Annotated in this window: 53 protein-coding genes (2 of these 53 running past the window's edge); 15 read left to right on the forward strand and 38 right to left on the reverse strand. The window is 49.3% G+C overall.

Annotated features, from left to right (window positions below; all coding sequences use genetic code 11):
- The 3 genes from MHB82_RS28945 to MHB82_RS28955 form a co-directional block, all read right to left on the reverse strand.
- On the reverse strand, nucleotides 1–512 hold the 5' end (the start) of the coding sequence (locus MHB82_RS28945) for a chitinase (protein WP_341176460.1). 1066 nt of this gene lie to the left of the window's left edge; the window shows 512 of its 1578 coding nt (coding positions 1–512); the start codon lies at nucleotides 510–512; the stop codon falls past the left edge of the window.
- Between the two features lie 372 nt (nucleotides 513–884).
- Complete coding sequence (locus MHB82_RS28950) at nucleotides 885–1169, reverse strand: pectinesterase family protein (RefSeq protein WP_341176461.1); 285 nt, start codon at nucleotides 1167–1169, stop codon at nucleotides 885–887.
- A gap of 2 nt (nucleotides 1170–1171) precedes the next feature.
- Entirely contained in the window at nucleotides 1172–2068 is an 897-nt protein-coding gene (locus MHB82_RS28955; RefSeq protein WP_341176462.1) for a helix-turn-helix domain-containing protein, read from the reverse strand.
- 118 nt (nucleotides 2069–2186) lie between these two features.
- Here MHB82_RS28955 and MHB82_RS28960 point away from each other — a divergent pair, with 118 nt between their 5' ends.
- Together MHB82_RS28960 and MHB82_RS28965 are read left to right on the forward strand one after the other, a co-directional pair.
- Nucleotides 2187–3413 (forward strand): MFS transporter, encoded by a 1227-nt coding sequence (locus tag MHB82_RS28960; protein ID WP_445671246.1) that lies wholly within the window; start codon nucleotides 2187–2189, stop codon nucleotides 3411–3413.
- Between the two features lie 83 nt (nucleotides 3414–3496).
- Nucleotides 3497–4279, forward strand: coding sequence for an ABC transporter ATP-binding protein (locus tag MHB82_RS28965; protein WP_341176463.1), 783 nt, complete (start codon nucleotides 3497–3499; stop codon nucleotides 4277–4279).
- A gap of 41 nt (nucleotides 4280–4320) precedes the next feature.
- Here MHB82_RS28965 and MHB82_RS28970 read toward each other — a convergent pair whose 3' ends face one another.
- From MHB82_RS28970 to MHB82_RS28995, 6 genes are all read right to left on the reverse strand, one after another.
- Complete coding sequence (locus tag MHB82_RS28970; protein ID WP_341176464.1) at nucleotides 4321–4563, reverse strand: hypothetical protein; 243 nt, start codon at nucleotides 4561–4563, stop codon at nucleotides 4321–4323.
- A gap of 58 nt (nucleotides 4564–4621) precedes the next feature.
- The gene (locus MHB82_RS28975; protein ID WP_095360226.1) at nucleotides 4622–5917 is read right to left on the reverse strand and encodes a glycosyltransferase family 2 protein; all 1296 of its coding nucleotides are present in this window, start codon (nucleotides 5915–5917) and stop codon (nucleotides 4622–4624) included.
- On the reverse strand, nucleotides 5910–6053 hold the full coding sequence (locus MHB82_RS28980; RefSeq protein WP_164764216.1) for a hypothetical protein: 144 nt from the start codon (nucleotides 6051–6053) through the stop codon (nucleotides 5910–5912). Before MHB82_RS28980 ends, MHB82_RS28975 begins: the two co-directional genes overlap by 8 nt.
- Nucleotides 6054–6075: 22 nt before the next feature.
- Nucleotides 6076–6951 (reverse strand): diguanylate cyclase domain-containing protein, encoded by an 876-nt coding sequence (locus tag MHB82_RS28985; RefSeq protein WP_341176465.1) that lies wholly within the window; start codon nucleotides 6949–6951, stop codon nucleotides 6076–6078.
- 113 nt (nucleotides 6952–7064) lie between these two features.
- Nucleotides 7065–8183 carry a glycosyl hydrolase family 8 gene (locus MHB82_RS28990; protein ID WP_095360228.1) on the reverse strand — a complete coding sequence of 373 codons (1119 nt, stop codon included), beginning with the start codon at nucleotides 8181–8183 and terminating at the stop codon, nucleotides 7065–7067.
- 101 nt (nucleotides 8184–8284) lie between these two features.
- The gene (locus MHB82_RS28995) at nucleotides 8285–8761 is read right to left on the reverse strand and encodes a MarR family winged helix-turn-helix transcriptional regulator (protein ID WP_095360229.1); all 477 of its coding nucleotides are present in this window, start codon (nucleotides 8759–8761) and stop codon (nucleotides 8285–8287) included.
- Between the two features lie 176 nt (nucleotides 8762–8937).
- Between MHB82_RS28995 and MHB82_RS29000 the strand changes: the two genes are divergently transcribed.
- Nucleotides 8938–9378, forward strand: a complete 441-nt coding sequence (locus MHB82_RS29000; RefSeq protein WP_095360230.1) for a GNAT family N-acetyltransferase — start codon at nucleotides 8938–8940, stop codon at nucleotides 9376–9378.
- Nucleotides 9379–9477: 99 nt separating this feature from the next.
- Here MHB82_RS29000 and rlmN read toward each other — a convergent pair whose 3' ends face one another.
- The 3 genes from rlmN to greA form a co-directional block, all read right to left on the reverse strand.
- Entirely contained in the window at nucleotides 9478–10572 is a 1095-nt protein-coding gene (gene rlmN / locus MHB82_RS29005) for a 23S rRNA (adenine(2503)-C(2))-methyltransferase RlmN (protein ID WP_095360231.1), read from the reverse strand.
- A gap of 177 nt (nucleotides 10573–10749) precedes the next feature.
- Nucleotides 10750–12105, reverse strand: coding sequence for a sodium-dependent transporter (locus MHB82_RS29010; protein WP_095360232.1), 1356 nt, complete (start codon nucleotides 12103–12105; stop codon nucleotides 10750–10752).
- A 294-nt stretch (nucleotides 12106–12399) separates the two neighbouring features.
- A complete protein-coding gene (greA, locus tag MHB82_RS29015) occupies nucleotides 12400–12879 on the reverse strand; it encodes a transcription elongation factor GreA (protein WP_095360233.1) in 480 nt (159 codons plus the stop codon).
- A gap of 237 nt (nucleotides 12880–13116) precedes the next feature.
- Here greA and MHB82_RS29020 point away from each other — a divergent pair, with 237 nt between their 5' ends.
- The 3 genes from MHB82_RS29020 to MHB82_RS29030 all read left to right on the forward strand — a co-directional run bounded on the left by MHB82_RS29020 (nucleotide 13117) and on the right by MHB82_RS29030 (nucleotide 15293).
- The gene (locus MHB82_RS29020) at nucleotides 13117–13986 is read left to right on the forward strand and encodes an arylamine N-acetyltransferase family protein (RefSeq protein ID WP_341176466.1); all 870 of its coding nucleotides are present in this window, start codon (nucleotides 13117–13119) and stop codon (nucleotides 13984–13986) included.
- Between the two features lie 84 nt (nucleotides 13987–14070).
- Complete coding sequence (locus MHB82_RS29025; protein ID WP_341176467.1) at nucleotides 14071–14757, forward strand: 4'-phosphopantetheinyl transferase family protein; 687 nt, start codon at nucleotides 14071–14073, stop codon at nucleotides 14755–14757.
- A 221-nt stretch (nucleotides 14758–14978) separates the two neighbouring features.
- Nucleotides 14979–15293, forward strand: a complete 315-nt coding sequence (locus MHB82_RS29030) for a hypothetical protein (RefSeq protein WP_095360236.1) — start codon at nucleotides 14979–14981, stop codon at nucleotides 15291–15293.
- Between the two features lie 158 nt (nucleotides 15294–15451).
- Here the strand turns inward: MHB82_RS29030 and MHB82_RS29035 are convergent, their stop codons facing one another.
- The 12 genes from MHB82_RS29035 to MHB82_RS29090 all read right to left on the reverse strand — a co-directional run bounded on the left by MHB82_RS29035 (nucleotide 15452) and on the right by MHB82_RS29090 (nucleotide 35012).
- Entirely contained in the window at nucleotides 15452–15688 is a 237-nt protein-coding gene (locus MHB82_RS29035; protein ID WP_095290719.1) for an MbtH family protein, read from the reverse strand.
- 12 nt (nucleotides 15689–15700) lie between these two features.
- The gene (locus tag MHB82_RS29040) at nucleotides 15701–22897 is read right to left on the reverse strand and encodes an amino acid adenylation domain-containing protein (protein WP_341176717.1); all 7197 of its coding nucleotides are present in this window, start codon (nucleotides 22895–22897) and stop codon (nucleotides 15701–15703) included.
- 44 nt (nucleotides 22898–22941) lie between these two features.
- Nucleotides 22942–23937 carry an isochorismatase family protein gene (locus MHB82_RS29045; RefSeq protein ID WP_341176468.1) on the reverse strand — a complete coding sequence of 332 codons (996 nt, stop codon included), beginning with the start codon at nucleotides 23935–23937 and terminating at the stop codon, nucleotides 22942–22944.
- A 64-nt stretch (nucleotides 23938–24001) separates the two neighbouring features.
- Entirely contained in the window at nucleotides 24002–25615 is a 1614-nt protein-coding gene (locus MHB82_RS29050) for a (2,3-dihydroxybenzoyl)adenylate synthase (RefSeq protein WP_341176469.1), read from the reverse strand.
- A gap of 4 nt (nucleotides 25616–25619) precedes the next feature.
- The gene (gene dhbC, locus MHB82_RS29055) at nucleotides 25620–26954 is read right to left on the reverse strand and encodes an isochorismate synthase DhbC (RefSeq protein WP_341176470.1); all 1335 of its coding nucleotides are present in this window, start codon (nucleotides 26952–26954) and stop codon (nucleotides 25620–25622) included.
- A gap of 23 nt (nucleotides 26955–26977) precedes the next feature.
- The gene (locus tag MHB82_RS29060; protein ID WP_341176471.1) at nucleotides 26978–27763 is read right to left on the reverse strand and encodes a 2,3-dihydro-2,3-dihydroxybenzoate dehydrogenase; all 786 of its coding nucleotides are present in this window, start codon (nucleotides 27761–27763) and stop codon (nucleotides 26978–26980) included.
- Nucleotides 27764–27902: 139 nt separating this feature from the next.
- Entirely contained in the window at nucleotides 27903–28763 is an 861-nt protein-coding gene (locus MHB82_RS29065) for an alpha/beta hydrolase (protein ID WP_341176472.1), read from the reverse strand.
- A 275-nt stretch (nucleotides 28764–29038) separates the two neighbouring features.
- Complete coding sequence (locus tag MHB82_RS29070; protein ID WP_341176473.1) at nucleotides 29039–30091, reverse strand: ABC transporter substrate-binding protein; 1053 nt, start codon at nucleotides 30089–30091, stop codon at nucleotides 29039–29041.
- A 49-nt stretch (nucleotides 30092–30140) separates the two neighbouring features.
- A complete protein-coding gene (locus tag MHB82_RS29075) occupies nucleotides 30141–31355 on the reverse strand; it encodes an AraC family transcriptional regulator (protein WP_341176474.1) in 1215 nt (404 codons plus the stop codon).
- 278 nt (nucleotides 31356–31633) lie between these two features.
- Entirely contained in the window at nucleotides 31634–32383 is a 750-nt protein-coding gene (locus tag MHB82_RS29080) for a Bax inhibitor-1/YccA family protein (protein WP_341176475.1), read from the reverse strand.
- 248 nt (nucleotides 32384–32631) lie between these two features.
- Nucleotides 32632–32988 carry a nucleotide excision repair endonuclease gene (locus MHB82_RS29085; protein WP_341176476.1) on the reverse strand — a complete coding sequence of 119 codons (357 nt, stop codon included), beginning with the start codon at nucleotides 32986–32988 and terminating at the stop codon, nucleotides 32632–32634.
- A 788-nt stretch (nucleotides 32989–33776) separates the two neighbouring features.
- Complete coding sequence (locus MHB82_RS29090) at nucleotides 33777–35012, reverse strand: MFS transporter (protein ID WP_341176477.1); 1236 nt, start codon at nucleotides 35010–35012, stop codon at nucleotides 33777–33779.
- A 360-nt stretch (nucleotides 35013–35372) separates the two neighbouring features.
- Here MHB82_RS29090 and pdxR point away from each other — a divergent pair, with 360 nt between their 5' ends.
- From pdxR to MHB82_RS29105, 3 genes are read left to right on the forward strand one after another with little or no spacing between them, the layout of a single operon-like run.
- Nucleotides 35373–36824 (forward strand): MocR-like pyridoxine biosynthesis transcription factor PdxR, encoded by a 1452-nt coding sequence (gene pdxR, locus MHB82_RS29095; RefSeq protein ID WP_341176478.1) that lies wholly within the window; start codon nucleotides 35373–35375, stop codon nucleotides 36822–36824.
- Between the two features lie 32 nt (nucleotides 36825–36856).
- Nucleotides 36857–37777 carry a D-alanine--D-alanine ligase gene (locus MHB82_RS29100; RefSeq protein ID WP_341176479.1) on the forward strand — a complete coding sequence of 307 codons (921 nt, stop codon included), beginning with the start codon at nucleotides 36857–36859 and terminating at the stop codon, nucleotides 37775–37777.
- Nucleotides 37774–38232 carry a GNAT family N-acetyltransferase gene (locus MHB82_RS29105; RefSeq protein WP_341176480.1) on the forward strand — a complete coding sequence of 153 codons (459 nt, stop codon included), beginning with the start codon at nucleotides 37774–37776 and terminating at the stop codon, nucleotides 38230–38232. The genes MHB82_RS29100 and MHB82_RS29105 overlap by 4 nt, the downstream gene beginning before the upstream one ends.
- A gap of 246 nt (nucleotides 38233–38478) precedes the next feature.
- Here MHB82_RS29105 and MHB82_RS29110 read toward each other — a convergent pair whose 3' ends face one another.
- From MHB82_RS29110 to MHB82_RS29125, 4 genes are all read right to left on the reverse strand, one after another.
- The gene (locus tag MHB82_RS29110; protein ID WP_341176481.1) at nucleotides 38479–39954 is read right to left on the reverse strand and encodes a GNAT family N-acetyltransferase; all 1476 of its coding nucleotides are present in this window, start codon (nucleotides 39952–39954) and stop codon (nucleotides 38479–38481) included.
- 249 nt (nucleotides 39955–40203) lie between these two features.
- Nucleotides 40204–41691, reverse strand: coding sequence for a copper amine oxidase N-terminal domain-containing protein (locus MHB82_RS29115; RefSeq protein ID WP_095360251.1), 1488 nt, complete (start codon nucleotides 41689–41691; stop codon nucleotides 40204–40206).
- 196 nt (nucleotides 41692–41887) lie between these two features.
- The gene (locus MHB82_RS29120) at nucleotides 41888–42013 is read right to left on the reverse strand and encodes a hypothetical protein (RefSeq protein ID WP_341176482.1); all 126 of its coding nucleotides are present in this window, start codon (nucleotides 42011–42013) and stop codon (nucleotides 41888–41890) included.
- A gap of 121 nt (nucleotides 42014–42134) precedes the next feature.
- Nucleotides 42135–42602 carry a YfbM family protein gene (locus MHB82_RS29125; RefSeq protein ID WP_341176483.1) on the reverse strand — a complete coding sequence of 156 codons (468 nt, stop codon included), beginning with the start codon at nucleotides 42600–42602 and terminating at the stop codon, nucleotides 42135–42137.
- 160 nt (nucleotides 42603–42762) lie between these two features.
- Between MHB82_RS29125 and MHB82_RS29130 the strand changes: the two genes are divergently transcribed.
- The 3 genes from MHB82_RS29130 to MHB82_RS29140 all read left to right on the forward strand — a co-directional run bounded on the left by MHB82_RS29130 (nucleotide 42763) and on the right by MHB82_RS29140 (nucleotide 45644).
- Entirely contained in the window at nucleotides 42763–43227 is a 465-nt protein-coding gene (locus MHB82_RS29130; protein ID WP_110758278.1) for a DUF4385 domain-containing protein, read from the forward strand.
- Nucleotides 43228–43338: 111 nt separating this feature from the next.
- The gene (locus MHB82_RS29135; protein ID WP_341176484.1) at nucleotides 43339–45099 is read left to right on the forward strand and encodes a cellulase family glycosylhydrolase; all 1761 of its coding nucleotides are present in this window, start codon (nucleotides 43339–43341) and stop codon (nucleotides 45097–45099) included.
- Nucleotides 45096–45644, forward strand: a complete 549-nt coding sequence (locus tag MHB82_RS29140; RefSeq protein ID WP_341176485.1) for a hypothetical protein — start codon at nucleotides 45096–45098, stop codon at nucleotides 45642–45644. Before MHB82_RS29135 ends, MHB82_RS29140 begins: the two co-directional genes overlap by 4 nt.
- Before the next feature lie 66 nt (nucleotides 45645–45710).
- Here the strand turns inward: MHB82_RS29140 and MHB82_RS29145 are convergent, their stop codons facing one another.
- Nucleotides 45711–46505 carry an SDR family NAD(P)-dependent oxidoreductase gene (locus MHB82_RS29145; RefSeq protein WP_341176486.1) on the reverse strand — a complete coding sequence of 265 codons (795 nt, stop codon included), beginning with the start codon at nucleotides 46503–46505 and terminating at the stop codon, nucleotides 45711–45713.
- 192 nt (nucleotides 46506–46697) lie between these two features.
- On the opposite strand from MHB82_RS29145, the gene MHB82_RS29150 reads away from it, so the two are divergent.
- Nucleotides 46698–47357, forward strand: a complete 660-nt coding sequence (locus MHB82_RS29150; protein WP_095360257.1) for a TetR/AcrR family transcriptional regulator — start codon at nucleotides 46698–46700, stop codon at nucleotides 47355–47357.
- A 117-nt stretch (nucleotides 47358–47474) separates the two neighbouring features.
- Here the strand turns inward: MHB82_RS29150 and MHB82_RS29155 are convergent, their stop codons facing one another.
- Together MHB82_RS29155 and MHB82_RS29160 are read right to left on the reverse strand one after the other, a co-directional pair.
- Nucleotides 47475–48536 carry an LLM class flavin-dependent oxidoreductase gene (locus MHB82_RS29155; protein ID WP_341176487.1) on the reverse strand — a complete coding sequence of 354 codons (1062 nt, stop codon included), beginning with the start codon at nucleotides 48534–48536 and terminating at the stop codon, nucleotides 47475–47477.
- A gap of 174 nt (nucleotides 48537–48710) precedes the next feature.
- Nucleotides 48711–49523, reverse strand: a complete 813-nt coding sequence (locus MHB82_RS29160; protein ID WP_341176488.1) for a class I SAM-dependent methyltransferase — start codon at nucleotides 49521–49523, stop codon at nucleotides 48711–48713.
- A 115-nt stretch (nucleotides 49524–49638) separates the two neighbouring features.
- Here MHB82_RS29160 and MHB82_RS29165 point away from each other — a divergent pair, with 115 nt between their 5' ends.
- Nucleotides 49639–49815, forward strand: coding sequence for a hypothetical protein (locus MHB82_RS29165; protein WP_341176489.1), 177 nt, complete (start codon nucleotides 49639–49641; stop codon nucleotides 49813–49815).
- A 129-nt stretch (nucleotides 49816–49944) separates the two neighbouring features.
- On the opposite strand, the gene MHB82_RS29170 is transcribed toward MHB82_RS29165, so the two are convergent.
- The gene (locus tag MHB82_RS29170; RefSeq protein WP_095290698.1) at nucleotides 49945–50286 is read right to left on the reverse strand and encodes a zinc ribbon domain-containing protein YjdM; all 342 of its coding nucleotides are present in this window, start codon (nucleotides 50284–50286) and stop codon (nucleotides 49945–49947) included.
- 303 nt (nucleotides 50287–50589) lie between these two features.
- Here MHB82_RS29170 and MHB82_RS29175 point away from each other — a divergent pair, with 303 nt between their 5' ends.
- Nucleotides 50590–51756, forward strand: coding sequence for a VanZ family protein (locus MHB82_RS29175; protein ID WP_341176490.1), 1167 nt, complete (start codon nucleotides 50590–50592; stop codon nucleotides 51754–51756).
- A gap of 125 nt (nucleotides 51757–51881) precedes the next feature.
- Here MHB82_RS29175 and MHB82_RS29180 read toward each other — a convergent pair whose 3' ends face one another.
- From MHB82_RS29180 to MHB82_RS29205, 6 genes are all read right to left on the reverse strand, one after another.
- Nucleotides 51882–53342: a carboxylesterase/lipase family protein gene (locus MHB82_RS29180; RefSeq protein ID WP_341176491.1), complete on the reverse strand. Its 1461-nt coding sequence runs from the start codon at nucleotides 53340–53342 to the stop codon at nucleotides 51882–51884.
- 181 nt (nucleotides 53343–53523) lie between these two features.
- Nucleotides 53524–54525 (reverse strand): metallophosphoesterase family protein, encoded by a 1002-nt coding sequence (locus MHB82_RS29185; protein WP_341176492.1) that lies wholly within the window; start codon nucleotides 54523–54525, stop codon nucleotides 53524–53526.
- On the reverse strand, nucleotides 54525–54860 hold the full coding sequence (locus tag MHB82_RS29190) for a DMT family transporter (RefSeq protein WP_095290695.1): 336 nt from the start codon (nucleotides 54858–54860) through the stop codon (nucleotides 54525–54527). The genes MHB82_RS29185 and MHB82_RS29190 overlap by 1 nt, the downstream gene beginning before the upstream one ends.
- Entirely contained in the window at nucleotides 54857–55624 is a 768-nt protein-coding gene (locus tag MHB82_RS29195; RefSeq protein ID WP_341176493.1) for an HAD family hydrolase, read from the reverse strand. Before MHB82_RS29195 ends, MHB82_RS29190 begins: the two co-directional genes overlap by 4 nt.
- Nucleotides 55625–55638: 14 nt before the next feature.
- The gene (locus MHB82_RS29200; protein ID WP_110758263.1) at nucleotides 55639–57015 is read right to left on the reverse strand and encodes an ABC transporter substrate-binding protein; all 1377 of its coding nucleotides are present in this window, start codon (nucleotides 57013–57015) and stop codon (nucleotides 55639–55641) included.
- 33 nt (nucleotides 57016–57048) lie between these two features.
- Nucleotides 57049–57671: the 3' portion of a carbohydrate ABC transporter permease gene (locus MHB82_RS29205; RefSeq protein WP_341176494.1), read on the reverse strand. Its footprint extends 292 nt past the window's final position; the window shows 623 of its 915 coding nt (coding positions 293–915); the start codon falls outside the window, past its right edge; its stop codon occupies nucleotides 57049–57051.

A 57671-nucleotide genomic window follows, 5' to 3' on the forward strand; every position in this document is an offset into this window, starting at 1 on the left:
GCAGCAGACACATTGCCTGCAGCATCTTTTGCTTTTACTGTAAAAACATAAGCAGTGCCGCTGGTTAGCCCACTTATTGTCGTTGTTACAGCTGAGGTGCTCTTCACGAGAGCCCCATTTTGGTACACGTCATATCCGGTCACTCCCACATTATCCGTGGATGCATTCCAGGTAAGCTGGACTGAGGTTCCCGTGATCGAAGATGAGGTTAAGCCTGCAGGAATGGAGGGTGGGGTTGTATCCGGAACAGGTGTCTCTCCTCCCTCCCCGGGACCATCCCCAACATACGTCCACAGTGCAGGAACTAGAGGAGGCTCCCAGCCGTTCAAAGCCGTATGGGACTGAATGCATTCATAATTTTTGTTTTGATATGTTACGAGGTCTCCTTTCTTGTATGCGGTGCCGGCCTGCCACTGGGCAGCGGCGTCTGCTCTTGGTGCAAACCACGAAATGATCAGAAGAAATGCCAAAGCGACTATGATAACCGGGCGGACTCGAACAGCTTGATTCAAGCAAAATCCCTCCTGTACTCAGCTTGTGTTCACCTTGCAAAAGCTTCTCCGTACACTGGCATGTGATCTGCAACGATAGGGCTTAATTCGTGATCCAGATTTACGTTTGTAACTTCCTCCTCTCTTCGACATCGGATCTTCCCTCAATTTACGTTTGAAATTAATGACATCCAGATTTTACAGGGAATTTACAGATCCTCAATTGTATTTAATCAGTAAACTGCAAATGAGATAAGGGATAAATTATTCTTTTGGAGGGCGAAAATTGAATATGCTGCAAAAAAAAGGCTGTCTGCCAAGCCCCTAACGGACTTGAAAGACAGCCTTTTATAAGCTCCTGCAACAGGTAGTAAAACGTTACCTCCTGAGGAACTAGCTATTATTAAGCTTCACAAAGGGTGCCCAATCATCCTCTCCGGATAGCACCCTAGATAATGAATATTCCCCTGCCTGCTGCTCATTCAAAATGGTTGCCCACGGCTTCTCGATATGCAGCTTCTCAACATAGACACCTGGTCTAATACGAACAACAAACTTACCGCTATTCTGGTCCGGTATGGCGTCAATCGCAGCCTGAATCGTAGTAAAATCACCGCTCCCGTCCTCAGCAACTAGGTAACCATTCATATGCAGATCCATTTCCTGTACGTATTCCAATTCTACATCTGGTTCCGATACTCCATCGGTGTTACACCCTTTATTCGCTGAAACACTCTATAGAACTGACTGACATTGGAGAATCCCAGCCGAAAGCTAATTGTGGTCACTGAATCTGTCGTAAGACGCAACCGTCTGGTGGCTTCCTCCACACGCAAATGCAGCACATACTGATACGGTGTTGAACCTGTCAATGCTTTGAAGGAGCGCATAAAATGATATCTGCTCTGATGCGCTATTGCCGCCATGGAATCAATGTCCATCGAACTTGTATAGTCACTGTGTATATACTCCAGCACGCGCCGGAGATGGGGGTCAATGAACGCGCCTCCGTTGCTGGTTGTTCGCTCAAACCAATTCTGAAGTTGCTCGCAAACCAGATTCGACCCAGCACCCCCAGTGGCATCAATTCCTGCAGTTGCTACCGTCAGGCTACCTCTATTCTGTTGTCCACCAGACAGCACTTGTGAAAGATATGCCTCTACGGCTAGTTCGATTTCCTGTATTTGCAACGATTCAGGCGCGTCATCCAGCAAAAGGGCGCTCCAACCTCGGAAAAGTCTGCTGATTTCAGAAGGGTCGAAGATTTGTGTGGGCCGAAATTCGGTCTGCGCCCTTCTTCGATCTAAATCCCCCAAGCCACCTCCTGGTGGATTACGGAACTTGATAACGATAACTGCCGAATCTGAACCAATCTCGAAAAAGTGCTCCATCTGGGGATGGGCAATTATGCCCTGTCCTGCTTGCAGAGGATAAGCCTGCTGTTCCTGCACCAGATGACACTCGCCTCTTACTGGCAACGTAACCTGATACCAGTCATCATGCACATGGGGTTCATTGGAGAAACCACCTGAAGCCTTCCACAATTCCAATCCATTCAACGTCATGTTTAATTCCATCGTTTCCTCACCTGCAGACATTATAGCAAATCGTGCTCACTTTCCAAGCACTTTTCGCAAAGACAATAGCTGCCTGGATCTTTTATCATGGTAAAAAAATAATTCGAGGTGATCTCCCGTGGCTCAAGCCGCTGTAAGCAAAATGCAAATCAATCACTCCGCCAACTGGGCGCTTGCCGGAGTCAGCTTCGCCCATTTGCTGAATGATGCGATGCAGACCGTTGTTCCGTCTGCCTTCCCGCTGTTCCAGCAAACCATGCAGCTCAGTTTCGCTCAAATGGGCTGGATTGCCTTCACATTGAACATTACCGCATCCGTTCTACAACCGCTGATCGGTTATATGTCTGATCGCAAGCCGATGCCGATCCTGCTTCCCGGAGGCATGTTATTCTCCCTGATTGGTGTTCTCGGCTTCGCCTTGTCTTCCGAGTTATGGATGCTGCTTGTTTCCGCAGCATTGATTGGCATAGGCTCGTCCATTCTCCATCCCGAGTCCTCACGTGTCGCCCATCTGGCAGCTGGTCGCGGACGCGGAATGGCACAGTCCATCTTCCAGGTCGGTGGCAACACGGGTCAAGCCCTCGCGCCATTGCTCGTTGCCTTTATTCTGCTGCCACACGGGCAGCTTAGTTTCTTATGGTTGATGGGTTTTGCCCTGATCGGGATTGTTATCCAGTCTTCCGTCAGCCGTTGGTACAGAGACAAGCTGGGAGAAAAACAAACCCTTCAGCAGCAGCCTGTACAGTCCAATCGCATCGGGCAGCTTACTTCCCAGCCTGCAAGTAGGGGATTTATCGCTTTTACAATGGGGATCCTCATCCTGCTGCTGTTTTCCAAATTCGTATATATTGCCGGCATGAGCGGGTACTATGCCTTTTATTACGCGGATGCGTACAACCTGCCTCTTTCGCAGGCACAGATCTGTCTGTTCATTCTACAATTTGCGGGAATGATCGGAACCTTGCTCGGCGGCCCGCTGGCTGATCGTTACGGACGTAAACCGATGATCTGGTTCTCCATCGCGGGTACCGCACCATTTTCATTACTGCTGCCATATGCCGGACCTGCTCTATCCATGGTATTATGCGGCATCATTGGACTAATTCTCATGTCAGGCTTCAGCGTCATTATTGTGTATGCGCAGGAACTACTGCCACGTCATATCGGAACGGTGTCCGGATTGTTCTTCGGCTTGTCGTTCGGCATGGCGGGACTTGGGTCTGTTGTGCTCGGTTCGCTGATTGATGTGACCAGCATTTCATTCGTCATCAAGCTATGTTCCTTCTTACCCCTACTCGGGGTGTGTGCTGTATTCCTGCGCCGAGATCGGCCAAGAACGGCCTAATACATTGAAACGTCAGTCATTTTGTGACTACAATAAGGTCAGGATAATCGAGACAGAGGTTAAACAGAAGGAAGGAATACGACATGATTATTGATGTACAGCACGTGACTTGGAAAAGGGGACCGATCACCCTGTTGAATGATGTCAGCTGGCGGGTTAATGATGGAGAACACTGGGCACTGCTCGGCCTCAACGGCTCTGGCAAGACCACGCTGCTTAACATGATCACGGGTTATCTCTGGCCTACCGAAGGCACGATTTCGGTGCTTGGACATCCCTATGGAGAGGTCGACCTGCGTGAACTGCGTAAAACCATCGGCTGGGTTAGCTCCTCGCTCCAGGAAAAATTACATGGAACGGACCGAACCCAATATGTCGTCATTAGCGGCAAGCATGCCACAATTGGCCTCTATGACAAGCTATCCGATGAGGATCTGGATCAGGCCCGGGAACTGATGACCACTCTTGGCTGTCAGCACTTGTGGGATCGAGAATATCGAACCTGTTCACAGGGCGAGAAGCAGAAGCTTCTTATTGCCAGAGCCCTGATGGCGAATCCGCGCATTCTTATTTTGGACGAGCCCTGCAATGGGCTTGATCTATTCTCCCGTGAGCGGCTGCTGGAGAGTATCGGCGAATTATCGCAGAGACCAGACTCTCCTTCCCTGATCTACGTGACCCACCATACCGAAGAGATTCTGCCCATATTTAGTCATAGTCTCCTGCTTCGGCGAGGTGAGGTTGTGAGCAGCGGGTTAACCTCTGAGGTGATGAACACCGAAGTGTTGAGTAACTTTTTTGAAGGGCCTGTAGATGTAGATCAGCATGGAGATCGTGTCTATGTGAGAGCAGCCGTTAATAAATAGCTCCTCTGCACACAGCCTGAGTTCCTAAACAGCCAAAAAACTTATCCACATGTGGATAGGTTTTTTGGCTGCTTCAGGTTATTCCATCTATCCACAGCATGCTGTGTGTTATTTGCTTGCAGAGAGAGGAACAAAAACAGCGGAATTCGCTGTCTGCGCAGATAGGTTTCCTCATTCAAGAAATATTGGCGCTGCCATAAAAATCGGATCCATGTTCGCTCACTACGCAGCCCTCCATTCGTATTCTCCGAAAGATTATACCTATTGTGCACGTGTTCTTCCATAAAAAAAGGACTGCCTCTGAACAGGTCAGAAACAGCCTTTGTTTTAACATGAATGAACTCAGCCGAATCGCTGCGTTTTATACCATTTGGTTTCTCTGCGGAACAGCTTGTCCCCAATGAGAGAGACAAATGCCTTAACAGAGATAACCAGAAACAACTGGGCATATGTGAAGTAGGAAAGGCAAGCCACAATGAAGTTTTGGGTATTGCTCTGTCCAATATCCGCGGAGAGCGCCAGATTAATTTGCAGTACATAAATGTAATACATAAGTGCCCAAGCGATAACCAGATATACGTATACGTCTCCGGAGAACTGGAATGGAGAAATAACGTTGGGATTAAACAGTGCGATAACTTGGTATACAAGGTTAGAAACAAAGATAATATCCGAAACAATAATGGCAATCATAAACCAGAAATAACTCGCAGCATAGTACAGGACATGGAGTTTAATTCTCCAGCTTGTACGGTCGAACAGATGCTTAATATTATCAATAACGACCTGATAGTTTCCCTTGGACCAGCGCTGGCGCTGTTTCATATACACTTTCAGTTGCTCTGGCTCCTGCTGATAGGCTTCCGCTTGCGGCGCTAATGCAATAAGCTGACCACGGGTAAGAATATCAAATGAAACTGCCGTATCTTCTGTAATGGCGTCGGGATCCCATCCGCCAATTTCGCGAATCAGATTGGCCTTAATGATATAGTTGGTGCCTGGAATCGTCCCGAGTTTGAATAACTCCCATAGCCCGGTGTGGTGAACGCGCTGAACGGTTACAAGCTCCAGATTAATACAGCGGGAGAGAAAATTCTGCCCCCGGTTACGAGCCTTATTACGTCCAAATACAGCACCATGCTTCTCTGGATTCTCCAGCGCTTTCTGTGTCAGAAACATTAATGCATTTCGTTCCGGTGCCGCATCTGCATCATAAATGCAGATCCATTCGCCCCAGGCAAGTTCTAGACCATCATTCAGGGCCCCGGATTTCCCTCCTGTTCCTTTCCGCTCCAGAATCGTGAAATCCCGGTCTGCATAGCTGCTCTTAGCTTTAAGCGTCTTCAGCCGTTCAGCTGTATCATCCGTGCAATTATCTGCGATGACGATGACCTGAACTTTATGTTCGGGATAGTTCAGACGCAGAATATGCTCAACCGTGGAAACGATAACTACACCTTCATTATGCGCAGGCACCATAACCGTTACCGTTGGATAGTCATCCATGTTCTCCGGGATTTGAATTCCCTTTTTCTCTTGTTTATTGATGAATCGAATAGCCCCGGCCATAATGACAATAGATTCAGTGACCGATATCCAGATACTAAGAATGGACATCAGCAGCAGGAAATCAGCCATTCAACTTCCTCCGATCATATTTCCTGTTAATCTTCCCTCGAAAACGCAGCGTTGCAACGGTTAAAATAAGTATCGTAATCATGAAAAAGCTGCTGACGATAATGCAGAGCGGAACAAACCATGTTAAATAATTCACCGGACTATGCCTCCTCCTGCATCTAGATGTATTCTCCAATGAGATCTGTCTCTGTATTCCGTTCTAGTGCAGCAATTACAGCATCGATATCCTCGTATTTACTGAACTGTTCCTTCTGAAAAACAAGGGCACCGGAGCGAATAACCGTCTGCAGCTCGTTTCCCTTTTTATCGATAAATTGCAGATCCATCATGGCCTTTTTGATCCTTGCTGTAAGCACAGGCAAATATTCCACATTGGTCATCGGACAGAGAATGACGAACCGTCCCCGGTCTACAAAAAATTTATAATCTTCGAACCGAATTTGCTTCTGAATGGTGTTCGACAGCTCAAGCAGAAACTGTGCATACCGGACGGATCCGAGTGATTCAAGGACCAGTGGCAGAAATTCAATCTTGAACATGGCCATGCTGAATCCATACTGCTCCGAGTATCTTCTTGCCAGGTTACTCTGCTTGATAACCGTATCTGCAAGGGCCTCCTTATTGCCGAGGGTGGTATCCAGATCCAGCTCCGGATTGCGATCCTGCAGTTCCTGCAGTCGCTCCATCACACGTGCGTTTCGAACCAGACTGGCTTTAATGAAGGCAGCAACTGCCACATTGGCCGGAATCAGCAGCCACCATGAGAACGTCAGTACATCCACGTTCGCGTAGGTCACAAGCCATACAAAATAAGAAACCAGGTATACAAACCCGGCAACAACAGACACTCCGACAGGTATCACAAAACCAAGGACCAGCGCGCCAAGCGACACAATGCTGAATATGACATCAAGCGTGGTAAAACTCTGATTCATGTAGATTTTGAGATAAATGACGAGCTGCTGAATAACAGCTAATCCAATCAGACTGGCATATCCCCATGCGATACGCTGGATAGGTGCTTTGTTTCTCATAGTTTCCTTCTCTCCGATGGTTTAAGTTATGTCTTCTAGTAATCCGCCAATTTATGACATCATTAGACAATGGTATCCTATCATATCTATACCCAAATAAGAATACAAATCTATTACTTTTTAAGGAACTTCTGTAATTCAGTCTCTCCAAGCAAAGGGAACAGATTATCAAACATATGGGTGTTCCCATCAAACACATATCCTCCCGGATAAGCCCCATCCTGACCACGCATCGTGATCATATGGTTATACAGCTGTTTGGCCCATTTTGGATCACCAGTGCGCACGGCAAGCAAGATGGCGAGTCCATATACGGAAGGCGATTCATAGTTTACCGCAGGTGCACGATTGTTACGAACATACTGTCCGGGCAGCTGATGACGGACTTTAAATTCCTTTTTCAAAAAAGAAATCAACTTATCCGGTTCCCGGCTGGTCTGGGCCAGGTGGTTCGCTACGATGAGCTGATCGATCAGGTTTACCTTGTCATCATAAGTATACTCCTCGGTTACAACGTTGAATGTTTTGGGATAGAATACTCCGTCATCGGGCATGTTTCGAAGCAAATTCTCATACTTGGCGTATGTCCCAGGCTGCAGCATCTCGTGTTTCTCCATCTGCTCGAGAGCCGGTAAGTCCACATATACCAAGCTCAACGTATCCGGGGAATACCCTCCTGCAAAGTCATGAAAATCAACAAAGTATCCTTCATTCTGTACGGATTGGCTCAAGGTACGAGAGATCTCGGCAGCCGTGGTCAACTTCGCATCTCTGCCCTGTTCCCATTGATCCGCAGCCTTTAATAATGCGTCTATAATTCGAAAATCATCACCCAGTGCATTCGTCGTTACGTGGGACTTGCCTTCCTTGTCCAGTTTCCAGGCAATATACTTTTGAGGCATTAGAAAATAAGTCGTGAGCAGTTCATAGCTCTGTTCAAACAATGACTGATCGTTCTTGGCCACCGCATATTGCATCCACAAACCCAGTGATTCCGACAACGCCTCCCTGCCGGCAACAATGTCTGCCTGCTCTGAAGCAGCATCCTGCAAATAGGAAGCCAGCGTGCCATTCGGATTGGTCATATGGTTCTGGACAAATGCCACCGTCGGGGACACCTCGTTCATCACAAACCTCTCCTTCATGTACAGAAACGACAAGGCTATAATACTGACTGCAATAACGGATAGTGCCACCAGCCACGTCAGTCTTCTACGCTTGATGCTCTTCATGATTGCCTCCTGTGCGATGAATCCTGTGGAATGTTGATTCTTTTCCTTGAAATAAGCTCGGCTATGGTCTGGGATGCAGGAATCAAGGATAGGGGCTCTGCTCATTCGGACTCGTTCATGTAGGCCCGGCGGCCGCCTTTTTTGACAAACTTCCAATCGACTTCAATATTATGACGCATCCGCCGCAGAAGGTTGACCGCCAGCTCAATCTCTTCCTCTGTCAGTCCTTCCAGCGTAACCTGGTCGGAGTGCACTCCCTCTTTTTGAATAAAAGCCCAGGCATCCAGTCCGGCCTCTGTTGGATATAATTGCTTGTTCTTTTTATTACCCAATGCCGACTTCTTGACGATAAACCCGTCTGCCTCCAACTTGCTGATCGCTCTGGCTGCCGTGGTGCGGTCCACTTTGATCATCTCAGCCAGCTGGTTAGGAATGATGCCAGGGTTCTCGCATATGCGATACAGATACAAATACTGTCCACGAGAGAGGTTCAAATGTTGAAATTCAACATTACTGATGGAATCCAAACAACGTGCGATCATGCCGATCTCGCGCAGCACTTCTTTTTTCTCAGTCATTGTACGCACACCCTCTTATTATTTTGTTGCATACGCAACATAATTAGTGATATAACTAAAATTAACTCATCTTAAAAGTGAACGATGGAATTTTGCTCTTTTGAGGATCGCATTTTGCTTTTGTATCAGTTTACCATGTCAGAATGACATTACTATCGGTTAAAGGAGAAACATTCATGAATACCACTATTGTAGAAGTTGATAATCAGGAACTGCTCGATGCCTGCTTCGCCATTCGTACCGCTATCTTTGTAGAAGAGCAAGGGGTTTCTGCAGAAGAGGAATTCGACGCCTATGATGCACTCGGTACTGAAGCCCGTCATATTCTCCTCTACGTAGACGGCGTACCTGCCGCTTCCTCCAGATTGCGTATTGTGGAGAATGTCGCGAAGCTGGAACGGATCTGTGTGATGATGGATTACCGCAAACATGGCCTCGGCCGGGTGCTGATCGATAAACTCGAGCAAATGGCACTGGATCAAGGGCTGAAAAGGGCCAAACTGCATGCTCAGGTTCAAGCTTCCGGGTTCTACGAACGTCTTGGATATGCCGCAGCCTCCGATGTGTTCATGGAAGATGGCATTCCCCATCTGTTAATGACCAAACAGCTCCAATAGATATTAAAAAACGCCTCTGTACTCACTTTTCCAGTGAGATACGGAGGCGTTTTGCCTACGTGCACTATAACGATGCCGCACCAATCATCTCATGGGAAGTTACCCCATAGCCAGACGGTCTGGCTGTGATTCAGCCGCATTATTTTTCATCTGTTTACTGCGCAGTTGACCGCAGGCAGCATCGATGTCGGTACCGTGTTCCATACGTACCGTGGAGTTGATGTTATTTTTCTTAAGTGTGTCATAGAAGCCCAGAATTGATTCTTCGGTACTCCGCTGATATTGACTATGCTCATCAACCGGATTGTATGGAATCAGATTGACGCTGACCATGCTCTTACGACTGGACAACAGTTCAGCCAGCTCGGCTGCATGCTCCCGTTGATCGTTAACATCCCGAAGCAAAATATACTCAAACATGATGCGTTTGTTCGTGGTAGCCAAATAATAATCAACTGCATCCATCAGCTGTTCAATCGGGAAGGCCCGGTTGATCTTCATGATGTGTGTACGCAGTTCGTTATTCGGTGCATGCAAGGAGATTGCCAGATTAACCTGCAGACTGCTGTCTGCAAATTCTTTGATCTTGTCAGGCAGTCCACTTGTGGATACAGTGATACGTTTGGCAGCAAGGGCCAGCCCCTTACGATCCTTGATCACTTCAATGAAGTTGCTCATATTCTCGAAATTATCAAACGGTTCGCCAATGCCCATCACGACAACGTTGGTTACCCGCTCGCCTTGACCCGCTGCATCCAGGTGCCGCTGTACATGCATGATCTGTTCCACAATTTCTCCTGCGGACAGGTCACGGCTTTTCTTAATCAATCCGCTCGCGCAGAAGCTGCAGCCAATATTACAACCCACTTGGGTCGTAACACAGACGGTAAGACCGTATTTTTGACGCATCAATACCGTCTCAATCAGGTTGCCGTCCTGCATCCGCAGCAGAAACTTCACCGTACCGTCTGCAGACTCCTGCTTCACGTGTTCACTCATCGAGTTCATCGTGAAGTGTTCAGAGAGAACATCCAGACATTCCTGACGCACATCGTTCATCTCGGGAAAATCATGTACGCGCTCTTGATATAACCATTCCCAGATCCGGGAAGCACGGGATTTCTTCTGCCCATGCTCCGGCAGCCAGGAACGAAGTTGCTCTAATGTTAATCCATAAATGGATGATTTGTTCATTGTATAGTCCTCTTTTCGCAAAAAGCATATGGCTGATCGGTCCTACCAAAAAACCTCTACTCTGTATTGTCCCAAAATTATCGAGGGAACACAAGGGCTTTTGCATTTCTTCCAAGAGGTTTTAGCTATGGCAAATCTGCACAATGCACATCGTTTCCTCTTACCCGGTCTTCACGGTTAGAAGTGAATGATACCAGATGTGTGCAGCAGCACGAGAACGACGAGAATAGGTGCCACATAACGCAGCATGAACAACCAAATCCGGAACCAGCCTGCATTCAGGCCTGAAGCCTCTGCAGCCTTTTTCCAGAAGTAACCCGCAAAGATCGTCACAAGCAATCCGCCGATTGGCAGCAAAATGTTGGACGCTACAAAATCCATCCAGTCGAATACACTCTTCGAACCAATGGTCCATTCAGGCAGCAAGCCTAGAGACAATACAGAAGGCAAGCCAACGATGAAAACAGCCAGTGAGATCACCCATACGGCACGGTTTCTGCTCCAGGACAACCGTTCCATGAAGTATTTCACCGGAACTTCAAGCAAGGATACGGCTGATGTCAGTGCAGCGATTGCCAGCAGGATGAAGAACAGTCCACCAAACAGAAATCCGAGCGGCATAGCCGAGAACGCAGCTGGAAGAGCCACGAAAATGAGTGAAGGCCCTTGGTCCGGTGCAATTCCAAACGAAAATGTCGTTGGGAAGATGATTAGACCGGCAATAAATGCATAGATCAGGTCACCCGCGCCGACAGCGACAGTTGCCGCACCCAGCGATTGATTTTTATCTACGTAGGAACCATAAGTCACCAGGATACCCATCCCGAGCGACAGGGAGAAAAAGGCATGTCCAAGTGCAACCAGCGCTGATTCAGTCGTAAGCTGCGAGAAATCGGGATTCAGGAAAAAGGAAACTCCCGCACCCGCTCCAGGCAGAGTCACTGCCCGAATCATCAGGATAATGAGCAGAACCAGCATGGCTGGGATCAGGACCTTATTGAATTTCTCGATCCCGTTGGAAACCCCTTTGGCTACTATCCAGCCCGTAATCAATACTGCAAGCAGTTGCCACATGATCGGTAGATATCCGCCTACAAAGGAACCAAACTGCCCGGCATAATCCGGATTGTCGAACAACCTACCGCTAAACGTGGTCACAGCATAGTGCAGCGTCCACCCTGCGATAATAACGTAGAAGGAAAGAATGATAAACGGTGTCAGTACTTGCAATAAACCTGCAGCAAGCCAGCCCTTATGTCCACCAGCCTTGATAAATGCCGTAGCGGCGCTGCCTCTGCCACTGCGTCCGATAGCAAGCTCTGCAAGCAGAACAGGCAGACCAATAAGCAATAGACAGACGATGAAGAGCAGGAAAAACGCAGCTCCCCCATTTTCCCCTGTAATATAAGGGAATTTCCACATGTTGCCCAGACCAACCGAACTACCGATGGCGGCTAGGATAAACCCGGCGCGTGAGAAGCGCTCACCTTTGCCAGTATTGTCTTGCTCCAGGTTTGACTTACTAAAATTCATCGTATCTACTCCATCACTTTAAAGTTTTCCCGTAATTATATAACACTCCTCGTGTCAGGTCATTCGAAAATCGAAATTTATCGAAATGTTATTTATTTACATTCGAGCGAAAGGTTATTTTTATTAATATTCCCCTACATTTCAGTATGGGTTAAATTCAGACACTCCAACCCCTTGCATTATATTACACATAATCAAGACTTCCGATAACCTTCCAAATGACTGTTTTTGGTTACAAAAAAGGATTACGCACGCCACCCCATGGCAGCAACGTAATCCTTATTGAATCTGTAGTTAATTCGATCTGATCTCAAGCAACTCATATTTGATGACACCCATCGGTGCATTGACATGAATGACGCTGCCTACTTCTTTGCCCATAATCTCCTTGCCGAGTGGGCTTTCGTAGGAAATTTTGTTATTCGCTACATCGGCCTCAGCTGGGCCAACCAGTTGATATTCAATCTTTTCAGCAAATTCAATATCATTCAGCATCACGATTGAGCCAATGCTCACCTTGTTGGAGTCGATATTATCCGAACTAATCACTCTTGCTTTGGTCAGCATCTTCTCCAGAATCAAAATGCGGGTTTCCATAAATGCCTGATCATCTTTGGCTGAATGATACTCACTATTTTCCTTCAGGTCACCGTAACTGATCGCAAGCTTCAGACGCTCAGCCAACTCTTTACGCTTCACCGTCTTCAATTCCCTCAGTTCGTCCTCCAGCTTTTCCAAGCCTTCCTGTGTCAAAATTACTTCATCATTAGCCATTTTTCCATCTCCTAATCCTGCTTTCTATCTATATTCTAACCTATATCCACTCCAAACGGTTAACATACCCCCGAAAAAAGAATTTCATCCCTCCACGATATAGATGCTGTCTCAATTGTACCGGTACAATCCGTGTAAACGTGAGTATCCCTTTTCACTTGTCACTTTTACAATAAAATCATGGCCTTTTCGCTTCCTTGTAAGAATGGCCGACTAATCGATTTGAGGTGATTCCGCTTGAACACATTGACAGATTCAGAACTGAAGTCCTATCTGAAACGAATCCACATTGATGATATTAAACCGCCAACATTGGAATTTTTGTCAGAACTTCATCGTGCACATGTACAATTCCTTTCATGGCAAACAATAGATATCTTTACAGGACGCCCAGAAGCAATCGATCTTGCCAATTCAGTCCGACTTGTCCTACAAGGACGCAGCGGGTACTGCTTCCATCTCAATGGCGCATTCAGTGTCCTGCTTCGTTCGCTCGGCTATGAAGTACAGTGGCATCGTGCCGGAGTCCAGCCCCATGGTGAGCAGCCGCGTGTAAATTCGTTCCATCTTGGGCTGTCAGTCCTCCTACCTGAAGCTGGTCCTGAGACCGAACGCTGGATCGTCGATGTTGGCCTGGGTGGCATGCCCTTCGATCCTCTGCCGCTTCGTTATGAGGTTTATGGAGAGGCTCCTTTCACCTACAACCTAACCTCATCCAGCGTTGCTTCTGAGGGATGGCGGCTTGAATACGAACCTCATGGACCCAGTGAGGGCGTAGACTACGCTCCGGAGGTGCTCCTTACCCTGGATGAGTTTATCCCCAAACATCATTTCTACAGTCAATCGGTGGAATCGCCATGGCATCATGTTTTCCTGCTTCGCCAGAGGGATGCTGTGGCCAGCAACGAGCTGCGTGGATGCATGCTGCGAACCCATACTGCTGAAGGCATTCATAAAACCGAAATACAGAGCTATACCGATTGGAGAGAGTTGTTGGACGGAGTCTTTCATGAACCGTTGATACGCTACAGTGAACTGGAGTGCGTGGCGATGTGGGAACGCATTCGAGCCGGGCATGAGGAGTGGAAGAGAAAGCAACAGGTGTAAAAGTGGGCGAAAACGCAGTGGAGAACTAAGGAATATAAAGGGGATTTCGCTGAACATGCCGAATATTTCGTCAGGTGATAAATCATGATAAACATTCAAGTTCTGCGCATTCCAGCAGAAATCCCCAATGAAGTTTGGCATTGGCTCCTCGCGCTCGTCTCGGCTGAGCGGCGACAGCAAGCGGCACGATTTGTCCATCAGGCCGATGCGTATCGTTCGGTGCTTGGGGAGGCGCTGGCTCGTGTGACGTTGGGCAAGTGGACTGGTTCGAGACCGGGCGATCTTGTCTTTATCCGCAATACATACGGTAAGCCTTCACTTATCAGCCACCCTGACCTGCCCTTCAATGTATCCCATTCCGGTGATTGGGTTGCAGTAATTTCAGGAGGTGAAGCTCCACTCGGTGTGGACGTAGAGAAAATATCCCCCATCGACATGACGATTGCCGAACGTTTCTTCACTCCGTTGGAGAGCCAAAACCTGGCAGCCGAGTCTGCGGAACAGCAGCTGGAAACCTTCTATCAGCTGTGGACGCTGAAAGAAAGTTATATCAAGGCCATCGGTATGGGGTTATCCATGCCGCTTGACTCCTTCTCCATGCTGCGTGGCATGGACGGACTCTGGTATTGTCCCGAAGCACCGACGTATCAATTCCTCAGCCAGCGTCTGGATGAGGGGCATATGCTGGCAGCCACCGGTTCTGTGGCAATGGAACTGCCAACCCAGCCTGATGTAATTACTATTGAGGAGTTATATTCATTACTACTGTGAAGGAGGGAATTTTCATTCCTTCCTTCTTTTTTTATTTTCACCTTTAAGCACATAATTTTTCAAAAAAATGATTACATTCTGTCCAATTAATGGTACTATAGAACCACTTGGACGAGAAATAGGAAAAACAGATCAGGCTTTTATAACTAGATTATACCTTACATACTTTTGTCGATCCCCGATTCTCTCTCCGATTCATTATTTTAGAAGGAAGTGGACAAATGCATATCTTTTTGCAAAACAGTGCCGGTGTAACCAAAAACGTCAAAGTTGGTTTCAGTTGGACAACATTCTTTTTCGGATTTCTCCCTGCTCTGTTCCGGGGTGATTTGAAATGGGCTGTTATTATGTTTTTAATCGCAGCAGCTATCGGAGCCTTCACTTTTGGTATCGGGGCTTGGGTTAGCGGAATCGTATTCTCGTTCGTCTACAACAAGATTTATATCAAAGAATTGCTCGAAAAAGGCTACCGCCCTGCAAATGCTGAATCTCAAGCCGTTCTTGAGAGAACTCAAATTGTTGCCCCAGCAGCATAATCTATCCTTTAAAAGAAACTTAGCAATACCGTTTTTCTAGATTCAACTTGTAGATAGTAAATAGTAAATATATAGAAACACCAAAATCCCTGGCAAATTAGCCAGGGATTTTTGATATTTATTTATAGTGATAATGGCCTTGGGATACAGCCTGAGTCTCATCCGCCAGCCTCTTGAACCACCCCGGGCATCCCCGTTTCATCACAGAGGCTTAGCGGCTTTAGGTCCGTCCACTGCTCCGCGATGTAATCAAGACACACCCGGCGTTTCGCCTTGCCCAGCATTTGGGTCCATCCTGCAGGAACTGGAATGGATGCAGGCCAGAGCGAATACTGCCCTTCCTCATTGATTAATACCAGATAATTGCTGTCTTCCTGTTCAAAAGGGTTGCTCATCGGCTTATCCTCCTATTTAAGATGAACTTGGCGCTGATTCAGCTTCTCCAGCTTGGCCGTCAGCGTCTGGCATATTTCAGCCAGTGGTCCAGGCTGGCAGAGATCCTTATGGCGGCAGGCAATATCATGCCTTTCCATTTGGCCTCCAATATAGGCATTCCACATTTCAGGTTCAATGGGGTCAAACCAGTCCGGAATGACGGTAGAACGAAAGAATATCAGATCCCCTTCGAATCGGGAAGGCGTGTACGCCCCCAGAATGCGCACGGAATTTTCATACGTTTTCCGCAGTTTCATGATCGTCTCCTCATCCAGACTGGCCAGCGCACTTCCTTCACTGCGAAGAATACGCATGGCTGCAGCCATATCCAGCGGACCTTCCCCAATACTGTCTGGATCATATCCACCAAGGGCAAGCAAGGCGGTCAGCGCCTCTTCCTCATCCGGTTCCCCGCGAATCGGAAGATAATGACTCGGATAAGCGTCCAGCATGGCAAGAAACTCTACCTCTTCCCCTTCCGACTGTAGCTGTACAGCCATGGCCTGAGCTACATTGCCTCCAAGAGACCAGCCCAGCAATCGGTAAGGTCCCTCAGGCTGTACGGAGCGAATATGACGGATATAATCTGCCGTCATCTCCTCCAGCGTAGCCGGAAGATCCTCGTACTGGGCAATGCCGCGGGCCTGTAAACCGTAAATGGGGTATTCCATACCCAGATGTTTCATCAACCCGGCATAACACCAGCTTAATCCTCCGGCAGGATGAACACAGAATAGCGGGAGGTGAGCTCCGTGAGTCCGGAGAGGCAGCAGCACTTGCAGCGAACCTGTTCCCGTATCCGAATCCATTTCAAGCCGTTCGGCCAGTCCGGCAACTGTTGCCGTTTCAAACAAAATGCCAATCCCCGGTTCTTTGCCCATGGCCTCCCGGATTCGGCTCATCAAACGAACAGCGAGCAGGGAATGTCCACCAAGTTCAAAGAACCCATCATCGATACTGACACTTCGCAATCCCAGCACTTCGGCAAACAGATCACACAAAATCTGCTCTTGCGGATTACGTGGTGCCCGGCCACCGGAAGTCAGCTGCATTTCCGGTACAGGCAAAGCTTTGCGGTCCAGCTTGCCGTTGGCAGTGAGCGGTATAGCCTCCATGGTGACCACCGCTGATGGCACCATGTAATCAGGCAGACTCGCTGATGCATGACGACGAAGCATAGCCGATTCTGGTTCGGGCCCCATCTTCGAGTTTGGCACGATATACGCCACGAGGCGTTTATCTCCCGGCTGGTCTTCGCGGACGATGACCGCAGCTTGTGCAACCTCGGGATGTCTGGCCAGCACCGCTTCGATCTCGCCAAGCTCGATGCGGAAACCGCGAATTTTCACCTGCTGATCCGCCCGGCCCAAATAATCAAGTGACCCATCATGAAGTCTTTTGGCCAAATCTCCCGTCCGGTACATTCGTGTTCCTGCAGGACCGTATGGATCTGCGACGAAACGCTCTGCCGTAAGATCCGGTCTGCCCCAATACCCGCGGGCAAGGCCTGCTCCAGCCACATACATCTCACCTGTCACACCTGCAGGCACAGGCTGGAGATGATCATCCAGCACGTATACGCGCAAATCCGGAATGGCAAAGCCTATCCAGCTGCTTGCTCCTTCTGCTGCACTGCCCGCATGCAGTTCCTGATAGCTGACATGGACGGTGGTCTCCGTAATCCCATACATATTAATCAGTTTTGGTGCATCATCTGGATGGCGACCATACCAATCTTCCAACCGACCGAGTTCCAGTGCCTCTCCTCCAAAGATCACGTAGCGGAGTCCAAGCTTCTGCCCCCACTCCGGATGCTCCCGATCTGCCTGCATCAGCTGGTAGAATGCTGACGGCGTCTGATTCAACACCGTGACCTCCTGCTCGGCAAGCAGCTGCAGGAAGGCACCTGGAGAGCGACTAATCTCATGCGGCACAACGACCAGCCGACCCCCGTGCAGCAATGGTCCCCAGATCTCCCAGACCGAGAAATCAAATGCGTAAGAATGGAATAACGTCCATACATCACTCGCATTAAATTGGTACCAGTGCTGTGTAGCCTCAAATAACCGGATCACATTGGCATGGGGAATAACCACTCCCTTTGGTTTGCCTGTGGAACCCGAGGTATAGATCATATAAGCCGGACTGAGATGAGACACGCGTCCATTGCGTTCACCATCTGCGGGATTTCGTTCATCCTGAGCAGACAGCCGCTGAATGGTTTGAAAATCGTCCAGGTTAAACCATTGTACGGATTCGATCTGAGGCAGCAGTAATGCTACTTCCTCGTTGGTAATCATCACGCCCGGAGCTGCATCTGTCAGCATATGCGTCAATCGGTCCGAAGGATAGTTCGGATCAAGTGGAAGATAGGCCGCCCCTGCTTTTAACACAGCCAGAATACCGACCACCATCTCAGTGGAACGTGGCAGTGCAAGAGCAACCATCTGCTCTGGGCCTACACCTTCTGCAATCAACAATCTTGCCAGCCTGTTGGCTCTTGCATTGAGCTCATGATAGTTAATGACCGTGTCTCCCAAGCTCACAGCCGGTGCATCGGGGGTAGCTGCTGCCTGAATTTCAAAGCGTTCAACAATGGTCATTCCAGGTAATGAAGCTTCATCCGCTGCGGCAAAGCACTGCTGCTCCAAGAGCGCAGTTTCCTTGGGAGTTACCACGTTAAAGCAGCTAATGTGTTCGTCCGTATGTTGGACGGCATCCTCCAGCACCTGGATCAATCGGACCACAAGTTCTGCTGCCGTTGATTCCCGAAAAAGATCCGTACTGTACTCCAGCACCCCTTCAACTCCCGCTGGTGAGCCATTGTGTTCACGTTGTTCCGTGAGCTCCACAGTCAGGTCGAATTTGGACGAGCCCACGCCCTGCATACTCGTTTGGGATCCCATACCTGGCAGATCCAGCTGAACGTCTGGCGTATTTTGCAGGACCAGCATCACCTGAAAGAGTGGATGCTTGGAGCGGGACCTGGACGGATTCAGCACTTCAACCAAACGCTCAAAAGGCAGATCCTGATGTTCGTAAGCAGCCAGATCCACTTCCCGCACACGTGCCAGCAGTTCACGGAACGTCGGATCCCCGGAAGTGTCTGTACGCAGCACAAGGGTATTGATGAACATGCCCACCACTTCGTCCAGTGCATCATCGCTCCTGCCGGCAATCGGGGTCCCAATCGCAATATCGGTACCCGCTCCCATGCGTGTAAGCAGTAGCGATAATACCGCATGGAAAACCATGAAGAGACTGACTTTGTTCTCCCGGGCCACAGCTATGAGCTGTTCATGCAGTTTCTGACTAATGGTAAAAGGGATCGTTCCGCCCCGGTAGCTGGAGACCACCGGACGCGGATAATCGGCTGGAAACGTCACTTGTTCCGGCAAACCTTCCAGTTGACGGCTCCAGAACTCAAGCTGCCTTGCAATCAGGCTGTCCGGTTGGCCTTCGTCTCCAAGCAGTCGATCCTGCCACACCGCGTAATCGGCATATTGAACGCGCAGAGGTTTCCATGAAGGCGCCGCCCCCTGAACACGTGCCCTGTATGCTTGGGACAAGTCCCGCGTCAAAGGCGACAGGGACCAACCATCTCCCGCTATATGATGAAGCAGTAACAACAGAACATGCTCGTCCGGACCGGTAGTAAACAGCTCCGTACGGATACCCGGCTCGCTTGAGAGCTCGAAGCTGTACCGGGAAGCTTCGGTCAGAAGTTCCGCCAGCTCATCCTCTGCAGCGTAGCTCACATGTAAGTTCACATGAACGTCTTCGGCATCCAGAATGGTCTGGCTTGTAGAACCAAGCTCTGGCGGATATAACGTTCTCAACGTCTCATGGCGATCAACAATGTCCTGAACGGCCGCTTGAAGCGCAGGTATATCAAGTTTGCCGGTTAACCGCACCACAAGCGGAATATTGTACGTAGGACTCGGTCCTTCCAGACAATACAGGAACCAGAGCCGCCGCTGAGCAAAGGAGAGAGGAATCTCACCATGACGGGCAGCAGGCTCTATTACTGGTCGGACTGACCCCACCTGATCCAATCTCTTGGCGAGGCCTGCTGCCGTTGGTGATTCGAATACACTGCCAATATTCAGCTCTGCTCCAAACACATCCCGAATCCGGGCTGTTATACGGCCTGCAAGCAGAGAATGACCACCAAGTTCGAAGAAATCATCGTCGATCCCTACATGAGCGACACCCAGAATCTCAGCGAATAAACTGCACAGCATCTCCTCCTGAGGTGTTCTGGCCTCACGTCCGCTGGCATGGGACTGTACGGAAGGGACAGGCAGCTGCTTGCGATCGATTTTTTTATTGGGAGTCAGCGGCATTTCGTCAAGGTTCATGAAGGCAGCTGGCACCATGTAATCCGGCAGTTCATCCGCCACATATGCCCGAAGCAGCGACAGATCCAGGCCTAACGAGTATTCAGAGGTTGCTACCACATATGCGGCCAGACGCAGATTGCCAGGTTGGTCCTCGCGTGCCATAACCGTAACCTGGGCTACACCAGGATATCTGGAAATGACGGATTCAATCTCACCCAATTCGATGCGGAATCCTCTAATTTTGATCTGGTGGTCTGCCCTGCCTAAATAGTCAATCGACCCGTCAGGCAGCCACTTCGCCAAGTCTCCTGTACGATACATACGGCTGCCTGCTTGTCCGAAGGGATTCGCAACAAACCGCTCGGCGGTCAGGTCGGGTCTTCCCAAATAACCTCGTGCCAGCCCATCTCCCGCAATATATAATTCTCCGACAACACCCGGAGGGACTGGATTCAGACTCCCATCCAACACGAATAGCTGCGTATTTCGAACCGGTCCGCCAATAGAGGGTTTACCCGTTGATTCAGCCACCATCGCAGCAGCCGTTGAATAAATTGTGGTCTCCGTCGGTCCATATTGGTTATGAACGTGACATCCCATATCCTGCAAGCAAAGCTTCAGTTCCTCAGAGAGGGCTTCACCGCCGGTAATGACCGTCAGACCGTCAAATGTCCCAGGCTTGCTGGTCACCAGAGACTGCCACAACGTTGGTGTGGCTTGCATAATCGTTGTCCCCTGCCGTCTCATCTGTGCGGCCAGAGCCACCGGATCAAGAATGGTTTCTTTGCGAGCTATATCCAGCCTTGCTCCGGTCGTAAGAGGCAGGAATACCTCAAGAACTGAAATGTCAAAAGCTATTGTAGTGACCGATAACCAGCGATCCTGCGGACCGACCTTCAGTCTCAGCTTCATATCTTCCAGCAGATTGGACAGGCCGAGATGGGTAACGGCAACCCCCTTCGGTTTACCTGTTGATCCGGAGGTATAGATGATATAAGAGGGATTCAGCTGCGAGGCAGCTTTTATAAGATCCTCTGGTTCAGGATTGCTCCCGGACTGACGGCCTATCCTCGCCGCAACCTTCGGTTCATCCAAGTCCAACATGGGGACATCGGACATGTGCTGCAAATGGGACAAATTGTGCTTCACCGTAATCAGACATGCCGGTCTGGCATTCTCTAGCATGTAGGTTAGTCTCTCTTCAGGGTAATCCGGGTCCAGCGGTAGGTAAGCTGCTCCCGTCTTATGAACAGCCAGAATGGCAACCACGACCTCCAGAGATCGAGGCATAGCAATAGCTACGATCTGCTCCGGTCCCACCTTATAATGCTGGATCAGCTCGTGAGCCAGACGGTTTGAACGCTCGTTAAGCTCGGCATATGTCAGTGATTCGGCTTCAAACGTTGCCGCCATGGCAGACGGGGTGCGCCGAACCTGCTGTTCGAACATGGCTGCCGAGTTTCGCTCAGGAGCCTTGTGCTGTGTCTGATTCCACCCGTTCAGGACCCGGTCACGTTCTTTAGGTAACAGCACTTCCATTTGACCTACGTACTGCTCTTCGATTCCTTCCTGCATCATTGAATTCAGCAGCTGCATATAACGGAGCTGATGACTCAGCAAATCCGATTCGCTGTACACAGAAGGATTGGCGTCAAAATCAATTCGAAGTCCATGACCGTGCCCTTGGTCCACGACATGAATGGACAGGTCATCGACCGGACCTGTAGACAAGTTATGGATCATCCCGCGCTGACCCGCAAAATTCAGCTCATGGTGGAATGGCATGACATTGATCATCGGCCCGAATAGTCGGCGATTCTCCCCCAGCAGCTTCAGATCACGCCGCAGATCCTGGTGCCGGTAACGTTGATGCTTGCGAACAGCCCGGATCTCCCGCACAATCTGTTCGGCCAGGGCAGATATACGCATATCAGACTCCACTTTCAAACGCAGCGGGAGCACGTTCATAACCATGCCTGGCACACGCAAGGCTGTCGATCCCAGCCTGCACATGACAGGCAAAGCCAGTATCACATCTCGCGTGCCGGTGATCCGGTGCACATAAATGGCTGCTGCTGCAATAAACAGATCAGGCCAGGTCACCCCGTACCGGGCCGCCGTATCCTGAAGGCGATCCCGATCGGACTGTGCAAGTTCAAACCTCTGCCGCAGGAAATGATCCGCTGTCCGTGAAGCCTTTTCGCCCAAACTTACAACGTCCGGTTCATCCGCATAACGCTCCAGCCAAAATGTGCGATCCTGCTCCCTTGCAGCAGACTCATGATAAGCCTCATCCTCCTGAATGACAGAGGACAGCGGTCCGAATGCTCGTGTTTCCATGACACTTTCGCCTAATCCACCCTTAACCCTGGCAGTATACAGACTTGCCACCCTACGGGTAATTAGCGATACGCCGTATCCGTCAATTGCAATATGATGCACGCGCTGGTACCAGTAGCAGCGCCCTTCGCTCACTTGGAACAGGGCTTCTGTAAATACCGGTCCAGTTGCAAGATTGACGGGGCTGGCGAGATCCTGATGCATCCAGGCCATAGCCGCCGCATGGGGATCCTGTTCGCCGCGAACATCCAGTATATGAAACGTCCAATGATCGCCCTCCTGGTTGAGGGTTTGGTAAGGTCCGTGTTCATTTTCACCATAAACCATGTTTAAGGTTTCGGCCTCCGCGACGGTTTGACGAACACTCTGTTCAAACTGTTGTACATCAACATGCCCGTGAATAACCACGTATTCACCTGTGTTGTACATGGGGTTGTCCGGATTCAGCTGATGAGCAAACCAGATCCCGGACTGCGCAGCCGACATGGGCCACGTTCCATTCCGACGCTGCGACAAGTTCACCGCCCCGCTCAAAAGTAATCTCCGTTCGGCATGACCCGATGAGGCTGTGCACTTAACAGCACCGCCCACGAGGCTAGCGTTGGCTGCTCGGCCAGATCGACAAAGGTTACCTCTGCTCCTTCCACCCGAAAACGCTCCGCCAGGTTCATAATGCGTATGGAATCGAGCCCCCAGATCTCAATGAGGTCATCATGCTCCCCGATCCGGGATGGTTGCTCCTGAAGCAGTTCGGCGACCTGTACTCGCAGCACGTCCAGTCTCGCCTGAGCACTGCTGCCAGTACTCGTCTCAGCAGACTCCATCGCTGCAGCAGTGTGTGATTTTGCCTCCGGGAAGTTTGCCCCGACCGAATCGCTTCCTTTAGCAGAGACATCGAGTGATTCGAGCAATCGCCCGGTGGTTAGCGTTACTGCGCAGCGCTCCGACGCATAGGTAAGTGCCATACGGTGCTTCTCGGCTGAAAAGTCAGCCACCGCGTCGGCAACCAGGAAGGCCTGAATATCCTTCATAAATGCCTCACAGGAGGTCATCAGACAACCAATATGAGCATAGATGCCGCATACGATCAGCTGATCCCGCCCCTGCTCCTGCATCAATTCAAGCAGTTCCGTCTTCTGGAAGGCGCTGTATCGCCATTTGGTCATAAACGTATCCTGAGGAGCAGGTGTCAGTGGTTCAATGATTTGCTTTTGCGTAGGTCCCCCATTAATGCCCGCTCCCCAGAAGTCCAGCTGCAGTCCGCGCTGTTCCGGTGTCTGTCCACCTGGCTGGGCAGAATACACCACAGGTATGCCCAGTTCATGACACTTTGCACGAAGTTGTCCAATATGATCAATCAGCTCCACTACAGGTGATTCCCCGGCCGTAAAAGCATCCATGAAATATTGCTGCATATCGTGAATGAGTAGTACTGCACGCTTCGCATCCGGCGTCCACGCTACCTTATTGACCGGAAGCTCCGACTCTGCAGGCATTGTATATGACTTAATCACTGGAAGTCCCATCCCTATCCCTCTTTTCAGCGTTATTTATTTCAAACCGTTTCAGCGTAGCCCTGCATCATGATCGTTATATGGGCTGCTTCATCGTCAGCATCTCGCGAAGTGCCTTCTTGCTAACCTTGCCGACGCCCGTCTTCGGAAAAGATTGGACAAACTCAACTCGATCCGGGATTTTGTAGCTCGCCAGGCCGCGACTGCGCAGATAGGACTTGATTTCGGCAGCAGCAGGAGGCTCGCCGCTGGGTACGATAAACGCACAGGAGCGCTCGCCTAAATATTCATCCGGCATGGACACCAGTGCTGCATCATGAACCCCCGGATGAGCCAGCAGATGGTTTTCCACTTCCTCGGCAGCCACCTTGTCTCCGCCACGGTTGATCTGATCCTTCGCCCGGCCCTCCACAATGAGGTAACCCTCGGGTGTTAAGCTCGCAATATCTCCAGTACGATAGAACCCATCTGTGGTGAAGGATCTTGCGTTGTGCTCTTCGGCCTTGAAATAACCACGAATGGTATAGGGGCCACGGGTCAGGAGATGCCCGGATTGCCCCAACTCCACTTCAATATCCTCGTCATCCACAATTCTTACCTCGTCGTAGGGGGACATCGGTTTGCCCTGTGTGTTAATAATGATGTGATCGGGATCATCCAAACGGGTGTAGTTCACCAGCCCCTCGGCCATGCCAAAAACTTGCTGTAGTGTGCAGCCCAGGACAGGTCTGACGCGTCCAGCCACCTCCGCACTGAATTTGGCTCCACCAACCTGGAGAACCTTCAGTGATGTCAGCTTGGTTCCTCTCGCAGCGGCCGCGTTCAGCCAGATCAGGGCGAGCGGCGGCACCAGCGCCGTGATGGTCACCTGATGCTCCTTCATGAGCGGGAAAGCTTCATCCGGGCTTGACCCTCGTGACAGCACAACTGTACCTCCTGCATAGAGCGTGCCTAGTATTCCTGGTGAACTTAGAGGGTAATTATGTGCTACAGGCAGAACAGCCAGGTATACACTTTCCGGGCTGAGTCCGCAGACCTCGACGCTTCTCCGCAGACTGTAGATATAGTCATCATGGGTGCGCGGGATCATCTTGGACAGTCCAGTGCTTCCACCAGACAACTGAAGAAAGGCTACATCCGAAGAGACAGGTTGATCATCCTGCAGCTGAACGGGATCAATATATAAATCCTCAAGCTTAGTAAATGCACCGGCCTCTCCCGCCACGATGATATGTCTAAGGCTCGGCACCTCTGCCTGAACTTCTGCTGCAAGTTTGCGATAATCAAATCCTCCATCCTGATCCGGGATCAGATAAGCAACAGCCTCAGAGAAGCGGGCGAAGTACTCGATTTCACTTTTCCGATGCAAAGGAAGTGCAAACACCGGTAGTGCTCCCAGACGGAACAGGGCAAAGATCACTTCAACAAAAGCGGGCATGTTCGGCAGCTGCACTATAACGCGGTCATATTTCCGTATTCCCTCGGCATACAACCCTGCCGCCAATCGGTCGACTCGTATGTCCAACTCTGCATAGGTTAGTTGCTCTCCACCGCTAATAATGGCAGTACGATTGCCATAACCATCCGCACGCTGCCGGAGCATTTCTCCAAATGTAATGCCCTCCCAGCAACCTTCCTGACGATAAAACTCTGCAAACTCTTCAGGCCAAGCCTGATATCCTGGCAGCATCTTTTTATTCCTCCTTCAAACGGGATACGGTGGAGTCCAGACCCATAGCTAGCAGCATTGTTCTGAATTTGGCGGAGGTCTCTGCCAGTTCCGCTTCCGGTGTGGAGCCCGCTACAATGCCTGCCCCAGCGAATAATCGAAGTTCATTGCCCTCCACTTCCGCACAGCGGATGGTTACAGCCCATTCCCCGTCGCCCTCGCTGTCGCACCAGCCAACCATGCCGGTGAACAGTCCGCGATCAAACGGTTCCTGTGATCCAATGGCCTCTCTGGCCGTTAATACAGGCGTTCCGCAGATAGCCGGGGTCGGATGGAGAGCAAAGGCCACCTCCAGTGACGAAATATCTCTATTCAGCAATTCTCCATGGATCTCGGTAGACAGGTGCCACATCGTGCTTGTCTGGATCAAGGAGGGCTCTGCCGGAACGATCAGTTGTTTGCAAAGAGGTCGGAGTGCGGCAGCAACAGCATCAATGACGACAGCATGCTCATGCCGATCTTTGGCTGAAGCCAGCAGCGCTTCTGCGCGGCGGCGATCCTCAGCAGGGTCATCACTACGGGCAGCGGAGCCAGCCAGCGGATTCGCCCGTATGATGGTGCCTTTTCGAGTAACCAACAGCTCCGGACTTGCGCCAATAAACGTACGTGTTCCTTGGTGATTGACTTCATCATCGTCGCTTTTTAACGTTGTTATAGTACTTTCTGTTTCGGAAACTTTCCTCATGGGAACCGCAAACGTATACCCGTGTGCATTATCCCTGAACAAATTACGCAGAAGCTGATGTATATCCACGAGATCATTTGAGACCACACGTAGTGTGCGGGATAATACAACTTTGTCGAGTTCTCCCTGCTCCATCTGCCTCAGTACATGATTGACACTTCGTTGATACGTCTCCGCCCCAGGCACTTCCTCAATCTCGCAGCCAGCCGCCGCCGGGCGCCTCTCGTATGATTCGTTTGCAGCATGGCTTGGAGGTTCTGCCCATTGCACCGTTTCCGGGATTATCAGCTCGGCAGAGGACTGACTCGGATCAAAAGGTATCGCTCCCACCACAATTGGATTTCGAAGGCCCGTTTGCTGTGCTTCCTGAATCATGTTGCGAACCTGTTCAATAACAAAATGTACTCCTTCCACGTGTTTGCCATGGGCATGATCGATGTTTTCTGAGGAATCAGATTCCACCTGCTGCTGAACAGCGGAGACAGGAAACCTCAATCGTTCACCCTGAGCGAGCAACGTGTGCTGCGGTGAAGACCAGAAAAAGGATGTCCCCTCCCGATATTGTTCCAGAAGGTGTAAGGCGGAGGTTGCTGCGATTGCACCCGCTTTTGACATATTCATCATCTCCTTATCTTGATTCAGACGCCGAGTGTGGCGCCTCCATCTACACACAAATCATGCATGGTAATATGTCTCGCCTGGTCTGACGCCAAAAAGAGTACGGCTTCCGCGATATCGGAAGGCAATGCCAGCCTGTTCAGAGGAATGCCGAGACGGTACGCCTGCTGCGATCCTGCAATCACGGCCTGCGCGCCATGATCATCCTGCCATAATGCCCGCTGCATGGGCGTGTCCGTTGACCCTGGAGATACAATATTGCAGCGGATATGCTGCTCCGCATATTCAAGTGCAAGACATTTGGTAAACATGGTGGACGCTGCCTTGGAGGCTGCATAAGCCGACATGTGCATTCGGGGTACGCCCGAGGCGTTCGAACCCACAGTAACCACCGTTCCCGATTGGCGCTTCGCCATATTTCGCACAACTGCACGTGACATATAAAATACACCGTGGGTATTCACATCGAACGTTCTTGTCCATTCCTCGTCACTCAGGGATGCCACTGTACCTGTATGCAGCACACCAGCCGCATTGATCAAAATGCCAATCGGTCCAAGTGTTGCCTCGATTCGCTGTACGGTATCGTCCACCGATTGGCGATTCGCAATGTCAGCAGGATAAACAGCCGCCTGATGGCCTTGATGATTAAGATCCACAGCCAGCTGTTCCAGCTGCTCTTCCCGAATATCTACTGCCGCTACAACTGCACCCTGTTCAGCCAGAGCTCTGGCAACCGCTTCGCCGATTCCCTGTGCTGCACCGGTGACCAGAGCTACTTTTCCATGAATTCCTGTATAACTCACGCTGTGTACCTCCCCTGACTTACTGCCTGTTGAACGTTGATTCATTGTTGAACTCGATTGGATCATCCATGTTATCTCAGCCAATCGAAAAGCGGCCAATCCCGTACCTGACTCAAGCAAACATCTTATTCTTTCGCCCCTACGCTTCAGGACTGCAGGCCAAACGTATCGTACGACTGATCAGAAACGGCAGCACCGAGACATGATTCTCTTCCTCGAACTCGGTGTATTGGATATCGAGCCCCGGATGTTTCAGTGCAGTTAGACGTTCCGTTAAAGCCGATGCCTTGTCATTGTTGCGGGCAGGATGATTCTTCTCCTGTTCGCCCATGCCAATCCAGACCTTAACGTTGATCGGATGCTGCTCCAGACCTGCGATGAACTCCTGTTCCTCGGCCAGCATCACCTTCTGGTTCCAATGAAGCGAAGGGCTTCCGGCAATGTAGTAACGGAAAGCGTCCGGCTTGGTAAAAAGAGTGTGCAGAACGAACAACCCGCCAAGAGAATGGCCAAAAATGGCCTGTCTGTTCCGATCTATGTTGAACTGCTGCTCCATGTCGGGCTTCAGTTCCTCTTCTATGAATTGCAGAAAAGCATCCGCTCCCCCCTGCTCAGGCAGAATTGTTCCATCCGACTTGTGGGTATATTCCGTCGTGGCCTGTGGAGTAAAATCGTAATACCGATGAGGCGAGAACGCAGCGGCAGTCGGGTACCCGATTCCAACGATGATGGCCGGGAGTGCCCCGGTCTTCTCTGGTCTGCGTCCCTGTATGCGAGCCGCTTCCACCATCGTGCCGAAGACAGAGTTAGCGTCGAGCAGGTAGATCACAGGATATCCAGACGGCGGGGCGGCCTCTGCGGGTTGATATACCATGATCTGATAAGCATGATTCCCCGCTCTCGATTTCATCGTCCACTGTTCTGAACGGGGAATGGGAACAGCACTGCGTGCCATCTGCTCAAGGGCACCTGAGACTGATTGATTGGGCTGAAACGTCATTACGGATAGATCCTCCTCGTTGTTCAACTCGCATGGCTATGTGTATATAGATCATATTGTTTTATATGATATTGATTCTCATTACCAATTATAAAAGAGTGATTTCAGCTGTCCCATGGACGATATCCAGAATTCATTTTGATTATCTCCATATTTACATATTTTTCTTGATTTATTTATCCCTTTAAAAAAACAACAGCTCCTCCCCGTGACACCTCGAACACAGAAATAATATCCGGTTCCGGGCCCTCCGAGAAGGAGCTGATTCATCGCTATTATGGGGTCAATGCCTTCAATGTATCGTCAATGACATGACCATAGGCAATCAGTCCGCCGCCCAGCCATGGTGCCGGCTCGACAGCATATACATTTCCCGCTTTAACAGCAGGCATGCTCTGCCACACTTTGGTATCCGTCATCTCTTTCATGCTGCCTGGCCCCTGTTCAACGGTGAAAATATAATCCGCGTCAATCTCGGGCAGCACTTCGGTGGAGACAATCGCGCTGTTCTCCGTTTCGACAAGTTTGGGCTTGCCGAGTCCCAACTGTTCGTATACGACATAGCCGCTGAAATAGTTTCCGCCCATCATGCTGATTCCGCGGGGAGCAAAGCGGATAATGGCCGCTTTCTTGCCGTCCGCTACCTTGGCGATCTCTGCTTTCGCAGCGTCTACCTTGGCGTGGTATGTCTCGATGGCTTGCTCTGCCTCAGCTGTTTTGCCAAGCAGATCGCCAATGACCTCCAGTGACTTCTCCACATCACCCGATGCATTGTTAAATACATAGGTTGGTGCAATCTTCGAATAACTCTCATATACACCGTTCTCAGCATAATTCGACGTGTGCAGGATAATAAAATCCGGGTTGTAAGCCATCAACGCTTCAGGCGAAGGCAGCCCACTTGAGAAATCGAGTGTAGGTACATCACTTAGCTGATCCTGTAAGTAAACATGCCCTTGGGTGCCGCTGGCCCATTGAGCAACGGGCTTGACGCCGAGTGTAAGCAGGGAATCCTCGAGATAAGGTGCAAATACACGCTCCACTTTGGCAGGAACCACCACATCATGTCCCATTTCGTCTTTTACAGTCCGTTCGCCAGCCGCACTTTCTGCTGCCTCTTCTTCTTGTACGGCCGTTTCTGATGAGGCTGTTGTGGAGGCCTCGGCTGTCTTCTGCTCCTGTTGCGCTGCTCCTTCATGTTCTGATGTGGAGCCACAGGCTGCCATTAATCCAACCATTAATACGAGCGCAATCAAGGCTGACAGCCGATGATTAATCCACCTACTTGGAGCGAAACGTTGCCCGTTCTCTTTTTGCTGCTGATGCATGATAGTTCCCCCTTGATAAACATTCTCATTTAGATAGATGGATTATATGTCATGTCGCTCGTGAATCACCATGGACGTTATCCAGATATATATTTGGACAATATCCCGTGAAAATGAGCAAAGCCTCATCCAGCATCCGCATAACGCCTACTGCAGAGTAATCGAACCAAGGATCGCCAGTGATCAGGTGCGTCTGATACTGACGCACAGCGTTCAGCTGTCTCCATACTGGCGAGTGCTGCAGACTGAGCCAGTAAGCCCGCGATACGGCCTCGGGACATACCATGATCAGGATCCGGTCCGGATTCATTACATTTAATTGTTCCAGCGTCAGCGGTGTATTGGTGCTGGCATCGGGAAAAGTCTCCAGCTGCAATGCACCATAGAGCACCTCCTCAATCCCCGGATTGCTATAGAGATAAAGGCGCTGTCCATATACCCGGATCACAACCACCTTCTCGCATCCCACTTCCTTCTGCACGGATTGCTGCGCTTTCTCTACCCGCTTGTTATATAGATCAATCCACTGTTCTGCCTGTTCCTCCCGTTCCAGGAACGCAGCTATCATGCGCAGCTGTTCACGCCAATCAGTCTGATGCTTGGGTACAAAACAGCAAGGCGCAATCTCGGCAAGTCCAGCTTGGTCTTCTTCACTGAGTTGATCGGTACCAATGATGGCGTCCGGCCGTATGTGCACAAGCCGCTCCATGTTCGCTTCGAATCTCCAGCTGGTATAAGGATCTGTAAGTTTAAGATGGGACTGGATTTCCGTGCGATGCGCGTTATAATAATACGCTGTCCATTTCGGATCGATGGGCGCAGCAATGGGCATGACATTGAGGGCCAGCAGCTGTCCGATGACGCTGGAGGAGCAGGTGGCAATGCGCTTTCTGGCGTTCTTGGCATAATCGGAAGGAGAAACGCCGACTTCCTTTTTGAATTTGCGGCTGAAATAATATTCATCGCTGTATCCGACTCTGAGCGCAATATCACGCAGTTTATATCCGGATTCCTTCAGATAACGCTTGGCCCGGTTAATGCGGAGATCTGTCAGATACTCCATCGCGCTGAGACCGTAGGTTTTTTTGAATAGATCAACAAAATACTTCGGACTGATATTTGCTCTCTGAGCAAGATCGGCAATAGACAATGCTTCATTGTAATGCTCGTCCATATAGGTTTTTACTCCAGCAAGGTCCGTCTTGGGGCTGCGACTCATAACGGGGGCTCGCACAGCACGGTGCAATTCATTCTCCAGTAACATGAGGCCACTCCTCTCGATCTGTTTGATCATCTTAATATGAAGCGTACAGCGTACGTTGAGGTCAGTTTGACTGATTCACCATTTATCGACAATGATAATCATTATCAATTAAAGTATCATATTCTTTTCCTCTCAGTCAATCCATATATGGAAATATGTGCACCCGTTTCAGTTCGAATGATCATCGTCATCCATATGTATAAAAAAAGCCAACGACGTGACGATGCACGCGTTAGCTCTTGGATTTGATCCGTTATCTCAATTGTTTTTATTCGTTCCTAATCCCTGCTCCGCAGCTTGCTGAGCAGACGTAAAATCTCAATATACAGCCATACCAGGGTAACCATAAGCCCAAATGCGCCGTACCACTCCATATATTTTGGAGCACCTTGTTCAGCGCCACTCTCAATAAAGTCAAAATCAAGCACCAGATTCAGTGCCGCCACGATAACGATTACGACAGAAATCCCAATTCCAATCAGACTATTGTCATGCAGATAGGGAACGGTAATACCGAACAATCCCAGCACGAAACTGAGCAGATACATGATCATAATGCCACCGGTTGCCGCTACCACTCCCAGCTTGAAGTTCTCCGTAGCTTTGATCAGTCTCGACTTGTAAGCTACCAGCAGGGCGATGAACACTGCCATGGTCAGCAGAGCAGCCTGCAAGGTGATTCCATTGTACAATGACTCGTAGGTTGCGGAGAGTGCACCGAGGAACATGCCTTCCGCGATGGCATAGACGGGAACCAGATAGGGTGCTGCCACAGGTTTGAACGAGATAATCAATGCCAGAATAAATCCGACGATGGCACCTCCGATGGCCAGAGGAAGGACTTCCTGACCGTTGAAAAACATCATCCATGTTGCAAATGCACTGCCGAGCAGGATGACCAGCGTAATGAATGATTTGTTCACTGTGCCGTTAATCGTCATGTAACGCTGGTACCGGTCATCTCCATAACCACCGGTATTTTCAAATGTACTGTCCTTGAGTGTAGGGTTACCACTGCGTCCGATCAAAACAATCACCTCTTCTATGTATTGGGTCAATCTTTAAAACCAATCTTTACGTTCTTCATGTTCTACTACATTTCCAGTGATCTGCTATTCATATCTTTCTATGTTCAAGTACAGACTTGGATGCAATCGGTCGATCACATCCTTATCCATCGTTACAACCCTGTAGGACATATGTCCCAGGGGTAAAACCTTTTTTTAGCTTGATACAGGCAAATGCTAGTTGTTGCTGTAGTTACTAGGCAGAAGACTTAGTTGTAGAACACTTTGTCTACATTGTATTTCGCACGCATCGTATTAATGATATAGGTCTCATAAATTTCACGGTCTACGGCATCTTCCACCAGACAAACTTCAATGGTCGCCACTTCTTCCCGGTGGTTCTTCATTGGAGAAACGGTATCCTCAAAATGCTTCTTGATCCGCGGTCTCAATTTTCGTGCTTTCCCGACAAATAACAGCTCACCATCGGCATTGTAAAACATGAAGATTCCACCCTTTTCACGCGTGATCAGGTGAAAATCGGTGAAACCGTAGATGTGGCTAAGCTGCGGGTTTTTCTGCTTGGTGATGGTTACATCCGGTGTTGGTACGGTAATCTGAATCATTGGGTTCACTTCCTCATTATCTATAGGCTTACATCCTATCATACATTATTACAGGAAACCATTTCATTCTATAAGATGCACAATTCACGCTATTTTCAACTATTACGACAATAATTTCAAAAAAAAGGTTAACTTCCCTGATTCAAAGTGGTACTATAGGGGTATGAGGAAGAAATTGGGCACTAAGACATATGTCTTTATATCTACTTCAGTCTATTGTACCCTATGAATCATGATCTTTTTCATACTGTATTCTGTAATGTGCGCACCACAACAAGAGGACAGTTAGCACGTATTGCAAGTCTGTAGCTTTTAGGATTCATCATCAATACGACCCTTGCAGCAAGCAAAAGTAGAAAGAGATTAATTGTAGATTGTAACGTAGAAAGAGAAGTAGATGTAGAAGTACGAAGTGGATTTGAATTAGAAAGCCTGCAATTCCAGTCAGCAAGGAACAACTAGATCCACGTAGAAGAACCGATAGCTATCGATCCTAGCAAAGAGAAGAATGGTCATGCCATGCAATCTTAGTAAGTCATAACTTCATAACAGCAGATCTATATAGAACTGGATCAAGCTACACCCACAGCCCGGCACGAAGCCAGGGCTTTTTTACGTTGTCCTCCTTAAACCATTTATAACAACCTCCGTATACTTAACCCAAACCTCATTGATTCTTGAGTTCGCAGTATATTTAAAAGAAAAAAGAGACGCCGACCAAGCGGCACCTCTTAAACTGTCCCAGAAAAATCCATCTATGAGACGATAGCGGAGAGCCCCAGATTCCCTTACAAATGGGCTTTCTCCCTCCCCCGACTCAAATAAATCATTAAAAACATAAACGCAGCAGCAAAAGAAGCCGTAATGATCCAGATCGGAATCCGTGGATCGAGCGCATACGCCCAGCCTCCCACGATACCGGCCGGGGAAGTAAGCAGCAGGATCACGACGGAAAGCATCGAGAATACCTTCGCTCTTTTTTCGTCGTCGATCGCATTCTGGACGGCCGCTTCGAGGTACGGCGAGCTGATCATCAATCCGACGGCGGCAAGCACGGTACTCAAACCAATCCAGACCAGATTCGACGTTGGCCACAGCACCAGCATTACGTTCGAAAGCATGGACAGCGCAAAGCCCGCCATCATGGAGCGCGTTTCGCCTTCGGCCGGAATCTTCGGCATGATAAGCCACAGCGCGAGCAGCATAATAATAGAAGAAACGGCGGGAACGAGCGAGATCAGTCCGCTATCCACTTTCAGATAGTCAGCCAGATACAACGAAAGATAGGTCGTTTTAAGCGTCATTTGGAAGTTGAACAGGATATAAACAACGAAGATCAGCATCAGGCTGCGGCTGGCGAACAGGTCTCGGATCGCGCCGCTGTAATCGATCAAACTCTTTTTGAGCCCGAGTTCCTTCGTCTCTTTCATTTTCCGATAGCCCATTTCCGTTTCCTTCGTGGTCAGGTGCCGCCCGATGAATTGGAAGGTCATCAGCACCGAACACAGCACATACATGATCCGTGTGCCGTCCACCAGTCCATAATAATCGACCAGCAGACCGCCGAGCGGAGCGAACAAACCGCCGACGACGCCGATGATTTGAAGCAGCGTGAAAACGTAAGTCCGATCCTTTTTCGGGGTATCCTCGACAATCAAGCAATAAAAGGCAACATGCGGAACCCGCTGAAGCCCGTTGATGAATGTCGCAATGACGAAGAACCAGACGTTTTGCGAAAAGGCAAAGATCAGCATCGCTACGCTCCAACTAAGCACGTCGAAGATGAGGATGGCGCGCTTGCGTCCCATTCGGTCGGTCAGATATCCGCTCATGAATGATGACAGCACCTGCACGATTAGCCCGAGCGTGGTAATCCAGCCAATATTGGTCTCGGTAACGCCCAGCTCATACATGTACAGCGTAGCGTAAGTCGCCATCATGCTGTACGGAATCAGGAAAAACGGTTCGAAAGCGAGGCAGCCTCGGCTGTTGCCGCGAAGTCTCGGGAAAAGCATTCTTGCCATGCGGGATATCCTCCGGTGTCGTCATAGTAAATTTAAAGCGTTTTCGGTCATACTAAAATATAGGTTACTATAGAAAAAGCAAGAAAAATAGAGGCATTGAAAAAGAAATTAACGGGATGATAAGCGGCCGGGAAACACTCCTTCCGTCGAAGCCTTACTTTGCGACTCGTCACGAAAAACGTCTCGCCGGATCGGTGACGTCCTCATTCGGCGGAAATAGGTCATCGGAAAGCTCATACGCTTTGATGCTTTTTTACATGTGCATGGATATATAACCACCTCGTGACGGAATCAGAGGTATCGTGGTTCTTTCTGTGAGGTTTATAATATGGCAAGATAGCAAACAGAGGGAGTGATGGGATGTATTCCGATCTGCAACTGACGGAGGACCGCCCTGTATATATACAAGTCAAAGATTATATGAAGCGATTGATGCTCAAAGGCGGACTGCAGGCAAAGCAAAAGCTGCCTTCCACACGTGAACTCAGTACACTGATGAAGGTTAGCCGCAGCACCGTCCTGCTTGCTTATGCCGAGCTTGAAGAAGAAGGTCTGATCTATGCGGTGAAAGGCAAAGGGAACTACGTCAGCCCCATGATTGAAACGCCTGAGCCAACCAATGGCTGGCAGTTGGATTGGAAGAGCCGCGTAAGCGACTATGCGATCCAGGCGGAACAATACGACCTGATGAAACACGGTTCCGGTGCAGAACGTGGCGAGATCTCGTTTACCAGTATTGCGCCTGATGAAAAGCTGTTTGATCTGCATAATGTGAAACGGGCATTCCTTGATCGCATGTCTCTCGAAGGCGAAGTGCTGCTGAACTACGGATATGCACAAGGCTACCGTCCTTTGATGAACTATCTGCTCCGGTACATGGAGAACAAGGGCGTTGACCTGACCGGCAAGGATATTCTTATTACCAACGGATTCACGGAAGGCTTCGATCTGGTGCTTGGTGCCTTGCGCAGACAAAGCGGCAGAGCTCTATGCGAGAACCCTACCCATCATACGGCAATCAAAAATCTGAAGCTTCATGAGTTCAACCTCACAGGCGTGGACATGGAGCCGGACGGACTCAATCTGCAGCAGTTGGAACATGAACTGTTCACAAGTTCGTATGATCTGGCCTATTTGGTACCTTCTTATCACAATCCAACCGGAACGGTGACTTCTCCTGCCAAACGTGCAGAGATTATCCGGTTAATGAATCAATACGAAGTGCCTATTATTGAGGACGGGTTCAATGAGGAACTGCGTTATTCCGGTTCCCACATCTCCCCTCTCATCGCTAGTGCGGGCAAGGGCAATGGACTGGTTTATCTGGGCAGCTTCTCCAAAGTACTCTTTCCCGGGCTGCGGGTAGGCTGGGTCATTGCAGATGCAGCACTGATTGATTATTTGGAAAGCATGAAACGGGCCCGCAGCATTCACACCTCAACACTGGACCAATCCCTGCTCTACCAATACTTGAGCAACGGTAATTTTGAGAAGTATCTGAAGCGGGCCCGCACGGAATATAAGCGGAAATATGAACTGGTCGTGCGCTGCTTGCGCAAGCATCTGCCCATGTGCCAGATCTCCGGCGAGGGTGGTTTGCATTTGTTTGTGCAATTTCCTCCGGGATACCGAACCCGGGAATTGCTGGCTGCCTGCAAGGTGAAGGGTGTGACCTTCACGCCAGGCGATACTTTTTATCTGGAACCAGGTCAGGGGTTAAATACGATGCGCTTGGGCTTCTCCAGGGTCAGCGATGAGAATATTCGCAAAGGTATCCGTATCATTGGTGAGACCGCGGCTCAGATGAGCTGAAGCAGCTGAATAACAACATGGGAGGATTACACATGAAGGTTGGCGTGATTATGGGCGGTACATCTTCCGAGCGGGATATTTCCCTGCTCACCGGACAGGAGATGATTGCCCATCTGGACAGAGATAAATATGAGGTCATTCCGATTGAGCTAAGCAGCAAACGGGATCTGATCGACAAACCAGCGGGTATTGATGTGGCCTTACTCGCGCTGCATGGCAAATACGGCGAAGACGGTACAGTTCAAGGGACCCTGGAGTCGCTTGGCATTCCATACACCGGTTGCGGCGTCTTGTCCAGCAGTGTATGTATGGATAAGGATATGTCCAAACAGCTCATGCACCATGCGGGCATACCTACTGGAACGTGGGTGCAGGTGAACCATCTGGAAGAACTGTCATCTACGGCGGTGCAGCAGTTGATGTATCCCGTCGTTGTGAAGCCCAACTCAGGCGGCTCCAGCATTGGCACCCAGGTTGTTCAAGAGCCTTCATCTCTTCAAGCTGCGGTTGAAGCCGCACTTAAATGGGATGACACGGTCATGATTGAACAATATATCGCAGGGGATGAAATTACCTGTGCCATTGTAGATGGCAGGATGCTCCCGATCATCTCCATTCGTTCAAGCGCCGAGTTCTTCGATTACAGTTCCAAATATAATGACGGTGGTGCCGAAGAACAGGTGATTCAGCTCCCTGCCGACATCCACAAGCGCGTGGAAGATGCCGCACTTGCCTGTTACCGTGTGCTGAAATGCAGCGTCTATGCCCGCGTAGATATGATCATCCGTGATGGCATGCCTTATGTGCTCGAAGTCAACACGCTTCCAGGTCTTACCCGTAACAGTCTGCTGCCCAAAAGTGCAGCTGCTGCAGGCATTTCCTTTACGGAGCTGCTGGATACCATCATTGAACTCTCACTGAAGGAACGAAATAAGGAGGCACAGCTATCATGAGCCAGGATGTAACAGTACGCAGCAGTTCAACGGAAGATCTGCAGGATATGGTCATTCTCATGGACCAACTGGGCTATCCCACGACGTATGCTGAAATGCAGGAGCGTTATGCCCACATTGCGGCTGATGCAAATTTTAATACGTTCGTCGCCGAGGTTCGTGGACGTGTGGTCGGATTGATTGGCATGCAAACCTCTTACCTGTATGAGAAAAACGGTCAGCACTGCCGCATCCTGGCACTCATCGTGCATGACCAGTTCAGAGGCACCGGGATAGGCCGTCAGCTGATTCTGGCAGCAGAGCAATGGGCCGCCAGCCAAGGCATAGACTCGCTCTCCTTGAACAGCGGTAACCGTCCCGACCGTGAAGCAGCTCATGAGTTCTATCGGCAGATGGGCTTTACCGCAGGGAGCACTGGATTCAGCAAAAAGCCGCAGGCTCTTCAGCATGCCTAATATTCGATCATACTAATAAAAGCGCCTGTCCCCAACAACTTGCTGGGAACAGGCGCTTTCTGATGACGGAGATTGCACTTCATATTGGGCTGACTGTGCACCCGACATAAGCGATCTGGTTTGGCACGGCATGAATGCCGCCTACAAAGGAAGTGTTAACAATGTAGCCTTCTCCCTTTTTTTCATCACAGGTAGTAATGCTTCAATCCGTAAAATACACCTGATATCGATAACCTTGGCAATGATTCACCTTTCTTCTTTCAGGGAATCGTAGGCTGCAAACAGGTCTTCTATGGCAACTCCATTGATTTTCATCCCTTCGACTTGACACTGTTCCAGCCGAACCCCTGTAAGATCGCAATGGAGGAAGCGGCTGCCCCCAAGATCGCAGTGCGCCCAGTTCATGGGCACTTTATTCACCCCAAGATGGGTATCACGAAATTGCACACCATCCATAGCCACAAATTCAACGCTACTATTGGTTAATCTCAGATCGGCAAGTAGCACTTCAGTCATATTGAGATTGGTAAATTTGCTGCGAGTCATATTACAGTCTGTTATTCTGCTATCAGCCAGATTGCTGGAACTGAATCTCGTCCCTTCCAGGTTTGCCTGATAGAATTCAGCATTCAGCTCATCTGTACCAACCTGCGGAGATCCAGCCAGATAGGGCTGAGTACTCGTCTTGGATAATCTTTTCTCGTATCCGTACTCATCAGTCGATGCATACGTACGGACATAACCAGCTTTTTCGTAAAAGTGATGATTACCAGGCTGCCTCCCCGAGGTCTCCAGCTTCCATACTTCAATCTGGGGATACTCGGCTTCAATGAGCTCTAGGACCTGAGATCCTAAGCCAAGTCCCTGGCTAACCGGGTCGATGAATATTTTGTCCAGTCTTGCATGTTTATGTCCAAGCACATTAATGCTAACTCCTCCAATGGGGCATCCGTTCAATTCCACAACATAATAATCCCACTCACGAAGGACGTAATTGTGGAGACGGATTGAAGAATAATTAGGCGGACACAGGTTGCTGTCCAAATCTCCCTCTCCCTTGGACCAAATCCTCATCGCATGCTCGAACGCACGCTTACAGATTTCAGCGAGTACAGTATCATCCTCTTGTCTCGCACGGCGGAGCCGAATCACGAATTGATTTTTCATTAAATTTGCCTGCTCAGTTTGTTCCTTATTTTTGAACCGTTCAAAATAATCATAGTCTGCTCCGTCAGTAAGTCTCCTGCGGGTAACATAACGAAATCCTGTACGCTCAAGCACCTTGCGAGATGGCACGTTGAACGGCTTCACAATGCCAACAATTCGATTCAGCTGGGTATGCTCGAACAAATACGTCGTCAGGGCGTGCACGGCTTCCGTAATGTACCCTCTATTCCGGTAACCCTTGGAGAGGGCGTAGGCCATTTCACGGTCACTGCTGTCCAGCATGTCATTCGGGAAAACGCCACACCAGCCGATAATACGCTGATCCTCGTTATGCTCAACAGCCAACATAATACGTACATCTGCCGGGTTAAATCGCTCGTAGCTGCCCACGACAAACTGCAGGAAATCACGCAATTGTTCCTCGTTCATCTTCCAATCAGGAAGGATATCTGTAATCTCAGGTTGCTGGGTAAACATACGTAATACGGCCTGGTCTTCCAGCGAGAATGGACGCAGGGTAATGTTCTGGCATTGGATGATAAGTTGACTTTTCATATATAACACCTCTGGGGATTTATTGGGGATGACACGACAAAAAGGAGTACCTCCAATAGAGGCACTCCCCGATTCGTTTCATCATTTCAGAAACGCCGAAGCTCCTCGTAATGGGTAAAAAAGGACACACGTATCCCGTAAACGTTCTAACGGATTTTTACGCGTTGTACTCTTCTCAACCATTACAAGGAATCTGGCATACTCTGAAATCCCCTCTCGCACATACAAATGTCGTACAGATGTTATAACTTATGGCCGATCGATAAAGATCCAGCCGGTTTCTTTTTCCTTATCCACGGTTGCGCCAAGAGACTCTGCCATGAAGCGCAGTGGAACGTAAGTCTTACCGTTTTTGCCCACATAGGCGGATTCAACCATGGTTACTTCCTTGCCTGCAACCGTTGCATTCTTGGAACCCACAGTCAGGACAATTTCATTGCCCGTAATGTCGTCAGTAACAACGATGGTATCCGATCCCTTGGTCCATTTCACTTCAGCATCCAATTCCTCGGACAGGTAACGAAGAGGAACGAATGTTGTGTTTTTCACTGTAATGGCACCGTAGACCTCATCTTCCGGATACAGCATAATGCTCTTCCGAGTGATGCCGGCTTCGTCTTTCAGCAGCTGGTACACGACGGAATTCGAATCAAAGTTGCGAAGCATCTGTCCAGGAGTGATGTCTTGCTTCATCAGATCGATTACGCCACCTGTTGTATCAACCGCATCCACGGTTACCGCCCCACCGATATTCCACTGCTCGCTGTCTGCGTATAGAGTCACGGATTGCAAAGGCAGATCCTCGGAGGCAGGCAGTGCCACTTTCAACTCAGCATTTTGCTTACGGATGTTCAGCGCACTGTCGAGATAGAAATCGAGTTTAAACGTTGTATCTGTGCCAAATACCGTCTTCAGCTCAGGTACCTCATTCAACAATTCGTTCAGCCCTTGATCATAGTTAACCAGAAGCTCGTCGAGTCCTGCCTTGATCATCGGGTACATGGTGGCAACAGCTGCCTCTTTGGATTCTGGCATCAAGGAGGTCATGGCTCCTGCGTCCACTTCTTCCACCTGATTCATTGCTGTCAGCAGTGGATAGAACACCTCATATAGATCGCCGATCAGATCCTTGAGTCCTTGCTCATCCTGGGCAACACTTGTCAGGAACGGTTTAACCATGGCAAGAATCTCTTCTCCAGTGATCTCCATATGGAGCTTGGAGAGGCTGAGGGACTCACCGTTCACCGATTCCTGTACAGGCGTAACAGAGATATTTTTCGGATTGGACAGATGCTTCAGGACAAAGGAAAGCAATTTGGGAGAGAGCTCCTCGATCTGCTTTTCCAGAGCCTTGGTGTCCATCATCGGAAGTGTTTGCGCGCCTTCCAGAGCCTCAAGTGATATGTACAGCGGCTTCTGCGCACCGTCCAGGTCGATCACCATTTGGGTTTCATCCATGGAAAGGTGGAAAGGAAGTTTGGTTCCTTGGAAACTCACCGAGCCTTGGATTGATGCCGTTTGGGCATCCTTCACTTTGGCATTCTCAATGTCCAGGGATACGGAATTAATAAGTTCAATCATTTCGTTGTCTTTCTCGGTAGCGAATTCTTTAGCCGGCTCTATGTTAATGTGCATGGATTGTTTAGATTCACCGGATTTTACGTTTGTACTGTTGGCCATGGCTTTACCAATATCCACACCACCAACAGCCTGACATCCCGTAAGCGCCACCATCATCAAAACGAGTGGTACGGCGATCCACTTGGCTAACCTTCGATTTTTGATACGATCTCCTCCTTAGGAAAAATGTGGTTCATTCCTATTATGAGGCCATCAGGTAAATGTTGTAAACCACTGGATCGTAAAAACGCCAAAAAAGGCCGGAAATGTGTCCGACCTTTGGATAAGAATTTATTGTAGACGACCTCGTACATTACTCTTTGGTTTCCTCGTCAACCTCTTCAGTCGGTTCATTGTCCTCTGTCGTTACAGGGGTTTCAAATGGATCCGGCTCGTCGTCTTGAATGGCTTTGTTCTCTTCATTCTGGTCCTGTGTCATACCGCAATCCCTCTCTTCTACCGGATTTTCGTGATGATCATCAAGGCAATCGCCTTATTTTTATCAATAACCCGAACCGAAGCAGCTTAAACATGAAGGAGCGTCACCTTTATGAGCCGTTTCAGAAAATATAAAAGACAATTCCATTCCCGGCGGCTGCTGTTGCCTGATATAGAGCCTGAACGTCATTCATTGTTTGAACGATCTCTGTGAACGTCTCATCTGCATCCCAGCCTTCCATGACCGGATAGACGCCTTCCGTAATCATTTGGTCCAGGTCAAAACGTACCTTCAGTTCATCGGGGTCCAGCTGCTCCAGAGCCATATAGGCTTCCAGCACCTGTTCGTTCGAGAGCAGAAACAGATCCATGTCCGAATAATTCCCCAAATATTGTTCCCCTGACATCGGCACCACATATCCGAGAGGCGGCTCTCCGTCCACCAGGTTACCAGTTAAGGTGAACTGAAGCATCTGCCACGTTTTATCAATATCCAGATCAACGGAACAGTCATGCACACTGATCTCGCCTGATTTGATCGATTCAATCAACTCGTCTGTCACCACAAGATATCTGCCAGACATTCCCATATCATGATCCCTCCTATGGTTTTACTCCTCTGTCCCCCATTAACCGTGTATGTTCCAAAAGAATCGGGGTAAAAAGAGGTAGAAGTTATATCACTATTACAGAATTCCATGTTCAAGCATGGCAATACCATACATGTTATCTCAAGGAGGGACCACACCGATGAAAAAATTCGATTACACCTTGAATTACGAAGAGCTCGATTTGCGCAAACATCCAGAGCTATATACCGTCGGACGGGGGGAGCAGGGCGTGCTGATGGTGGAACCCTACAAGAGCGAGATTCTGCCCTATTGGCGTTTTAAAACACCCGAGATCGCGACCGAATCATCGGAGAAGATCTACGAGCTTTTTTTGGAATATAAGAAAAAGGATGATTTCGTTGGCATGGATATGGCGCGCAAGTTTCTGCAGATGGGATATACACGGGCCCGGAGATATACAAACCATAAAGGTGGACGCAAATATTCGAAAGAGGACGGTTCAATTCTTCCCTATCAGAATGACAAAGTGAAAGCGGAAGCTGCAGCCATCTTCAAGGCACAGTGGGAGATTGCCAAGACTGATCCCGATTATATTGAAATGAAGAAGCAGCATCGCGATAAGTACGAATCGGAGAACGAATAGGCACTTGGGTAAAAAATACATGGCTCATCCCGATACTCCTTTTGATATAATGCTTTACGTCAATCTATAGGACGAAAACATAATGAGATCACTCAAGCTAAAGGAGCCTCCATGAAATTACCTAGTCGCCCTATCTCCATCACACTGACATGCATCGCGATGTATCTGTTCATCCTGCTGCCATTACCTGCGTCTGCAGCCCAATCCGAGCTTGAGAGACAGCATGAAATGACCGCCTTCGGTCCACTGCAAACAGTTGTGGATCAGATGCAGCCCGGATGGAACCTCGGCAACTCATTGGATACGGTAGGCCCCGATGAAACCTACTGGGGTAATCCACGCGTTACTCCGGAATTAATGGGAAACATTGCCGCTCAAGGATTCAAAAGTATACGAATCCCCGTTACTTGGGACCAGCATATTGGTGCCGTCCCGGATTACCGGATAGATCCTGCTTACATGGCACGGGTCCAGGAAGTGATCAAATGGGCACTGGATGCCAATCTGTACGTCGTGTTGGATCTCCATCATGATTCTTATCTCTGGATCAGTCAGCTGGAAACCGATCATGACCAGGCACTCGCTCGTTACACAGCAGTGTGGACCCAAATTGCGAATCAATTCAAGGATGCTCCACTGAGGCTGATGTTCGAAAGTGTGAATGAACCGCGCTTCAATCGTGGAATCACTCAGGCGGGTGATATGGGAGCAGGAAGCAATATCGATGAGCCAAGGCAGCTTGCCCTTTTGCATGAATTAAACACGGCGTTTGTGAAGCTGATTCGCAGCACAGGCGACAATAACGAAGAGCGTCCACTTTTGCTGCCTACACTTGAGGGTTCACCGACACAGGCAAGGCTGAACAGTTTGAGGCATAACATCATTGAACTGAAAGACAAAAACCTGATTGCCACCGTGCATTACTATGGTTACTGGCCATTTAGCGTTAATATCGCAGGACACACCACGTTTGATACCGATACCAAGAATGATGCGGCCAACACGTTTAACAATATGTACAGGACACTCGTCACGCAGGGAATTCCGGTCATTCTTGGCGAGTACGGACTTCTGGGATTCGATAAACATACGGATGTTATTGAACAGGGCGAGAAGCTAAAATATTTCGAATTCATCGGGCATGAGCTGAAGGACAAAAAGATCGCGTCCATATTGTGGGACAATGGCCAGCATCTGAACCGGGAGACGTATGTGTGGTCCGATCCGGCTCTATTCGAGATGATTCAGGCAAGCTGGACAGGCCGTTCTGCTATTGGAGATCGTGATCTGCTGTACCTGAGACAAGGCTACCCCATTCAGGATACGGAGCTGACAGTCAAGTTAAATGGAACCAAACTCGTATCGCTCTATGCGGGTGAGCAGCTGTTGAAACAAAACGCAGACTATTCATTCAGCGGGAGTAGGTTGGTTATCCAAGCAGATGCATTATCCCGTATGGTTAGCAAGGGCGACCAGCTCGGCAAACAGGCCATCATCACGGCGAAGTTCAATCAAGGCGCAGACTGGACATGGAAGCTCGTCGTATCGGCCAAGCCCGAGCTGGAGAATGCATTCGGTACTACAGAGGCTTTCTCCATCCCAACGCTCTTTCATGGCGATCAACTCGCTACCATGGAGGCCGTCTATTCCTCTGGAGAGTTTACTGCTCCGCAGAACTGGACTCCTTACAAAGAATTCCTGACTACATTTGCACCTTCTTATGAAACAAATCAACTGATTCTGCAGCCGGAATGGCTCAATGAACTGCAAATTGGGCAGATTGATCTGGCCTTCCATTTCTGGAGCGGTGAGGTCATTCACTATACGCTGTTCAAAAACGGGAACCAGATAACAGGGAAGGCACTTCATTGATGAACCGTACAGCCAGGCGTAGAATGGACAGCATGGTATGTCTGCGAGCGGGAAGTTCGCAAGGCTGTGAAGAAGGTGATGACATGTTATGGGTAATTGGGGTCCTCGGTATCGTTCTACATACGCTGTGCACGACAGGAGCCGGTGTAGGAATGGTGATAGGCTTCGTTTTTTTCCTGGTTGGTTTCGGGGAGATGAAGAACAAGTCACGTAACCTCAGCAGTCTACTGCTGAGCAAGGATACGCTGATGATCGTGGGAACGATGGGTGTTGTGCTTGTTTATTTTCTTCTCTCCTGCTGGAATCTGAAAATGATTGGTGATGCAACCTTTCCTGGTCTGCTGGGTTCCGCAATCAGGGAAATCTCCGTGAGACAGCTGCTTACTGCAGCAGTCTTGTACGCGTTCTGGACAATGATCAGCTTATACTGGCTGCTTCCGAAAGTATTCAGCTTTGATAAATTAGACCTGAAAATTCAGCTGATTGCACTCGGTGCAGCAGGAGCCAGCATTCTGTATGGCATTATTAAAATGGTTATGACATAAACGCTGACAGCAAGGATGTTTGCTGCCAGCGTTTTTCCTATCGATTCAGGCCCGTGCCCTTTGTGCTTATCCATTCTGAGGACGCGGAGTCAGCATTCCTCCAACCACTCGCAGGATCTGTCTGCGTGGTAAAACACGGGCCAATTGAGCCGTCCAGTAATTCGATGCACCCGGCACAGCGTAAGGCTTACCCGATTTCAATGCCTTCATCGCCACTTCTACCACATGCTCAGGCGTATCCCGTTTTCCAACAGAGGCTTCTTCGGCGTTTACAACATCAAAGAAGGACGTCTCTGTCGCACCGGGACATATGGCCAAAAAGCGAACTCCACGCTGTCTATTCTCTTCGTATAATGCTTCTGTGAAGGAAAGAACGAATGATTTGGTTGCCCCGTATACAGCCATAAACGGATCAGGCTGAAAGGCTGCCGTGGAAGAGACATTGATCACCGTTCCATTGCGCGTTTGCAGCATTGCCGGCAGGAATAGATGGGTCATGTTTGTTACAGCCAGTACATTAAGCAAGATCTCCTCCTGCTGGCGCAAGCCATCCACCTGTTCAAACCACCCATGTGTTGCAAAGCCTGCATTATTTATTAAGGTATCCACACGTATGCCCCGATTTTTACATTCATCATAGATCTGCTGTGGTGCATTCACTTCAGAGAGATCTGCTACGATGACCTCTGCTCTCACTTTATATGTTCGTTCTATGCGTTCTGCCAGCTGCTTCAGTTTTGCTTCCGATCTGGCCACAAGCACGACATGATGTCCCTTTGAAGCCATTTCCAATGCAAAAGCCTGTCCGATACCCGAGGAGGCTCCAGTGACTAGAGCCCATTGATTTTGAATATTTCTCATTTTTATCCGTCCTTTTGTTCATCTGTTTTTTATTAGAAACATTGTTTCCTAATGAAAACATAGTATCCTCATTTTTTTATCCTGTCAATTCACATTTGGGAAATTGACGATATCAGGCACAAACAGTAGAATACTCATAAGAAACGCAGTTTCCGTTAGAAAACAAATATAACGCTACGAGGATGAACATAAATGAAAGATCACTCATCAAAATCTAAGGAGTCGATTCATACGGTAACGACTTTTCAGGAAGCAAGACTCCAGCATTCCGAAAATCTGCGACAAAATATTGTGCATGCTGCTGCTGCACTATTACAGGAACACGGGCCTGAAGCGGTTACGGTACGACGTGTGGCAGAACGGATGGAGTGCTCCACCAAGATCATCTATAACCTTTTTGGCAAGAAAGAAGGGTTGGCTAAATATCTCTATTTGGAGGGTTGCATACTCCTGTCTCAGTCTTTTGAGGCCGTGCCGCAGCAAACTTCATACCAACAGCATTTTCGCGCGCTTGCCTATGCCTACTGGGATTTTGGCATGACGCAATCCAGCTTCTATCAGCTGATGTTTGGTGGATCATTTGCCGAGTTCAAACCGGATGCAGAGAGTCTGGAGGGAACCGCAACCGCGATGAAACAGCTCATTAATTTGGTAGAAGCAGCAAGTAAGCAGGAGATGCTTCAGGAAAAGGATTCCCTGCTTGCCGTTCAAATGATCTGGGCCCCCCTGCATGGTGTCATTCATCTGTACCTGGGAGGCCACTTGGAGAGTGAAGCTGCCGCCAAAAATCTCTATGATCATACGCTGTCCATGATTGTTCAATCTCTCTTTGGAACAAACACCAAAAAATAATTATTGTCCATAACACAAAAAAGGAGTGAGGCCCAGCTTGATATGCTGAGTCTCAACTCCTTTTTTATATTAAAACAATTGATATTCTAATTTCTCTAATCGGGCGAACGGGCAGAATTAACGCGCTTCACCATTCTCTGCTTCCCAACGTGCAATTTCATTGCGAACGATTGGAGCAACCTCTTTACCAAGCAATTCAATGGCTCTCATCACCTCATTATGCGGCATTGTGCCGAGAGGGGTGTGCAGCATGAAACGAGTGATGCCGACTTCCTTGCGCAGGTAAATAATCTTTTGAGCCACCGTCTCTACGTCACCAACGTACAGTGCACCTTCAAGGCTGCGTGCAGCATCAAATGTTGCACGGCTGTAGTGTCCCCAGCCACGTTCACGGCCCAGTATGTTCATGACAGCCTGTGCTGGCGGGAAGAATTTCTCAACCGCCTCATCCGTCGTATCCGCGATAAAACCGTGAGAGTGTGATGCCACTGTCAGTTTGGAAGCATCATGCCCTGCATGGGCTGCAGCCTTTTTGTACAACTCTACCAGTGGAGCAAATTGAACCGGACGACCACCGATAATCGCGAGTACCAGCGGCAGACCGAGCAGACCTGCGCGGACAACCGATTCCTGATTACCGCCACTTCCGATCCATACCGGCAGCTTCTCCTGTACCGGGCGCGGATAGATGCCCAGGTTGTTGAAGGAAGGACGATGCTTGCCTTCCCAGGTTACCTTTTCCGAATCACGAAGCTTAAGCAGCAGATCCAGTTTCTCATCGAATAACTCGTCGTAGTCGTTCAGATCATAGCCGAAAAGAGGGAAGGACTCGATAAACGAACCCCGGCCCGCCATAATCTCCGCACGTCCATTCGAGATGCCGTCCAGCGTTGCAAAATCCTGAAATACCCGTACCGGATCATCCGAAGACAGTACAGTCACGGCACTGGTCAGCCTGATGCGCTTGGTCTGTGACGCTGCTGCTGCCAAAATTACTGCCGGGGATGATGCTGCATAGTCAGCACGATGATGCTCCCCTACGCCGTATACATCCAGACCGACCTCGTCAGCCAGGACAATCTCTTCTACTACATCACGAATACGCTGTGCGTGACTTATAAGTTCTCCGGTTTTCACATCTGGATTTGTCTCGACAAAGGTACTAATTCCGATTTCCATGTTCTGTTCCTCCCTGTTTATGAAGCGATCCGTCGCTCATCTAACCTATTGTAAGTAGATCACCTTTTGTTATGTATCTTAATATTGAACTATTTTGAAGAAAAACACAAGAGCCCTCTTTCTCCAGAGGGCATGATTTTGACATATTATTCTCTATTTCTGTGACATTCATGATTATTTCTTGGTCCCGATGTACAGCAGGTGAGAGGAAATCCCCAGAATTGTAGGATCTTCTGCCTTCTCAATCATGAATTGGATTAACTCCTCATGCTCCCCGCGCTCTTTCCAATACTGCTGCTGTTCTGCTGTGAGCATGGCCCCCAGGCTGGATGATCCAATCAAATTCACCGTTTCGAATCCGTGCTGCTCCATGAATGGTTGAATATCCTGAATGTTAAAATAATAAGCCCCTGTGAATCGGCCCTGATCCTGATGGTCGAATGTCCCCTTTTCCATAAAAGCACGAATGGCACCCATATGATCATTCGGTTTCCAGTGCTGGGGAGACTGCAGCGAGTTAATGGCCATTCGCATTCGGCTCTGCATCGCGATGTACACCATGCCGCCTCGCTTTGTTACCCGGTGTAGTTCCCTTACAGCCGCCACCCGGTCCTGTTCAGTCTGGAGATGATACAACGGCCCCAGCATCAGCGATGCATCGTATGTATCGTCAGCCAGCCCCTCCAGACGGGTTGCATCCAGTACATGGAATCCCTCGAACTGCTTCGTCAGATCATACGCCTTAGCCTTCTGCCTAGCGATATCCACGGAAGCAGGTGTCAAGTCTGACAAGGTTACTCGGTAGCCATCCCTCGCAAGCTCCATTGCGTATTTCCCTGGCCCTGCGCCATTATCCAGAACAAGTCCAGCTGCAGGGAGATGGGCCCTAATGTAATGCATGTTAATGATGAACTCCAGCGGCTCACGCTCCAATCTTCCCCACTCGTCAAACCCGGAATAATAGTCAATAATGCGTTCTCTTGTCATTCACCCGACACCTGCCTTTTTTCATTTAGGGTCAAAAAATGCAAAAAACCTGCCACCTCAACTAAGAGGCGACAGGTATGACCTTCGCGGTACCACTCTTCTTCATCCATGAACCATGCCAAAGACAGATCTCTCTGTATCTACTGGACCACAGAAACTCAGGAACCTGATGACGGGGGTTAGCCGTCAGGATCTGATCTCAGTCCGTCTGAATGACTGCTGCTCAATCCTGCCGCTTACAGGCGAGTTGGGGATAGGTTGGACTGCCTTGCACCATACGGCAGTTCTCTGAGCCAGCCTTAGTCCTTAGTACTCCTGATCATTGCGTTTACCTGTTAAATTTCAGAAAGTATATATCAACCATATATTCCCTGTCAATTCTTCTCAGATGCTTCGTTCATGAAATACACTATGTAACCTTCTAGATCTTTTTCACAAATTCAGACTTCAGCTTCATCGCACCCAAACTATCGATTTTGCAGTCGATATCATGGTCACCGTCAATCAAACGGATATTTTTGACTTTGGTTCCTTGTTTGACAACCAGTGAGCTTCCTTTCACCTTCAGATCCTTAATGACTGTCACGGTGTCTCCATCATTCAGAACATTGCCGTTCGAGTCACGTACGACTTTAGTTTCTTCTGCACGCTCGGTTTCGGATTCCAACGTCCACTCATGTGCACATTCCGGGCATACCAGCAGATTACCGTCCTCGTATGTGTATTCGGAATTGCATTTGGGGCAGTTAGGTAAATTGGACATATTGTTTAAACTCTCCATTCCTTTTTTGGGCTTCTCGCAAGTATACGGGATTCCTCATGTTCCTTCCAGCGAATGGATCACGTTAAATCCATGTTATCCCCCATTCTGCGTTCGGTTAATGGAATTTAAACGAAATTTAAGGTTCACCTCTCCTTACTTTAAAGCGGATCCTATACGATATACCTATCCGGGAGAGTTTCCCGCGATATATCCAAATTTAGATTCTGATTCGTGTTAATTGCATATTCGCTTCCGGGTTCAGCCCGTCCATGAAATATATTTTTTCAAAAGGAGTTTCTTGTCATGTCAATGTCCATGTCTTCTTATGTTTTCCCTGTACAAACAGCTTTCTTTATTTTCGTGATCATCGCCATGTTTTTACTTGTTCCGTGGCTCATTTATGGTTATCGCAAAGACGGATTTTTCAGCTGGTCACGCTTTGCCATTAGTTTTTCGTTCATCTTTTATATACTCGCTGCGTATTGTCTCGTCATCCTGCCCTTTCCATCGACCCGCAATACGTGTGCCCAGCAGGCAGCCGATACGGTATATTACAATCTCGTTCCCTTCACTTTTGTCAAAGATATTATGAAAGAAACACCGATTGTATGGTCCCAGCCGTCCACCTATATGGGGATGATTCAAGGCAGGGCCTTTCTGCAAATTCTGTTCAACGTACTGCTGCTTATGCCTCTCGGCGTCTATATCCGGTACTTTTTTCAAAAGAAATCCTACTGGAAATATGCCCTGCTTGGTGGATTTGGACTTTCCCTGTTTTTTGAGATTACGCAAATCACCGGATTTTACGGTTATTACAACTGCCCTTATCGACTGTTCGATGTCGATGACCTGCTGTCGAATACGTCAGGAGCTGTACTTGGATTCTTCGCAGCTCCGATCCTGCTTGCTCTATTCCCGTCACGTGCCAGCATTCAGGCGAAAAGTGAGCAAATTGTGGAACAGAACAGAGTGTTCCCTATTCCTCAGCTGCTTGCACTAATCATCGACGGCGTGGTAGTGGTATTCTTATCGAATCTGCTCTCAATCTTTAGTCTATCCAGCGCCAATGTCATTAACAGTGCAGCCATTACAACCATCGCGATGCTCATTGTATTGTTTATCATTCCGAGTGTTCGGGATGGCAAAACGCCAGGCTCCGCCCTTATGCGCTTCCGGTATGTTCATAGGCAGACAGGGGAACCATCCATGCCGTCGCTGTTTAAACGCTGGCTTGCGCTTTATATGCCATGGCTCATTTTTACCATGATCCGACTTATCAACGATTATGCCTTTGTCAATAATGACTCGGTGCTTGAACCGTATAAAGTGTGGATTTCGATTGGGATGATCGGTCTCTATATGCTCATGTTCGGAGCACTCTTCATTCACGTCATATTGGTACTCTTCACTAGAGGTAGCCGTTCATTCTATTGTGATCATGTATCCAATATCAGAGCTTCCCGTAAGTGAATTGGGCAGTACATCGGACACTTTGGTCAGCAGCAGTGTATTGAATGGACAAAAGAAGGCGTCTTCCATCAAGCATGACGGAAGACGCCTTTGATCTGTATATGATGAAACTGTAATTCGCTCGTTTAAACGCCCAGCAGTTCCCGCTTGGATGACTCTGGGTCATGCGCAAGTTCAATTTCATGATTGAAGATCAACGTCGCGCGATTCTCCTCATAAGGAGGCCAGTTTACACCAGCCGTTTCCGGACGGCCATTCTTGGCAAAGGAAATCCAGGCATCCTGCACCTTGCCCGCCAGTTCTGCAGCGGCTGCATCCGGTTCGGCGTTCATGGATTTCAGCGCATGCAGTGTGTTAAAAGCAAAGAAGATATCAATGCTGTGGATCGACTTTCTCAGCAGCGGGTGTTCTGGCATGACCCAATCGAACCGGTACATCCACACCGGGGCATATTTCTGTTGAGCAGTCGCGTATTGAAGCGCCGAGCGCCAGAAGAACAGATCGGTCATCACCTGAGCCTGTCCGTCTGCCGTTTTGGGATAGCTGTCTGCAATCGCAGCACGATTCTCCAGATCCGGTGTCATGAAATCGACGGCCTGTACCATATCGATCTCTTCCGAATAAGGGACATGCGGCTGAATGAACAGCGCACCTTCATGCAGGGTGGTTCCAATCAATACTGGGATGCCTTGGGCAGCTCCCGCACGTATAGCCTCAAGTGGAGATTGTGGAAGCGTTACACCGTCCAGCACGGGCTGGAACAACAAAGCCATGGCAGCACCGCTATGTTTTTTAACCGTTTCGCCAGCAGCAAGGATCTGCTCTACCGGGATATCTTTCAGCTTATGCAGATCATCCTGGGTTACGCCCAGAACCTTCAATACACCGTTCCGGATCTCGGCAGCCTGCTCTGCAGGCATGAACTGTGATGCTCCGCTCTGCATAATAGCACGGTGGAACAAGCCCTTGGCCGCCGGCATGGCCATCAATGCAGCAATGCTCATACTGCCGGCCGATTCGCCGAATACAGTAACATTGCTCGCATCACCGCCAAAGGCTGCGATATTGTCCTGCACCCACTGCAGGGCAGCAACCTGATCCAGCAAGCCCACGTTGGTCGCATATCCTTCCCCAAGCGGAGCCATATGCATGAATCCAAGCGGGCCAAGACGATAGTTAATCGTCACAACGATGACATCGCCCCGCAGCACCAGATGGGTTCCATCATACAGGGGCTGGCTTCCCGCACCCGAAGTGAATGAACCTCCATGAATCCATACCATAACCGGGAGAGGATGTTGGCTTTCTTTTTCCGGTGCCCAGATGTTCAGATACAGACTGTCCTCCGACTCGGCAGGAGGCTCTCCGAATATCCCTTCCGCTTGTTGATGTCTTGGCTGTATATTTTCAGGTCCGAACTGCTTCGCTTCCCTGACTCCACCCCACGATTCAGGCGGAATCGGGGCTTGAAAGCGCAATTCGCCCACTGGCGGTTTGGCATAAGGGATGCCTTTCCATACACTCGCTCCATGCAGATGTTCTCCCTCAACTGTACCGTACCGTGTGTTAACTTGAAGTTCTCTCATGCGGCGTATACATCCTCTCTACTATCAAATGTTATACATACTATTGAGTATAGAGCCCCGCCAGACCAATTTACAAGTTTACCCAAAAAAGGCCGGGGTCGAGACGTTTCACGTGGAACTTTTATGTACACAACGAAAACTCCGCCAAGGCTTTGGGCGAAGTCTTCTATGCTCTGCTAACCTACAAGTCGACCTGTACTTTCACCGGATATAGGATCGTGTACTCTGCACCCTCAATCCATGTTCCCGTTAAATAGTCACGTCCTCTGACAACAACCTGATCGGTATACACATCCACCTGTAAACCCTGACTGCCCTCGAGATGCTCATCCTCATCCGTCCACAAGTACGCTACGGAAGCTGCATTAAACATCGTTGGCAAATGACCACCACCTTCGTACATGGTGCGCGGTGCCTCCAGCTGCCAATGAGTATGCCCCGAGAACAAAATTGCCTGAGGATAGCGACTCAAAATGGCCTTCACTTCAGCATCCTGGTTCACGCCAAACCATCCCTGATCTTTCATCGAACCCGCTACTGTATCCATCAGCGGCTGGTGCAAAAAGACAAAGATCGGCCGATCAGGCGATGCCTGTTCGGATAATGCTGCCTCCAGCCAATTCAGCTGTTCTGCAGACATATCGCAGTCCTTCGGATGGGGCTGCTCCGACCCCAAAAAGATATAATGATAACCTTCAATCCAATGGTCATGATAGGAACCCTTCATACCTGTGATGGCCTTGAACTCATTTAATCGTTTCTCCCAGATCCCTTCCGTCGTTATTAGGGCATCTGAAATTTCATTCTCCTCTTCCCTCATCTGATCTACATGGCCCAACACTTCACTGACCTCATGAGATGTCATTGTAGTTAGATTAATCGGGGGATCCTGCCAGAGGATGGATCCTATATCATGATTACCTAAGGTATAACGTATCTTGGGTAGTACATTCCGGTACATGTCCAGAATCCGTTCCAGTTCCTTGTATTCTTCCGGCAGACCGCGATCCGTCACATCACCCACATGCATGATTCCGCTGCTGTCCTTGTTATTCGATGTAATATCGGCTAGTGCCTTCTCCAGATGACGGTTGTAGATATGATCAGCTTGATCTCTCACATGAGTGTCCGTGATGACCTGGAAGCTGACTACCGGTTGCTCACGTGGTTGTTCATTTCCCATTAGGAATCACTCCATTTCAGTCCAATAATGCCAATCAGGATAAAGCCCATCCAGACGACGGACATCGCCTTCAGGCGTTCTCCCAGAAAGTAGTGTCCTACAACTCCAATCAGCGTAATGCCTACCCCCGACCAGATTGCATAGGCAACCCCTAGAGGCATATACTTCACTGCAAAATTCAGCAAGGTAAAGCTTGCTCCATAACAGACAAACATCAGAATGGAAGGCCACAGGCGGGTAAACCCATCCGAAACTCGCATCAGAATCGTACCGCTCAGTTCCAGTCCAATGGCCAGCGCGAGCAATATCCATCCTGTATAGGCATGGCTCGTCATCCAGTCACACCAACTTCGAGCAGTTCATGAAATGACCGTACCGTCAGGTCGGAGAGTCGAATCTGTTCAGGATCACCTACGGCAATCTTCCATGCTGCCCTTGCAGAGCGTGCCATTTCCATATCCCCGTCCGTATCCCCAATCACAACAGATTTGCTAACCGAGACACCCATGCGCTCACAGGCCAGCAATAACATGTCAGGAAACGGCTTGCCCCGTCCAACCTGATCGGTTCCCACAACTACGGAGAAAAAGGACTCGATACCCATCCACTGCAGATGACGCAGAGCACTCTCCGTCTCATCTGCAGTAACTACACCCATCTTCAAACCTTTGTCTCGGCATTGCTCCAAAAATGCACGCACTCCCGGAAGGGGCTGGACGGGACGTGCCTTATTCATGGCATATTCCGCCTGCAACAGACACTCCCTTACGATGATTTTGGCTTCTGCCCAGCTCAACCCTGCACGGTACCCATGCCACGTCAGTACGGCATAAACTTCCTCCATCGTTCCCATGGCAAGGGGCCCCCGTACATCATATCCATTCATCCGGCCTTGCTCGTCATGGCGTGTCCCCCAAATATGGGGGATCTCATCCTCAGCGAACGGAAGGCCACGTACGGCGAGCTCTTCCCTGAAGCTCTCCATTACACAATCTGTCCAGAACCCCCACATCACCGTAAAATCCAGCAGGGTTCCATCCTTGTCAAACAGAATGGCCTCAATCGGGGTAGACAGGTTTCCCAAGTTTAATTCAGACATCTTGTTTAAGCTCCTTATTTCACCCGATCCAGTTCCTTTTGAGCCTTCTCTTTGGCTTCCTTAAGGGCCTGTTCCGCAGGCATATTGTTAATCTGCACCTGGTCTGCCGCATCCTTCAACGCTTCGTTGATCTTGCCACCCGTCGGATCCTGGAATGGAGCAGAAGCATGTGCTGCTTGCTGCAGCGGAACCTTGATCTGTGGATTCTCTTCACTGAACGCTTTGAAATCCGGATCTTCCTGCGCAGACTGACGAACGGCGATGTAACCTGTGTTCATGGACCAAGCCGCTGTATTGGCCGTCTCCGAGAAATACGTCAGCCATTGATATGCCGCTTGCTGCTGTTCAGGACTTGCTGCAGCCGGGATTCCGGCCATGATGGCACTTGCTACCGGTTTGCCTTGTCCTACACCTTCCCAGCCCGGTTGCTCCATGGCTGCCACGATACTGAAGTCCAGGTCACCCTGATCACCGCTGGAGCCGGTGTAGCCTGCTGCTTTATTTTTCATGACATCATCAATTGTCTTGTACCAGTACTCCCAGCCTTGTCCGCCAAAGTGAATGCCCATGATCTTGTCATCGTGAATCCATTTGCGGAACAACTCCCATGTCTCTACCCACTCCGGCGAATCGATCATCACGGTCTTGCCGTCATCACTCAGAATTTGTCCGCCTTTGCCCAATACGGCATCCACCATGTTCTCATTGCCCCACATCGGTTCCCAGCCGTAGAAGGTTGTTTTGCCGTTCTCCTGCTTGGTCATCTTCGCGGCAGCTTCCGCCAGCGCTTCCCATGTCGTCAGACTTGCGGGGTCGATTCCATTCTCCTTCAGGGTATCCATCCGGTAATACATGACTTGGGTGGTTCCGTACATCGGTAAAAAGTACTGCTTGCCGTCTACTTTTCCTTGATCCAGGAAGGTTTGGACGTAGTCCTCTTTATCGAATTCCTGATCGGCAGCAATCATCTCGTCCATGGATGCATAATATCCTTTGCGAGCCCAGTCCATATTGGCACTGAGTACGGCTGCGGGTACCTTTTTGGAAGCAATCGCTGCCTGCAGCTTTTGTTCCGTCTCCGTATAGTCCGCTTGTACAATACCTTTCACGACAACCTCGTTCTGCGAGGCATTGAAGGCGTCAATCGTTTTCTTCATGTTATCTCCCAGGTTACCTCCCAGGCCGTACCAGAACTCAATCTCAACCGGACCGCTGGATGACGAGTCCGCCCCGCTTGCCGCTGCATCTGATCCTGTACCTGACCCGCTGTCCGCTGTAGAACCACAAGCCGTAATGAGGGCAAAGCTCGCCGCCAGTACCAGTGACATGCCGCCTTTCCACCTGAGCTTCCATTTTTTCCTCCACGCAGTACTCGCCAGACTCCAATTCATTTTGATTCCTCCTATATAAATATGTTGTAAAAATCAGTTTTTGTTTACGCCAGCCGTCATGTTTACACTTTGCATAATCGTTTTCTGAGTAAACAGGAAGAGAATGAGCAGTGGTGCAATAGTGAACGCACTGGCCGCCATAATTTGCGGCCACGCGAGTCCATAAGCCCCGCCTTCCACAAAGAAGCTGCGCAGACCTGCAGATACCAACTGCAGATTCGGGTCTTTCGTTATCAGCATTGGCCAGAAGTAGTTGTTGTACTGGTCGATGAACGTAATCAATACCATTACGGCAAATGTCGAGCGAACCAGTGGAGCTATAATGGTCCACAAAATGCGGAAGTGCGATGCACCGTCGAGCTGCCCAGCTTCCACAAGCTCATGAGACACCTGCATGAATGCCTGACGAATCAGGAAAATGGAAAACACGCTGACACAGTTGGATACGATCAAGCCTGTATAGGAATCCAGCAGTCTGAGTTCGCTGAGAACCAGATAACTGGGCAGATAAACTGCTGTGCTCGGAATCATATACCCGACCAGAATAAGTCCGGTGAGTATGCCCTTCATTCGAAAACGCATGTGAGTCAGAGCGTAAGCCATCATGCTGGAGTTGATGATCTGGAATAGGCAGATTGCAGCCGCCACACCTGTAC

Origin of the sequence: Paenibacillus sp. FSL K6-2862 (genome assembly GCF_038005125.1) — a bacterium.
GTDB lineage: Bacteria > Bacillota > Bacilli > Paenibacillales > Paenibacillaceae > Paenibacillus > Paenibacillus illinoisensis_A.

Bases quoted from the DNA above. Each gene is read 5' to 3' on its own strand.
- MHB82_RS28955 (WP_341176462.1), bottom strand. From the start codon at position 2,068: ATGGAATTAAACATGACGTTGAATGGATTGGAATTGTGGAAGGCTTCA.
- MHB82_RS28965 (WP_341176463.1), top strand. From the start codon at position 3,497: ATGATTATTGATGTACAGCACGTGACTTGGAAAAGGGGACCGATCACC.
- MHB82_RS28970 (WP_341176464.1), bottom strand. From the start codon at position 4,563: ATGGAAGAACACGTGCACAATAGGTATAATCTTTCGGAGAATACGAAT.
- MHB82_RS28975 (WP_095360226.1), bottom strand. From the start codon at position 5,917: ATGGCTGATTTCCTGCTGCTGATGTCCATTCTTAGTATCTGGATATCG.
- MHB82_RS28985 (WP_341176465.1), bottom strand. From the start codon at position 6,951: ATGAGAAACAAAGCACCTATCCAGCGTATCGCATGGGGATATGCCAGT.
- MHB82_RS28990 (WP_095360228.1), bottom strand. From the start codon at position 8,183: ATGAAGAGCATCAAGCGTAGAAGACTGACGTGGCTGGTGGCACTATCC.
- MHB82_RS28995 (WP_095360229.1), bottom strand. From the start codon at position 8,761: ATGACTGAGAAAAAAGAAGTGCTGCGCGAGATCGGCATGATCGCACGT.
- MHB82_RS29000 (WP_095360230.1), top strand. From the start codon at position 8,938: ATGAATACCACTATTGTAGAAGTTGATAATCAGGAACTGCTCGATGCC.
- rlmN (WP_095360231.1), bottom strand. From the start codon at position 10,572: ATGAACAAATCATCCATTTATGGATTAACATTAGAGCAACTTCGTTCC.
- MHB82_RS29010 (WP_095360232.1), bottom strand. From the start codon at position 12,105: ATGAATTTTAGTAAGTCAAACCTGGAGCAAGACAATACTGGCAAAGGT.
- greA (WP_095360233.1), bottom strand. From the start codon at position 12,879: ATGGCTAATGATGAAGTAATTTTGACACAGGAAGGCTTGGAAAAGCTG.
- MHB82_RS29025 (WP_341176467.1), top strand. From the start codon at position 14,071: ATGATAAACATTCAAGTTCTGCGCATTCCAGCAGAAATCCCCAATGAA.
- MHB82_RS29030 (WP_095360236.1), top strand. From the start codon at position 14,979: ATGCATATCTTTTTGCAAAACAGTGCCGGTGTAACCAAAAACGTCAAA.
- MHB82_RS29035 (WP_095290719.1), bottom strand. From the start codon at position 15,688: ATGAGCAACCCTTTTGAACAGGAAGACAGCAATTATCTGGTATTAATC.
- MHB82_RS29040 (WP_341176717.1), bottom strand. From the start codon at position 22,897: ATGTCGGCTGCGCAGTCCGGGATCTGGTTTGCTCATCAGCTGAATCCG.
- MHB82_RS29045 (WP_341176468.1), bottom strand. From the start codon at position 23,937: ATGGGACTTCCAGTGATTAAGTCATATACAATGCCTGCAGAGTCGGAG.
- MHB82_RS29050 (WP_341176469.1), bottom strand. From the start codon at position 25,615: ATGCTGCCAGGATATCAGGCTTGGCCTGAAGAGTTTGCAGAGTTTTAT.
- dhbC (WP_341176470.1), bottom strand. From the start codon at position 26,954: ATGTCAAAAGCGGGTGCAATCGCAGCAACCTCCGCCTTACACCTTCTG.
- MHB82_RS29065 (WP_341176472.1), bottom strand. From the start codon at position 28,763: ATGACGTTTCAGCCCAATCAATCAGTCTCAGGTGCCCTTGAGCAGATG.
- MHB82_RS29070 (WP_341176473.1), bottom strand. From the start codon at position 30,091: ATGCATCAGCAGCAAAAAGAGAACGGGCAACGTTTCGCTCCAAGTAGG.
- MHB82_RS29075 (WP_341176474.1), bottom strand. From the start codon at position 31,355: ATGTTACTGGAGAATGAATTGCACCGTGCTGTGCGAGCCCCCGTTATG.
- MHB82_RS29085 (WP_341176476.1), bottom strand. From the start codon at position 32,988: ATGATTCAGATTACCGTACCAACACCGGATGTAACCATCACCAAGCAG.
- MHB82_RS29090 (WP_341176477.1), bottom strand. From the start codon at position 35,012: ATGGCAAGAATGCTTTTCCCGAGACTTCGCGGCAACAGCCGAGGCTGC.
- pdxR (WP_341176478.1), top strand. From the start codon at position 35,373: ATGTATTCCGATCTGCAACTGACGGAGGACCGCCCTGTATATATACAA.
- MHB82_RS29100 (WP_341176479.1), top strand. From the start codon at position 36,857: ATGAAGGTTGGCGTGATTATGGGCGGTACATCTTCCGAGCGGGATATT.
- MHB82_RS29105 (WP_341176480.1), top strand. From the start codon at position 37,774: ATGAGCCAGGATGTAACAGTACGCAGCAGTTCAACGGAAGATCTGCAG.
- MHB82_RS29110 (WP_341176481.1), bottom strand. From the start codon at position 39,954: ATGAAAAGTCAACTTATCATCCAATGCCAGAACATTACCCTGCGTCCA.
- MHB82_RS29115 (WP_095360251.1), bottom strand. From the start codon at position 41,691: ATGATGGTGGCGCTTACGGGATGTCAGGCTGTTGGTGGTGTGGATATT.
- MHB82_RS29120 (WP_341176482.1), bottom strand. From the start codon at position 42,013: ATGACACAGGACCAGAATGAAGAGAACAAAGCCATTCAAGACGACGAG.
- MHB82_RS29125 (WP_341176483.1), bottom strand. From the start codon at position 42,602: ATGGGAATGTCTGGCAGATATCTTGTGGTGACAGACGAGTTGATTGAA.
- MHB82_RS29130 (WP_110758278.1), top strand. From the start codon at position 42,763: ATGAAAAAATTCGATTACACCTTGAATTACGAAGAGCTCGATTTGCGC.
- MHB82_RS29135 (WP_341176484.1), top strand. From the start codon at position 43,339: ATGAAATTACCTAGTCGCCCTATCTCCATCACACTGACATGCATCGCG.
- MHB82_RS29145 (WP_341176486.1), bottom strand. From the start codon at position 46,505: ATGAGAAATATTCAAAATCAATGGGCTCTAGTCACTGGAGCCTCCTCG.
- MHB82_RS29150 (WP_095360257.1), top strand. From the start codon at position 46,698: ATGAAAGATCACTCATCAAAATCTAAGGAGTCGATTCATACGGTAACG.
- MHB82_RS29155 (WP_341176487.1), bottom strand. From the start codon at position 48,536: ATGGAAATCGGAATTAGTACCTTTGTCGAGACAAATCCAGATGTGAAA.
- MHB82_RS29160 (WP_341176488.1), bottom strand. From the start codon at position 49,523: ATGACAAGAGAACGCATTATTGACTATTATTCCGGGTTTGACGAGTGG.
- MHB82_RS29165 (WP_341176489.1), top strand. From the start codon at position 49,639: ATGCCAAAGACAGATCTCTCTGTATCTACTGGACCACAGAAACTCAGG.
- MHB82_RS29170 (WP_095290698.1), bottom strand. From the start codon at position 50,286: ATGTCCAATTTACCTAACTGCCCCAAATGCAATTCCGAATACACATAC.
- MHB82_RS29175 (WP_341176490.1), top strand. From the start codon at position 50,590: ATGTCAATGTCCATGTCTTCTTATGTTTTCCCTGTACAAACAGCTTTC.
- MHB82_RS29180 (WP_341176491.1), bottom strand. From the start codon at position 53,342: ATGAGAGAACTTCAAGTTAACACACGGTACGGTACAGTTGAGGGAGAA.
- MHB82_RS29185 (WP_341176492.1), bottom strand. From the start codon at position 54,525: ATGGGAAATGAACAACCACGTGAGCAACCGGTAGTCAGCTTCCAGGTC.
- MHB82_RS29190 (WP_095290695.1), bottom strand. From the start codon at position 54,860: ATGACGAGCCATGCCTATACAGGATGGATATTGCTCGCGCTGGCCATT.
- MHB82_RS29195 (WP_341176493.1), bottom strand. From the start codon at position 55,624: ATGTCTGAATTAAACTTGGGAAACCTGTCTACCCCGATTGAGGCCATT.
- MHB82_RS29200 (WP_110758263.1), bottom strand. From the start codon at position 57,015: ATGAATTGGAGTCTGGCGAGTACTGCGTGGAGGAAAAAATGGAAGCTC.